Raw genomic sequence first — 57,671 nt, 5'->3', positions numbered from 1 at the left:
CGACGGGCTCGGCGTCTCCACCGCCGCCCTCGGCCTCCTCATGTGCGCCATGCCCGTCGGCACCATCGCCGGCGAACTCCTCGCCGGCGCCCTGCTGAGCCCCGCCACCCGCGTCCGGCTCGTCGCCCCCCTCCTCCTCGCCGGCTTCCTCCCCTTCCTCGTGTACGCGCTCCGCCCCGGCCCCGCGCTCGCCGCGCTCGCGCTCGTGGCGGCCGGCGCCGCCGGCGCGTACACCCTCGGCCTCGACGCCCGCTTCGTCGCGGCCGTCCCCGAGGAGCGGCGGGGGAGGGCGATGACCCTCATGACGGCGGGCATGATGACCGTCCAGGGCGTCGGCATGGCCGGCGCGGGCCTGGTCGCCGAGTTCGTCCCCGTCCATCTGGTGGTCGTCGGCGCGGGCCTGCTCGCCGTCCTGACCCTCGGTGTCCTGCTCGCGACCGAAGAGCGAGACGGGGCTGACCGTCATGTGACCAGTCGGTAAGGTCGACGCGTGCCGAAGCCGCTGAGTCTCCCGTTCGACCCCATCGCCCGCGCCGACGAGCTCTGGCAGAAGCGCTGGGGTCCGGTTCCCTCGATGGCCGCGATCACCTCGATCATGCGCGCCCACCAGATCCTCCTGGGCGAGGTGGACGCCGTGGTCAAGCCGTACGGGCTGACCTTCGCCCGGTACGAGGCACTGGTGCTGCTCACCTTCTCCAAGGAGGGCGAGCTGACCATGTCGAAGATCGGCGAGCGGCTCATGGTCCACCCCACGTCCGTGACGAACACCGTGGACCGCCTGGTGAAGTCGGGCCTCGTCGCCAAGCGTCCCAACCCCAACGACGGGCGCGGCACCCTCGCCTCCATCACGGAGAAGGGCCGCGAGGTGGTCGAGGCGGCCACCCGCGACCTGATGGAGATGGAGTTCGGCCTCGGCGCGTACGACGCCGAGGAGTGCGCCGAGATCTTCGCGATGCTCCGCCCGCTGCGCGTCGCGGCGCACGACTTCGACGAGGGCTGACCCCAGCGAAGATCGCCCCGGAACGGGCGGTTACGCTCGACGGCATGAAATCCAGCGTGCTGACCCGCTACCGCGTCATGGCGTACGTGACCGCCGTCATGCTCCTGATCCTCTGCGGCTGCATGGTCGCCAAGTACGGCTTCGACACCGGCGAGGACCTGACGTTCGCGGTCTCCCAGGCCCACGGCGTCCTGTACATCATCTACCTGGTCTTCGCCTTCGACCTGGGCTCCAAGGCCCGCTGGTCGTTCGGCAGGATCGTGTGGCTGCTGCTCTCCGGCACGATCCCCTTCGCCGCCTTCTTCGTCGAGCGCAAGGTCGTCGCCGAGGTGAAGCCGCTGGTCAGCGGCGCGCAGCCGGTTCCGGCCAACGCCTGAGACTCACCCCCGTACAACTGTGCGGGGGTTTCTCATCGACATTTACTAGGACGTCCTAGTAAATTCGAAGGCATGGACGCTGACGCCATCGAGGAAGGCCGCCGTCGCTGGCAGGCCCGTTACGACAAGGCCCGCAAGCGCGACGCGGACTTCACCACGCTCTCCGGGGACCCGGTCGAGCCGGTCTACGGGCCCCGGCCCGGGGACACCTACGAGGGGTTCGAGCGCATCGGCTGGCCCGGCGAGTACCCCTTCACCCGGGGACTCCACCCGACCGGCTACCGGGGCCGCACCTGGACCATCCGCCAGTTCGCCGGCTTCGGCAACGCCGAGCAGACCAACGAGCGGTACAAGATGATCCTCGCCGCCGGCGGCGGCGGGCTCTCGGTCGCCTTCGACATGCCCACCCTCATGGGCCGCGACTCCGACGACCCCCGCTCGCTGGGCGAGGTCGGCCACTGCGGCGTCGCCATCGACTCCGCCGCCGACATGGAGGTCCTCTTCAAGGACATCCCGCTCGGCGACGTGACCACGTCCATGACGATCTCCGGCCCCGCCGTGCCGGTCTTCTGCATGTACCTCGTCGCTGCCGAGCGCCAGGGCGTCGACCCGGCCGTGCTCAACGGCACGCTCCAGACCGACATCTTCAAGGAGTACATCGCGCAGAAGGAGTGGCTCTTCCCGCCCGAGCCGCACCTGCGCCTCATCGGCGACCTGATGGAGCACTGCGCGGCCGGCATCCCCGCGTACAAGCCGCTCTCCGTCTCCGGCTACCACATCCGCGAGGCCGGGGCGACGGCCGCGCAGGAGCTGGCGTACACCCTCGCCGACGGCTTCGGCTACGTCGAGCTCGGCCTCTCCCGCGGCCTCGACGTCGACGTCTTCGCCCCCGGCCTCTCCTTCTTCTTCGACGCGCACCTCGACTTCTTCGAGGAGATCGCGAAGTTCCGCGCCGCCCGCCGCATCTGGGCCCGCTGGATGAAGGAGGTGTACGGCGCCAAGACCGACAAGGCGCAGTGGCTCCGCTTCCACACCCAGACCGCCGGCGTCTCCCTCACCGCGCAGCAGCCGTACAACAACGTCGTCCGCACCGCGGTCGAGGCCCTCTCCGCCGTCCTCGGCGGCACCAACTCCCTCCACACCAACGCCCTCGACGAGACCCTCGCCCTCCCCAGCGCGCAGGCCGCCGAGATCGCGCTGCGCACCCAGCAGGTGCTGATGGAGGAGACCGGCGTCGCCAACGTCGCGGACCCGCTGGGCGGTTCCTGGTACGTCGAGCAGCTCACCGACCGCATCGAGGCCGACGCGGAGAAGATCTTCGACCAGATCAAGGAGCGCGGCCTGCGCGCCCACCCGGACGGGCAGCACCCGATCGGCCCGATCACCTCCGGCATCCTGCGCGGCATCGAGGACGGCTGGTTCACCGGCGAGATCGCCGAGTCCGCCTTCCGCTACCAGCAGTCCCTGGAGAAGGGCGAGAAGCGCGTCGTCGGCGTCAACGTCCACCACGGCTCGGTCACCGGCGACCTGGAGATCCTGCGGGTCAGCCACGAGGTCGAGTGGGAGCAGGTCCGGGTCCTCGGCGAGCGCAAGGGCCGGCGCGACGAGGCGAAGGTCCGCGCCTCCCTCGACGCCATGCTGGCGGCGGCCCGGGACGGCTCCAACATGATTCCGCCGATGCTCGACGCGGTCCGCGCCGAGGCCACCCTCGGCGAGATCTGCGACGTGCTCCGCGACGAGTGGGGCGTGTACGTGGAGCCCGCCGGCTTCTGACGCGCACGGAATGGGGAAGGGCCGGTACGGAACTCCGTACCGGCCCTTCCCCCCATGCCTCAGCGGACCGAGCCCAGCACCTTCGCCGGGGTGATCCGGAGCGTCACCCGGACCTTCTCCGGCGGCAGGTCCAGATACTCCTGCCCGGCGTCCTCGCCCTCGTACTTCTCCGCCAGCGCCACCGCCAGGACCCGGCCCTCGTCCTCGGCGACCGTCGCCGAGCCGCGGATCTCCGTGTAGCGGTCCGGGTCGCGGCGGTCGAGGAGGGTGAGGGAGACCCGGGCGTCGGCCCGGATGTTCTCCACCTTGCGCCGTCCGGCCTGACTGGAGATCAGGACGTCGTCGCCGTCCCGGCCCACCCACACCACGGAGGACTGCGGGGAGCCGTCGGGCTGGATCGTGCACAGCACGGCGTGGTTCACGTCGTCGAGCAGCGCGCGCACCGCCGCGGAGAGTTGTATGCCAGTACGAGTGATCATGAGGGCACGCTAGCCGAGCGTCGCCACCGCGCCCAGGCCGCCCATCAGCAGCGCGGAGAGCCGGTCCACCCAGGCCGCGTCCACCGGCTCGGCGCTCACCAGCGCGCGGTGCACCACGGCGCCGGCGACCACGTCGAAGATCAGGTCGTCGATGGCGTCCACGGTCACCGGGTCCGGGTCCGCGGGCAGTTCGCCGCGCTCCTGCGCCCGCCGCCGGCCGTCGAGTACCAGCCGCTTCTGGCGGTCCACGATCGAGGCGCGGATCCGCTCGCGCAGCGGGACGTCCCGCGTCGACTCGGCGACCACCGCCATCAGCGCCGTCTGGGTCTCGGGGCGCTCCAGGAGGGTCGCGAACTGGAGGACGACGTGGGCGATGTCGGCCTGGAGGGAACCCAGGTCGGGCAGTTCGAGTTCATCGAAGAGGACGGCGACGGCGTCGACGACGAGTTCGTTCTTGTTGGCCCAGCGGCGGTACAGGGTGGTCTTGGCGACCCCGGCGCGGGTGGCGACGTCGCCCATCGTGAGCTTGGACCAGCCCAGCTCCACCAGGGCCGCGCGGGTCGCCTCCAGGATGGCCTCGTCGGCCTCGGTGGAGCGGGGGCGGCCGGTACGGGTGCTGCGGGGGGTGGTGCGGCTACACATGAACGACGACCATACCCGCCGGTAGGTTCGGCGCCAGAGGCCCGCGATGTGAGGCAGTTCACGGCATACGGCTCCCCTTCGCCCAGGCCCCGGCCATTACGCTACGACCCGTAGCGAAAGGCTTTGAGCGGCCCGAGCGACAACCATGCAGGACGCCGGGTGGGGACCCGGCGAGAGGCGAGCGCCCTCGGCGGAGGGCGCTGTTCAGCCACGGCTTACCGGATCCGCGCGCGGAAGGGGGAGGATGTACTCATGCAGCCCCGAAACATGTCCATGAGCGGCGTCGTCGACCTCGCCGCGGTGAAGGCGGCCGGAGAGGCCAAGACGAAGGCGGAGCAGGCGCGCGCCGAGGCGGCGCGCCACGGCGGGCCCGCGGCGGTGCCGCCTTCCGCCCTCGTGATCGACGTCGACGAGGCGGGCTTCGAGCGCGATGTGCTCCAGCGGTCCGCCGAGGTCCCGGTCGTCCTCGACTTCTGGGCCGAGTGGTGCGAGCCCTGCAAGCAGCTGGGTCCGCTCCTGGAGCGGCTGGCCGTGGAGTACGACGGCCGTTTCCTCCTCGCGAAGATCGACGTCGACGCCAATCAGATGCTGATGCAGCAGTTCGGCATCCAGGGAATTCCGGCCGTTTTCGCGGTCGTCGCCGGCCAGGCGCTGCCCCTCTTCCAGGGCGCGGTGCCGGAGGCCCAGATCCGCGAGACCCTCGACCAGCTGATCCAGATCGGCGAGGAGCGGTTCGGCCTGACCGGCCTGACCGTGGACACCGGCGCCGAGGGCGACGAGCCCGCCGCCCGGCAGGCCGCCGGTCCGTACGACGCCCTCCTGGAGGCGGCCGCGACCGCCCTGGACGCGGGCGACATGGCCGGCGCGGTGCAGGCGTACAAGAACGTCCTCGCCGACGACCCGGAGCACCCCGAGGCCAAGCTGGGCCTCGCCCAGGCGGAACTGCTCGGCCGGGTGCAGGGCATGGACCCGCAGACGGTCCGGAAGAACGCGGCGGACAACCCGGCGGACGTCGCCGCGCAGATCGCCGCCGCCGATCTGGACCTGGTGGGCGGTCATGTCCAGGACGCCTTCGGGCGGCTCGTGGAGACCGTGCGCCGCACCTTCGGCGACGACCGGGACGCGGCGCGGCTGCGGCTCCTGGAGCTGTTCGAGGTGATCGGCCCGGAGGACCCGCGGGTGATCGCGGCCCGCCAGGCGCTGGCGCGGGTGCTGTTCTGACACCTCTGACCCCCGAATTCCCGTCCCGCTTCCCGCCGCACTTCCCGTCCCGCGACTAAGCGCCTGCTCAGAGCGGGAAAGGGCGCCGGATCTTCCGGCGATTTGGCGACACGGTGACAAGTGGCGGCCGCGCTTTACCAAATCTTGATAAACGCGGCCGCTGTTACTTGCAGTAAATCGAACCCGTGGGTCTGTCCGGGTTCGCCTTCACATAAGCGGATTTTCCGCACCACTCACCCCCACCCTGCGTACCCGGGTGGCGGCATCGCGCCATGGCGCGGTCACGCATCCGTTACTAGCGAGTAATGAACCCCTTGTGCGGGCGCCGGGAATGGACCACGATCGGCCACGCTCGGTCCGAACCGCACGCCCCGGCAACCGCCAGGACGCACGGCGAGGGTCCCCACCGGGCGGACCGGACGCCCCGCGCGGCCGGTCATCGGACAGGGGGGTTCCTGCTCCCACCGGGCAGGACCTGTCCACCGGGCCGTGCGCACGCGCGGCACATGGTTGTCGCTCGGGGGTGATCGCCGGTGATTCGGACGCGCGTCGCGCCTCCTGACGCTTCGGCGCTCTCCTTCCCGAGGACGTAGCTCTTCTCCCATCCCAGGCCGGGCCCCGGGCCCTCCTGGAGATGTACGTCCGAGAAGGAGGATTCTCATGAAGTCCCAGGTTCGTGGCGGGACCAGATGGAAGCGTTTCGCCGTCGTCATGGTCCCGAGCCTGGCGGCCACGGCCGCGATCGGTGTCGGCCTGGCCCAGGGCGCGCTCGCCGCGTCCTTCGCGATCTCCGGCCAGGAGTTCAAGGTCACGACGGACGAGCTCAAAGGCACCGAGTTCGTCCAGTACGGCAGCGTGAACAAGGGGCAGGACCTGGAGGGCAAGCCCTTCGCCGCCCCGGTCGCTGTCTCCGGCTTCAACACGGCCGAGATCAGCAACATGTGCCAGTCGGTCGTGACTCCGGTTCTGGGCCTGGGGAACATCACCCTGCGCCTGGAGGCCGGCACTGACGGGGACAAGGTCGAGGCCGAGGAGCTGTACCTCGACGTCTCGTACCTCGAGGCCGACGCCAAGTTCGACAACATCGACATCGGCATCGCGGCGGGCGCGCTCCACAACGGTCCCGACGGCAAGCCGTCCGGCCGCCAGGGCATCCAGCCCAACACCCAGGCCAACCCGCACGGCTTCGGCCAGCGCGCCGAGAGCGTGACCCTGACCGACGTGAAGCAGAAGGCGTGGGCCACCACTGCCGGTACCTTCAAGCTCCCCGACCTCAAGCTGTCCCTGCACCGGGGCACTGACAAGGAGTGCTTCCAGGGCTGACCTGGACTTCGGGGTGCGGGCCGCTCCAGCGGCCCGCACCTTCACCGGGGCCGCCCGGTCTTCTCAACTTTCTCAGCAACACCGCTTCCAGGGAGCTGTTTTCCATGAGCGCCGAGACCCCTGCCTCCCCCGAAGTCCGCAAGGAGAACCGGTTCAAGGTCTGGCGGCAGACCCGGCCCTTCTGGGCGGGCCTGTTCACCATCCTCGCCAGCGTGCCGATCGGGTATCTCCCCTACGGGGACGTGCGACTCGGCAACATCACTCTGGCCATGGCCACCACCGCCGGAGCCGGGGCCCTGATCATCGGCGTCCTGCTCTTCACGCTCGGCTTGACGATGTGGTTCCAGCCCATCGTCCGGGTCTTCGCGGGTGTCGCGGCGATCGTGCTGGGCCTGGTCTCCATCCCCGTGTCGAACTTCGGCGGTCTCGTCATCGGGTTCTTGTTCGCCCTCATAGGCGGCGGCATGTCCGCGGCATGGGCACCCGCCCCGCCGGTCGAGGAGACCGACGACGCGGAGCACGACGGTGAGCCGGTGACCTCCGAGGAGACCGCGTACGCCTCCGACACCGAGGCCGAGACCGAGGCCGTGATGGCGGCAGGAGTCCCGGAGCAGGCGCACGGACCGGCGACCGACACGACGATCGACGCCAAGGGCGGGAGGAACAGTGCGGGGTGACGAGACCCAGCAGGGCCTCGGGAGGAGCGGGCCGCGCCACGCGGCCCCTCGCAAGACGCTGCTGAACAGGATCCAGGGCCCGGCGGGCAAGGCGATGGCGCTCGCCGCCATGCCCACCGCGGTGCTCATGGGCATGGGCCTCGCGCCCAGTCCCGCGCTCGCCGACGAGAAGGACATCCCCTTCGCGCCCGGCCCCTGTGTGACCCGCTCCGACGAGCCGGTGGCGGAGGAGACGACGGCCACGCCCACGGCGAAGGCCACCGAGACCGCGAAGCCGGAACCGACCGCGACGGCCACGGCCACCAAGCCGGCCGAGCCGACCGGGGAGCCGACGGCGACCCCGTCCGCGACGGCCACGCCCACCGCGACGGCGAGCCCGTCCGCCACCACGGCGGTCCAGGGCGGCGCACAGGCGGCGGCCGCCGAGGCGGCGCCCACCGCCACGGCCACGCCCACGCCCACGAAGTCGGTCAACCCGCTCGACCCGCTGGGAGTCGGCGACGCCCTGAAGGACTTCTTCGGCGGCCTCGCCCCGGAGCAGGAGCCCACGGCGACTCCGACTCCGACCCCGACGCCTTCGGCGACGACGGCCACCCCGCAGCAGAAGGCGGCGGCCACGGCGGAGGAGACGCAGGCCCCGGCCACACAGGCTCCGGCAGCGAAGACGGACACCGCGAAGGCCGCCGACGCGAAGGCCGAGGAGACCAAGGCCGACGAAACCAAGGCCGCCATCAAGGAGGCCGCGGAGAAGGCCGGCGTGGAGGTCCAGGAGCTGCCGAAGAGCGCGCAGGGCCTGGAGGCGAAGCCGGACACGGACATACCCGACGGCGCCAAGCCCCGCTTCCCGTGCCCCGAGCGCGACGACGCGGCGCTCGCCGCCGCCGAGGTCGAGCCCGGCATCCCGCTGCTCCCGGACGAGCCGTGGCGCCTGGAGTCCTCGCTGCTCACGCTCAGCGGCCTGAAGTACCACGGCATCGTCGAGGTGAAGACGTACGGCGGCAAGGTCAAGAAGGTCCTGAAGTTCACGGCGACCTACGTCGGGATCAAGGACCTGCACCAGATCACCGAGCACTCCGAGGGCCGCGAGGCCCACGTCCGCTCCAAGAGCGGCTCGACGTCCACGATCACCGGCGGCACGGTGACGATGTACACGGAGGAGCTGAAGGGCAACCTCCTCGGCATCATCCCGATCACCTTCGGCCCGGAGTCCCCGCCGCCGCTGGACCTCCCGGCGGTCTTCTTCAGCAACGTCAAGCTCAAGCAGGCCGGCCAGTTCGGCGGAACCCTCAAGGTCGAGGACCTCCGCAACACCATCGAACCGAGCTGACCGACCCCCGAACCACTCCGGGAGCCGCACAACGGCCGGTGGGCCGCACCCCCTCTCGGGGTGCGGCCCACCGGCCGTTCTGTCTGTCCGCGCGGACGCGTCAGGCGCCCTCGCCGCCGCCCAGGTGGTGGACGCGGACCATGTTGGTGGTGCCGGGGACGCCGGGCGGGGAGCCGGCGGTGATGACCATGGTGTCGCCCGCGTTGTAGCGCTGGAGCTTGAGGAGCTCGGCGTCGACGAGGTCGACCATCGCGTCGGTGTTGTCGACGAAGGGGACGAGGAAGGACTCGACGCCCCAGCTCAGGGTGAGCTGGTTGCGGGTGCCCTCGTCGGTGGTGAAGGCGAGGATCGGCTGCTGGGTGCGGTAGCGGGAGAGGCGGCGGGCGGTGTCGCCGGACTGGGTGAAGGCGATGAGGGCCTTGCCGTCCAGGAAGTCGGCGATCTCGCAGGCCGCGCGGGCGACGGAGCCGCCCTGGGTGCGGGGCTTCTTGCCGGGGACCAGGGGCTGGAGGCCCTTGGAGAGGAGCTCCTCCTCGGCCGCGGCGACGATCTTCGACATCGTCTTGACGGTCTCGATCGGGTAGGCGCCCACGCTCGACTCGGCGGAGAGCATGACCGCGTCCGCGCCGTCCAGGATCGCGTTGGCGACGTCGCTCGCCTCGGCGCGGGTCGGACGGGAGTTGGTGATCATCGACTCCATCATCTGGGTGGCGACGATGACCGGCTTGGCGTTGCGGCGGCACATCTCGACGAGGCGCTTTTGCACCATCGGGACGCGCTCCAGCGGGTACTCGACGGCGAGGTCGCCGCGGGCGACCATGACGGCGTCGAAGGCGGCGACGACCTCGGCCATGTTCTCGACGGCCTGCGGCTTCTCGACCTTGGCGATGACGGGGACCCGGCGGCCCTCCTCGTCCATCACCTTGTGGACGTCCTTGACGTCCGCGGCGTCGCGGACGAAGGAGAGGGCGACCATGTCGCAGCCCATCCGGAGGGCGAAGCGGAGGTCCTCGACGTCCTTCTCGGAGAGGGCCGGGACGTTGACCGCCGCACCGGGCAGGTTGATGCCCTTGTGGTCGGAGATCACGCCGCCCTCGATGACGACGGTCTTGACCCGGGGGCCCTCGACCTCGACGACCCGCAGCTCGACGTTGCCGTCGTTGATGAGGACCTGGTCGCCCTTGGAGACGTCGCCCGGGAGGCCCTTGTAGGTGGTGCCGCAGATGGACTTGTCGCCGGGGACGTCCTCCGTGGTGATGGTGAACTCGTCCCCGCGGACCAGTTCGACCGGGCCCTCGGCGAAGGTTTCCAGACGGATCTTGGGGCCCTGGAGGTCGGCCAGCACACCGACGGCGCGGCCGGTGTCGGCGGCGGCCTTGCGGAGACGGTCGTACCGCTCCTGGTGCTCTGCCTGGGTCCCGTGGCTCATGTTGAAACGGGCCACGTTCATACCGGCCTCGATGAGAGCCTTCAGCTGCTCGTACGAGTCGACGGCGGGGCCCAGCGTGCAGACGATTTTGGAACGGCGCATGAGGCGGATCCTATCGGTTTGTTTCACTGCGGAATATTCCGGCTGGCGGAAAGTACAAATGGGCGCGGGCCCGCTCAGGCGTTTGTCGTTCGAGTAACTTTTTCGGCCACCGAAGCACCCTCCTGAACCGCGTCCGTCAGCGCGAAGGTCTGGCGGGCGATCTCCAGTTCCTCGTCGGTGGGAACCACGGCCACCGCGACCCGGGCGTACTCGGGCGAGATGATCCGCGGCTCGCCGGACCGTACGGCGTTGAGCTCGGCGTCCACCGCGAGGCCCAGCTCCTCCAGGCCGGCGATGGCCGCCTCCCGTACCGGCGCCGCGTTCTCGCCCACGCCGGCGGTGAAGACGACCGCGTCGACGCGCCCGAGGACCGCGTAGTACGCGCCGATGTACTTCTTCAGGCGGTGGACGTAGATGTCGAAGGCGAGCGCGGCCCGCTCGTCGCCCTCGTCGACCCGGCGCCGGATCTCGCGCATGTCGTTGTCGCCGCAGAGGCCGACGAGGCCCGACTTCTTGTTGAGGAGGACGTCGATCTCGTCGGCGTCCATGCCCGCCACCCGCTTGAGGTGGAAGGTGACCGCCGGGTCGATGTCGCCGGAGCGGGTGCCCATGACCAGGCCCTCCAGCGGGGTCAGGCCCATGGAGGTGTCCACGCAGCGGCCGCCGCGGACCGCCGAGGCGGAGGCGCCGTTGCCGAGGTGGAGCACGATCACGTTCACCTCCTCGGGCTCCTTGCCGAGCAGCTTCGCCGTCGCCCGGGAGACGTACGCGTGCGAGGTGCCGTGGAAGCCGTAGCGGCGGATCCGGTGCGCGTCGGCGGTCTCCACGTCGATCGCGTACCGTGCCGCCGACTCCGGCATCGTGGTGTGGAAGGCGGTGTCGAAGACGGCGACCTGCGGCAGGTCGGGGCGCAGCGCCATCGCGGTGCGGATGCCGAGCAGGTTCGCCGGGTTGTGCAGCGGCGCCACCGGCACGAGGCGTTCGATCTCGGCGATGACCTCCTCGTCGATGACGGTCGGCTCGGTGAAGCGCAGCCCGCCGTGCACCACCCGGTGGCCGATCGCGGCCAGTTCGGGGGAGTCCAGTCCGAGGCCGTCCGCAGCCAGCTCGGCGGCGACCGCCTTCAGCGCGGCCGCGTGGTCGGGGATCGGGCCGGTCCGCTCGCGCGGCGCGCTCCCGCCGCCCTGGAGCGGGGTGTGGGCGAGCCGGGAGGTCTCCTCGCCGATCCGCTCGACGAGCCCCTGGGCGAGCCGGCTGCCGTCGCTCATGTCGAGGAGCTGGTACTTCACCGACGAGGAGCCGGAGTTGAGGACGAGGACGCGGGTGGGGGTGCCGGTCATGCGGGGAGCTCCTGAGCCGGGGTGGGGACCTGGGACTGGATCGCGGTGATGGCGACCGTGTTGACGATGTCGCTGACGAGGGCGCCGCGCGAGAGGTCGTTGACGGGCTTGCGCAGGCCCTGGAGGACCGGTCCGACGGCGATGGCGCCGGCCGAGCGCTGGACCGCCTTGTAGGTGTTGTTGCCGGTGTTGAGGTCCGGGAAGATCAGCACGGTCGCCTGGCCGGCGACCTCCGAGTCCGGCAGCTTGGTGGCGGCGACGGAGGGCTCGACGGCGGCGTCGTACTGGATCGGGCCCTCGATCCGCAGCTCCGGGCGGGCCTCGCGGACGAGCTTGGTCGCCTCGCGCACCTTGTCGACGTCGGCGCCGGAGCCGGAGGTGCCGGTGGAGTACGAGAGCATCGCGATCCGCGGCTCGACGCCGAAGCGGGCGGCGGTGGCGGCCGACTGGACCGCGATGTCCGCGAGCTGCTCGGCGTTCGGGTCCGGGTTGACCGCGCAGTCGCCGTACACGAGCACCTTGTCGGCGAGGCACATGAAGAAGACCGAGGAGACGATCGACGCCTCGGGCTTGGTCTTGATGATCTCGAAGGCGGGGCGGATGGTCGCCGCGGTGGAGTGGACCGCGCCGGAGACCATGCCGTCGGCGAGGCCCTCCTGGACCATCAGGGTGCCGAAGTAGTTCACGTCCGAGACGACGTCGTACGCGAGCTCCACGGTGACGCCCTTGTGGGCGCGGAGCGCCGCGTACTGCTCGGCGAAGGCGTCGCGCAGCTCGGAGGTCTGCGGGTCGATCAGCTGGGTGTCGCGCAGGTCGACGCTGAGGTCGGCGGCCTTCTTGCGGATGGCCTCGACGTCGCCGAGGAGGGTGAGGTCGCAGACGTCGCGGCGCAGCAGCACGTCGGCGGCGCGCAGCACCCGCTCCTCGGTGCCCTCGGGGAGCACCACCCGGCGGCGGTCGGCGCGGGCCTGCTCCAGGAGCTCGTGCTCGAACATCATCGGGGTGACCCGGCCGCTGGGCGCCACGGAGATCCGCTTGAGCAGGTCGGCGGTGTCCACGTGCCGTTCGAAGAGGCCGAGCGCGGTCTCCGCCTTGCGGGGGGTGGCGGCGTTGAGCTTGCCCTCCAGGGCGAAGAGCTCCGCCGCGGTGGGGAAGCTGTTGCCGGCGACGGAGATGACCGGGGTGCCGGGCGCGAGCCGGGCGGCCAGGGTGAGGATCGCGTCGGTGGGCCGCTCGTCCAGGGTGAGCAGGACGCCCGCGATCGGGGGCGTGCCGGCCGAGTGGGCGGCGAGCGCGCCGACGACCAGGTCGGCGCGGTCGCCGGGGGTGACGACGAGGCAGCCGGGGGTCAGCGCGTTGAGGAAGTTCGGCAGCATCGCGCCGCCGAAGACGAAGTCCAGGGCGTCGCGGGCGAGGCCGGCGTCGTCGCCGAGGACGACGGTGGCGCCGAGCGCGTGGGTGATCTGGGCGACCGTCGGCGCGGCGAGGGCCGGCTCGTCGGGGAGGACGTAGCAGGGGACGGGGAGCCGGGCGGCCAGCCGGTCGGCGATGGCCTCGCGGTCCTCGCCGGCGACCCGGTTGACGACCATCGCGAGGACGTCGCAGCCGAGGCCGTCGTAGGCGCGGAAGGCGTTGCGGGCCTCGGCGCGGACGGACTCGGCGGTCTGTCCCTTGCCGCCGACGACCGGGATGACGGAGGCGCCGAACTCGTTCGCCAGGCGGGCGTTGAGGGCCAGCTCGTCGGGGACCTGGGTGCCGGCGAAGTCGGTGCCGAGGACGAGGACGACCTCGTAGTCGCGGGCGACCGCGTGGAAGCGGTCGACCAGCCGGGAGAGCAGCTCGTCGGTGCCCTGCTCGGCCTGGAGCGCGGAGGCCTCGTGGTAGTCCATGCCGTAGACCGTGGACGGGTCCTGGGTGAGGCGGTAGCGGGTGCGCAGCAGGTCGAAGAGGCGGTCGGGGCCGTCGTGCACCAGTGGACGGAACACCCCCACCCGGTCCACCTGTCGGGTGAGGAGCTCCATGACTCCCAGCTCGACGACCTGGCGGCCGTCCCCGCGGTCGATCCCGGTCACGTACACACTGCGCGTCACGCCGCGGTCTCCTGTCCCGTCCTGCGGAAGGGGCCCGTCCCGTCGGAGGGCCGTCCTGCGCGAGGGCCCGGCCCGTCCTCGGGGCCCGGCCCTCGACCTTCGTCAACCCCCGGCCCCGGAAAGGCGCCGATAGGGTGGCATTACCCCCTTGACAATACCCCTGCACCTGGGTACGCCGCCCGCCGTACGAAGGCCCCACTCCAGGGGACGAAAGACCCCCGGACGGACCCGTCCCCGCCGCGCGCCGAGCGGCGGCGGAGGGCCCGGGCGGATCCGTCGTGTGAGAATCGGAAACGGCTCAAGGAAGCGGGCCAACGGCTCAGGCAACGGGTCAACGGCTCACACGGAACCTCGATCGAGCAGGAGACACAGCACGATGCGCATCGGAGTCCTCACCGCAGGCGGCGACTGCCCCGGCCTGAACGCAGTGATCCGGTCGGTCGTGCACCGGGCCGTCACCCACTACGGGGACGAGGTCATCGGCTTCGAGGACGGCTACGCCGGACTCCTCGACGGCCGCTACCGCCCGCTCGACCTCAACGCCGTCAGCGGCATCCTCGCCCGCGGCGGCACCATCCTCGGCTCCTCCCGCCTGGAGCGCGACCGTTTCGCCGCCGCCTGCGACAACGCCAAGGCGCTCGTCGAGAAGAGCGGCTTCGACGCCCTCGTCCCGATCGGAGGCGAGGGCACCCTGACCGCCGCCCGGATGCTCTCCGACGCGGGCGTGCCGGTCGTCGGCGTCCCCAAGACCATCGACAACGACATCTCGTCCACCGACCGCACCTTCGGCTTCGACACCGCCGTCGGCGTCGCCACCGAGGCGATGGACCGGCTGAAGACCACCGCCGAGTCGCACCAGCGGGTGATGGTCGTCGAGGTGATGGGCCGTCACGCCGGCTGGATCGCGCTGGAGTCCGGCATGGCCGGCGGCGCCCACGGCATCTGCCTCCCGGAGCGGCCCTTCGACCCGGCCGACCTCGTCAAGATGGTCGAGGAGCGGTTCGCCCGCGGCAAGAAGTTCGCGGTCATCTGCGTCGCCGAGGGCGCGCACCCGGCCGAGGGCACGATGGACTACGGCAAGGGCGAGATCGACCAGTTCGGCCACGAGCGCTTCCAGGGCATCGGCACGGCCCTCGCGTACGAGCTGGAGCGGCGCCTCGGCAAGGAGGCCCGGCCGGTCATCCTCGGCCACGTCCAGCGCGGCGGCACGCCCACCGCCTACGACCGCGTCCTCGCCACCCGCTTCGGCTGGCACGCGGTGGAGGCCGTGCACCGCGGCGAGTTCGGCAACATGACGGCGCTGCGCGGCACCGACGTGAAGATGGTGCCGCTCGCCGAGGCCATCACCCGGCTCAAGACGGTCCCCGCGGACCGCATCCGCGAGGCCGAGTCGGTCTTCTGACCGCGCCCGCGCCCGCGCCACCGGTCCTCCGGCCGCGCCCGCGACGCGACGACGGAGGTCCCGCCCGGCGGGACCTCCGTCGCCTGTTTCCCGGGTACTAGTGCCCCACCGCCGCCCAGAAGTGCTCGTTGACCGACTCCAGGTACGCGCGGCCCTCGTCGCCCGTCGCGCCCGAGGCGCCCCAGCTGGAGGTGGCGGCCATGTGGGCGTGGTACTCCGCGTGGAGCCGCGCGAGGGCCGGTTCCACGATCCGCTTGGGCAGCGGCAGCATCCGTACGGCGGGCTTCACGTAGGCCTGCCAGCGGGTCGTCGCCGCGTCCCGCAGCAGCTCCGCGAGCCGCTCGTCGCCGCCGGTCGCGGTGATCAGGGCGCGCGGGCCGAGCCCCAGGACCTCGGCGAGCGCGGCCGTCTGCCGCTCGGTGCCCTTCCAGGTCCCCGCGTCCTCCATCCGGGCGTACGCGTGCGCGGCGACGCCGACCCGCCGGGCCAGCTCCTCCACGGAGAGTCCGCGCGCCACCCGGTGCTCGCGCAGCGTGGAGGCGACGGCGATCAGATCGGCGGGCGAGCACCACAGGACGCCCGCGAGGGCGGTCAGCTCCTGTTCGCTCGGCACGAGGGTGCCGCGCTCCCAGGCGGCGACGGCGTCGGGGGTGACGGGGAGGCCGTACTGCGCCCGCAGGCCGTACGCGACATGGGCGGGCGCCATGCCGAGCCCCTGCCGCAGGCGGCGGGCGGCCGGGGCGTCGAAGGGGGGAGAGGGATGGTGCACCCGGCCACGGTAGCCACGGATGGCCGAATTTGGCTACGGTGCGTTCATCTGAGGCCACGGCCTGTAGGAACGTCGGAACCGGCCGGTAATTCCCGGTGAGCGGTGCGTGACGTCCGATGAGCGACCGCATGCCCGTTCCGGGTGTTTTCAGGAGGGGTACGAGCTCCGCCCCGCGAGGCCCGCGAAGCCCGCGAGGCCCGGGGCCTCGCGGGTCAACGGGTGGTTTCGCGCCAGCGGTACTGGAGTTCCGGGCGCCCGATCTGGCCGTACTGGGGGGCGCGGGCGGCGCGGCCCTCGGTGACGAGGTGCTCCAGATAGCGGCGGGCGGTGATGCGGGAGATGCCGACCGCCGTGCCGGCCTCGGCGGCGGTGAGGCCGGCGGCGGCCTCGCGCAGGCTGCGGGTGACGGCCTCCAGGGTCGGACCGCTGAGGCCCTTCGGGAGGATGGCCGGCTGCGGGGCGCGCAGCGCGGCGAGGGCGCGGTCGACCTCGTCCTGCCCGGACGCCTCCCCGGCCGCGCCCCGGAACTCCGCGTACCGCGTCAGCCGGTCCCGCAGGGTCGCGAAGGCGAAGGGCTTGAGGACGTACTGGACGACCCCGAGCGACACCCCCTCGCGGACCACCGCGAGATCGCGCGCCGAGGTCACCGCGATGACGTCCGCCGCGTGCCCGGCGGCCCGCAGCGCCCGCAGCAGCGCGAGGCCGTGCCCGTCCGGGAGGTAGAGGTCGAGCAGGATCAGGTCGACGGGGACCCGGTCGAGCAGCCGTACCGCCGCCGCCCGCGAGTGCGCGACCCCGACCACCCGGAAGCCCTCCACCCGCCCCGCGTACAGCGCGTGCGCGTCCGCGGCGACGGGATCGTCCTCGACGACCAGGACCCGGATCTCCTGCGTCCCGCTCATGCCTCGCCTCCGGTGCGGGGGAGCGGCACCCGGACGGTGAAGCGGGCGCCGCCCCCCGGGGCCTCGGCCACGGTGAGCGTGCCGGCGGCCCGGGTGACGGCCTGGCGGACCAGCGCCAGGCCGAGGCCGCGCCCCGGGCCCCGGGTGGACCAGCCGCGGCCGAGGACCGCGTCGCGGTCGGCGGGCCGGACGCCGGGCCCGCTGTCGTCGACGCGGACCAGCAGCTCGCCGTCGCCCGCGCGGGCCGCGACCGTGACGGTCACGCGCGCGTGCGGGGTCCCGCCGGCCGCCTCCACCGCGTTGTCGACGAGGTTGCCGAGGACCGTCACGAGGGCCCTCGGCTCCAGGGCCGGCGGCAGCAGCCCGTCGTCGATCCGGCTGTCCTCGGTGAGGACCAGCTCCACGCCCCGCTCGTTGGCCTGCGCCGCCTTCCCGAGCAGCAGCGCCGCGAGGACCGGCTCGCCGACCGCCTCGACCACCCGGTCGGTGAGCGCCTGCGCCAGCTCCAGCTCGGCCGTCGCGAACTCCACCGCCTCCGCCACCCGCCCGAGCTCGATCAGCGAGACCACCGTGTGGAGCCGGTTCGCCGCCTCGTGGGCCTGCGAGCGCAGCGCCTCGGTGAACCCGCGCTGGGAGTCCAACTCCCCGGACAGCGCCTGGAGTTCGGTGCGGTCGCGGAGGGTCACGACGGTGCCCCGGCGCTCCCCGCCCACCACCGGGCGGGTGTTGACGACGAGGACCCGCGCGTCCGTCAGATGGGTCTCGTCGACCCGGGGCTCCGAGGAGAGCAGCGCCCCCGTCAGCGGGGCCGGAAGGCCGAGCTCCGCCGCGGGCCGGCCCACCACCCCCTCGTCGAGGCCGAGGAGTTCGCGCGCCCCGTCGTTGATGAGCGCGATCCTGCGCCGCCCGTCCAGCATCACGAGCCCCTCCCGCACCGCGTGCAGCGCGGCCTCGTGGTAGTCGTGCATCCGGCTGAGCTCGGTGGCGTTCATCCCGTGGGTGTGCCGCCGCAGCCGCGCGTTGATCACATACGTGCCGGCGCCGCCGAGCGCGAGCGCCGCGCCCGCCATCCCGAGCAGCGCGGTCACCTGCTCCCGTACCTGCGCGCTGATCCGCTCGATGGTGATGCCCGCGCTGACCAGGGCCACCACCCGCCCCTCGGAGAGGACCGGCGTGATCGTCCGCACCGACGGGCCGAGGGTCCCCGGATACGTCTCCGAGAAGGTCTCGCCGCGCAGCGCCGGCTCGATGTGGCCGAGGTAGTGCGCCCCGATCCGGTCGGGCTCCGGGTGCGTCCACCGGGTGCCGTCCGGCGCCATGATCACCACGAAGGCGAGGTCCGCCCGCCGCCGGAGCTCCTCCGCGTACGGCTGGAGCGCGGCGGACGGCGCGTCCGAGCGCGCGGCGGCCCGCACGGACGGCGAGCCCGCGACGGCCGTCGCGGCGGCGGTCGCCTGCCGGCGCGCGGTCTCCTCGGCCTGCGCCCGGTCCGTGAGGTACGCGAAGACCGCGCACCCCGCCACGACCGCGGCCATCAGCACGACCTGCATGGCGAAGAGCTGGCCGGCCAGGCTGCGGGGCCGCGGCCGGGGGAGGGGGCGGAGGAGCGGGAGACGCATGCGTGCAAGTGTGCACGCCGGGATTTGCTCCCGCGCATCGCGTTCCCGAATCGTTCTCCGCGGACGCGGCGGGCACACGTTTCGGCCATGAACGAAACGCACGCAACGGTGACCCCGGTCACAGGCTGATGGATAGTCGCGGAGTCCACCGGGACGTGGACGCCCCCCATCAGCGCGAGGAGGACCCCGTGGCCGCACGCCGGGACCGCACCCACTATCTGTATCTGGCCGTGATCGGCGCCGTCCTGCTCGGCATCGGCGTCGGCTTCCTCGCCCCCGGCGTGGCCGTCGAGCTGAAGCCGCTCGGCACCGGCTTCGTGAACCTCATCAAGATGATGATCTCGCCGATCATCTTCTGCACGATCGTGCTGGGCGTCGGCTCGGTCCGCAAGGCCGCCAAGGTCGGCGCCGTCGGCGGCCTCGCGCTCGGCTACTTCCTGGTGATGTCGACCGTCGCACTCGCGATCGGTCTCGTCGTCGGCAACCTCCTGGAGCCCGGTTCCAGCCTCCACCTCACCAAGGAGCTGGCCGAGGCCGGAGCCAAGCAGGCGGAGGGGGCGAGCGAGGGCACCGCCGACTTCCTGCTCGGGATCATCCCGAAGACCCTGGTCTCCGCCTTCACCGAGGGCGAGGTCCTCCAGACCCTGCTCGTCGCCCTCCTCGCGGGCTTCGCGCTCCAGGCGATGGGCTCGGCCGGCGAGCCGGTGCTCCGCGGCATCGGCCACATCCAGCGGCTCGTCTTCCGCATCCTCTCCATGATCATGTGGGCGGCCCCGGTCGGCGCCTTCGGCGCCATCGCCGCCGTGGTCGGCGCCACCGGCCTCGACGCCCTGAAGTCGCTCGCCGTCATCATGATCGGCTTCTACCTGACCTGCGCCCTCTTCGTCTTCGTCGTCCTCGGCGCGCTGCTCCGGCTGGTCGCCGGGGTCAATATCTGGTCGCTCCTGAAGTACCTGGGCCGCGAGTTCCTGCTGATCCTCTCGACCTCCTCCTCCGAGTCGGCGCTGCCCCGCCTGATCGCGAAGATGGAGCACCTGGGCGTCTCCAAGCCGGTCGTCGGCATCACCGTCCCCACCGGCTACTCCTTCAACCTCGACGGCACCGCCATCTACCTCACGATGGCCTCGCTCTTCGTCGCCGAGGCGATGGGCGACCCGCTCTCGGTCGGCGAGCAGATCTCCCTCCTCGTCTTCATGATCATCGCCTCGAAGGGCGCCGCCGGCGTCACCGGCGCCGGTCTCGCCACCCTCGCCGGCGGCCTCCAGTCGCACCGCCCCGACCTGGTCGACGGCGTCGGCCTGATCGTCGGCATCGACCGCTTCATGAGCGAGGCCCGCGCCCTCACCAACTTCGCCGGCAACGCCGTCGCCACCGTCCTGGTCGGGACCTGGACGAAGGAGATCGACCGGACACGGGTGACGGAGGTCCTGGCGGGGAAGTTCCCCTTCGACGAGAAGAGACTCGCCGACAGTCACGCCGACCACGCCGACCACCACGCCGGGCCCGCCGACCACGCCCCGGCCGCCGACCCCACCCCCGTACCCGACCAGCGCGACCAGGGCGAGGAGCGCGCCCGCACCGGAGTCTGACCCCCACCGAACCTCCTCCCGGGACCCGGGCCTTGAGCCGGATCCGGGCACCGGGAGGAACCCGCCCCGTGACGAAGGCCCTTGACACCGTCAAGGGCCTCCGCGTGAGAATGGGGCTCCTCGCGTCGCGTGTCGGTCCGCGCTCGAAAGCGGAGACATGGAGGCAAGAGAACAGTAGGGATGGCAGTTGCCTCTCGACTTCAACACCCCGGTCATCGACGAATTCCGCACCCACGCCGGACGCCTCGGCGGCCCCTTCGAGGGCTGGGTGCTCCTGCTCCTCACCACCACCGGCGCCAGGTCCGGGAAAGAACACACCACTCCGCTCGGATTCGCCGAGGACGGCGACCGGCTGCTCGTCGTCGGCTCGGCCGGCGGCTCCGACCGCCACCCGGACTGGTACCGCAACGTCCTCGTCAACCCCACGGTGACCGTGGAGCTGGGCGCGGACACCTGGCAGGCCACCGCCGTCGCCGCGACCGGCGCCGAGCGGGACGCGCTCTTCGCCAAGGTCGTCGCCGTCGCCCCCGGCTACGCCGACTACCAGAAGGCGACGAGCCGGGTCCTGCCCGTCGTCGTCCTCCACCGGATCCCGGACGACGACTACACCCCGCCGGACCGGCTCGACGCCCTCGCCGACGAGCTGGTGAAGGTCCACGACCGGCTGCGCGACGAACTCGCCGCCCTCGCCGAGGGCCTCGCCGCTCCGGGCACCGCCGAGCTGACGGTGGAGCTGCGCCGCCACTGCCTGGCCTTCTGCTCGGGACTCGCCCGGCACCACGGCGGCGAGGACGCCGGCCTCTTCCCGTACCTGGCCCGTGCATTCCCCGGGAAGGCCGAGGTCTTCGAGCGGCTCCACGCGGAACACGCCACCGTCTCCCGCGCGCTCGACGGCCTGCGGGAACTGCTCGCCCGGGTCGACGAGACGGGGCCGGAGCGGCTGCGGCCCGAATTCGAGCGGCTGCGGGCGGAACTGGAGACCCACTTCGCGTACGAGGAGGCCGAGGTCGTCCCCCTCCTGAGGGCGCCCGTGCCAGACTCGGCCGCATGAACCATGATCACGACGAGGCGGGGCTGACCGTCGGGGACCGCGACCCGGACCTGGCGGAACTCCTGGACCGGGGCCTCGACGCGTACAACTTCGCGGCCACCGGGACCACCGCCGAGGACCAGGGCGGGCTGTCCGTGCGGGCGCGGGACCCGGCGACGGGCGAGACCGTCGGCGGGCTGACCGCCTGGACGTGGGGCGGACTGCTCGGCATCGAGATGCTGTGGGTGCACGAGGAGCACCGCCGGGACGGCTGGGGGAGCAGGCTGCTGCGCGCGGCCGAGGCCGAGGCGCGCCGGCGCGGCTGCGACCGCGTGACCGTCTCCTCCTTCACCTTCCAGGCCCCGGACTTCTACCGGCGGCACGGCTACGCGGAGACCGGCCGCACGCTCGGCATCCCGGGCGGCGCGGAGGACGTCCACTTCTACAAGAGCCTGGGCTAGGGCCTGCCCGGCGGCCGAGGGCCGGACCCCGTGGGGTCCGGCCCTTCGTCATGCGCGGCCTCCGGCGCTTGACTTCTCCCGGGGACGTGACGATACGATACGTCTCGTCTCGTTGGGTTGGACGGAAGGGGAGCGGCATGACGCGCGAACGATGGGTGGACGTGGAGTCCGGCGTACGGCTCTGGGCCGAGGAGCAGGGCGACCCCGGCCTGCCTCCGCTGCTCCTGGTCATGGGGGCGCAGGCCTCCGGGCTCGCCTGGCCCGACGGGCTCGTGGAGCGGCTCGCCGCCCGGCACCGGGTGATCCGCTACGACCACCGGGACACCGGCCGCTCCACCTGGGCCTTCGACGAGAAGCCCTACCCGCTCTCCCGGCTCGCCGAGGACGCCGTCGCCGTCCTGGACGCGTGCGGCGTCGAGCGGGCCCATGTGGTCGGCATGTCACTGGGCGGACTGCTCACCCAGCTGCTGGTCGCCGACCATCCCGGCCGGCTGCTCAGCGCGACCGTCATCGGCACCACCGCGCTGAGCGCGACCCCCTACACCGCCCCGGACGGGACCCGGACCCCGGTCGAGGAGCTGCCCGGCCCCTCCGCCGCGCTGATGGAGCTGTGGTCCCGGCCGGCGCGGGAGCGGGACCTGGAGGAGGAGCTGGACGCCCGGGTCGCGCACTGGCGGGTCCTCGCCGGCGACGTCCTGCCCTTCGACGCGGAGTGGTTCCGCGCGCAGGAGCGCCGGATCGTCGCCCACACCGGGCACCACGTCCCCGGTACCGCCCACGCCCGCGCCGACTACTCGGACCTCGTCCGTACGGAACGGCTCGCCGCCACCGAGGTCCCCACCCTGGTGATCTCCGCTCCGGCCGAGCCGGTCGCCCCGGCGCCGCACGCCGAGCACCTCGTCCAGGTGATCCGGGGCGCCCGGCTCGCCGGGATCCCCGGCATGGGCCACGCCCTTCCGCCGGAGGTCCACGACCCGCTCGCGAAGGAGATCCTGCGCCACGCCGAAAGCGCCTGACGGCATGAAAAAACCCCGGCTGAATTGACAGTCGGGGTGGTGCGGCGCCTATATTGGTGAATTCCGTGTGCCCGTTCGCGACACCGTCAGGACGAATGTCGTAACGAATTCACGGAGCATTTCACTAAAGGCACTGTATCGCGCTGGGAGTCGAATTGTCAACCGAGCCAATTCGGGACGAGCAGAAATTCATCACCTCGCTCTACGCGCGGCTCGACGACCTGAGGGACCGGGCCGAGGCCGCCGTGGGCGAGGCGCTCAGGACGTCCGGGACCGGGAGCGCGCAGTCGCGCCTGGAGCGGGACATCCTGGTCGCCGAGCAGTCCGGGCTGCTCGCCGCCTTCAACGCCGGGGAGACCGGGCTCTGCTTCGGCCGGCTCGTCTTCAAGGACGGCCGTGACCACCACATCGGCCGCATCGGGCTGCGCGAGGACGACCCGCTCCGCACCCCGCTGGTGGTCGACTGGCGCGCCGAGATCGCCCGCCCCTTCTACCTCGCCACCGGCCACGAGCCCATGGGCCTCACCCGCCGCCGGCACATCGCCACGAAGGGCCGCGAGGTCGTCTCGCTCCACGACGAGGTCCTCGACCTCGCCGACCGCAGCCGCTCCGGGCACGAGGGCCGGGACGCCGACGAGGTCCTCCTCGCCGCGCTCGACGCCGCCCGCACCGGCCGGATGCACGACATCGTGCAGACCATCCAGGCCGAGCAGGACGCCATCATCCGCTCCCCGCACCACGGCGTCCTCGTCGTCGAGGGCGGCCCCGGCACCGGCAAGACCGCCGTCGCCCTGCACCGGGCCGCGTACCTCCTCTACGCCCACCGCGAGCAGCTCGCCAAGCGCGCCGTCCTCATCGTCGGCCCCAACCCGGCCTTCCTCGGCTACATCGGCAACGTGCTGCCCTCGCTCGGCGAGACCGGCGTCCTCCTCGCCACCCCCGGCGAGCTGTACCCCGGCGTCCGCGCCACCGGCACGGACACCCCGCGCGCCGCCGCCGTGAAGGGCGACGTCCGGATGGCCGACGCCCTCGCCGGGGCCGTACGCGACCGGCAGCAGGTCCCCGAGCGCGGGGCGCCGCTCGTCGTCCCGCACGAGGACGGCGACCTCGTCATCGACTGGGACATGGCCCTGGAGGCCCGCCACAAGGCCCGTGAGACCGCCCTGCCGCACAACCTCGCCCGCCCCTACTTCGCCTTCCGGATCCTCGACGCGCTCGCCGCGCAGCTCGCCGACCGGATCGGCGCCGACCCCTACGGCGGCCCGAACTTCCTCGGCCCCGACGACATCGCGCTGCTCGCCAAGGGCATCGCCGCCAACGCGGACGTGCACGCCGCCATCGACGGGCTCTGGCCGGAACTGACCCCCGAGGCCTTCCTCGCCGACTACCTCGCCGAGCCCACCCACCTCCCCGAGGAGGACGCGGCGGCGATCCGGCGCGACGGCGGCGCGTGGACCCCGGGCGACGTACCGCTCCTCGACGAGGCGGCCGAACTCCTCGGCCACGACGACTCCGCCGAGCGGGCCGCGCAGGAGGCCGAGCGGCAGCGGCAGGTGCAGTACGCGCAGGGCGTCCTCGACGTCTCCTTCGCCTCCCGCACCTACGAGTTCGAGGACAAGGAGGAGCTCGACGAGGACGCCTCCGAGGTGCTGTCCGCGCACGACATCATCGACGCGGAGCGGTTCGCCGAGCGCCACGAGGAGGCCGACCACCGCACCGCCGCCGAGCGGGCCGCCGCCGACCGCACCTGGGCCTTCGGCCACATCATCGTCGACGAGGCGCAGGAGCTGTCCGCCATGCTGTGGCGGCTCCTGATGCGCCGCAGCCCCACCCGCTCCATGACCCTCGTCGGAGACCCGGCGCAGACCGGCGACCCGGCCGGCGTCGGCGCGTGGGAGCGGATCCTCGCCCCGTACGTGGAGGACCGCTGGCAGCACGTGCGGCTGGGGGTCAACTACCGCACGCCCGCCGAGATCATGGCGGTCGCGGCCGCCGTGCGCCGCGAGGACGACCCGGCCTTCGAGCCGCCGGGATCGGTCCGCTCCACCGGCGTCGAGCCCTGGGACCGCGCGGTCGAGGACCCGGTGAAGGAGACCGCGGACGCGGTCGCCGCCGAGCTCCGCGCCGAGGGCCGGCTCGCGGTGATCGCCCCGCCGGAGCTGCTGCCCGCCCTGGTCGAGGCGCTCCCCGAGGCCTCGTACGGGCCGAAGCCCGACCTCACCAGCCCGGTGGTCCTCCTCGACCCCCGCCAGGCGAAGGGCCTCGAATTCGACACGGTCCTCGTCGTCGACCCGGACGGCATCCGGGCCGGCGCCCCGCACGGCACGAACGACCTGTACGTGGCGCTGACCCGGGCCACCCAGCGGCTCGGGATCGTCCGGCGGGCCTGAGGACCGTCAGGCCCGCCGGACGCCCGTCACGCGGGGCGGAGCCAGACCGTCGCGAGCGGCGGCAGCGTCGTCCGGACGCTCGCCGACCGCCCGTGCCACGGCACCGACTCGGTCTTCACCGGGTCGGTGCCGACCACGTCCGAACCTCCGTACCGGGCCGCGTCCGTGTTCAGCACCTCGCCCCAGGCGGCGAAGGCGTCCGGCACGCCGAGCCGGTAGTCGTGCCGGACGACGGGGGAGAAGTTGCAGACCGCGAGGAGCGGCGAGCCGAAGGCGTCGTAGCGGAGGAAGGCGAGGACGTTGTCGTCGGCGGCGTCCCCGACCACCCACTGGAAGCCCTCCGGCACGGTGTCCCGCTCCCACAGCGAGGGCGTCGCCGTGTACACCCGGTTCAGGTCCCGCACCAGGTCCTTCACGCCCCGGTGGTCGGCCTCCGCCCCGTACTCCGGGTCGAGCAGCCACCACTCGGGCCCGTGGTCCGCCGACCACTCCGAGCCCTGCGCGAACTCCTGCCCCATGAAGAGGAGCTGCTTGCCGGGGTGGGCCCACATGAAGCCCAGGTAGGCGCGGTGGTTGGCGCGCCGCTGCCACCAGTCGCCGGGCATCTTCGACACCAGCGCCCGCTTGCCGTGCACCACCTCGTCGTGCGAGATCGGCAGGATGTAGTTCTCGCTGTACGCGTACACCATCGAGAAGGTCATCTCGTGGTGGTGGTACTTGCGGTGCACCGGCTCCTTCTCCATGTACTGGAGCGAGTCGTGCATCCAGCCCATGTTCCACTTCATGCCGAAGCCGAGCCCGCCGTGACCGCCCGGCCCGACCAGGTCCGTCGCCCGCGTCACGCCGTCCCAGGCGGTCGACTCCTCGGCGAAGGTGACGATCCCGGGGCAGCGGCGGTAGACGGTGGCGTTCATCTCCTGGAGGAAGGCGACCGCGTCGAGGTTCTCCCGGCCGCCGTACTCGTTCGGCAGCCACTCGCCGTACTCGCGGGAGTAGTCCAGGTAGAGCATCGACGCGACCGCGTCCACGCGCAGGCCGTCGACGTGGAACTCCTGGCACCAGTACACCGCGTTGGCGACCAGGAAGTTGCGCACCTCCTTGCGGCCGTAGTCGAACTCCAGGGTCCCCCAGTCCGGGTGGTGCGAGCGGCGCGGGTCCTCGTGCTCGTACAGCGGCCGCCCGTCGAACTCGGCCAGCGCCCAGTCGTCCTTCGGGAAGTGCGCCGGCACCCAGTCCATGAGGACGCCGATCCCGGCCCGGTGCAGCGCGTCCACCAGGAACTTGAAGTCGTCCGGGGTGCCGAGGCGGGCCGTCGGCGCGTAGAAGCCGGTGACCTGGTAACCCCAGGAGCCGCCGAAGGGGTGCTCGGTGACGGGCATGAACTCGACGTGGGTGAAGCCGAGTTCACGCACGTAGGCGGGCAGCTCGTCGGCGAGCTGACGGTAGCTCAGGCCGGGCCGCCAGGACGGCAGATGGAGCTCGTACACCGAGATCGGCGCCTCGTGCGGCGGCCGGGCCCCGCGCCGCGCCATCCACTCCTCGTCGCTCCACGCGTAGTGCGACTCGGTGACGATCGAGGCGGTGTCCGGGGGGCACTCGGTGCGGCGGGCCATCGGGTCGGCGCGGACGGTGTGGGAGCCGTCGGGCCGCGTGATGTCGTACTTGTAGACGGCCCCCTCCCCGATGCCGGGGACGAACAGCTCCCACACTCCGGTGGACCCCAGCGAGCGCATCGGCAGGCCGGTGCCGTCCCAGTGCGTGAAGTCGCCGGTGACGCGGACGCCGCGGGCGTTCGGCGCCCAGACGGCGAAGCGGGTGCCGGTGACGCCGCCGTGCGTCATCACCCTCGACCCCAGCGCCGTCCACAGCTCCTCGTGCCGGCCCTCGCCGATCAGGTGCAGGTCGAGGTCGCCGAGCGACGGCAGATGCCGGTACGGATCCTGTACGGCGAGCTCGTCGTCCCCGTACCGCACGCGGAGCTCGTACGCCGGGACCTTCCGCAGCAGCGGCACGAACGCGGAGAACAACCCGTCGCCCTCGTCGTCCAGTTCGACCCTCCGCCCCTTCGGCAGCACGGCCGTCACCCCGCCCGCCCACGGGCGCAGCGCCCGGATGACGACCCCGCCCTTCACCGGGTGCGCGCCGAGGAGGGCGTGCGGGTCGTGATGCTCGCCGGCGAGCAGCCGCGCGCGCTCGCCGGGGTCGAGAGGGGGCGCTGTGCGGGGCGTCTTGGCGGTCACCGGTGGCCTCCAGAAAGCTCGGAATGTGTACGAACATGTCAACACCCCCACAACCCCCCCGGAAACTCCGCCGAACGGGCCATGTCCCGCCCCGCACCCCCGTGTGGGCGCCGCGCCGGCGGAGTCGGGCACCGTGGTGGTGCCGGGTCATGGGGGTGTGGCGAGGCGGTGGATGGCGGAGAGGGGGACGGGGAGCCAGTCGGGGCGGTGGCGGGCCTCGTAGACGACCTCGTACACCGCCTTGTCCGTCTCGTAGGCGCGGAGCAGCGCCGGGTCCGTCCGCGGATCCGCGCCCGCGACCTCCGCGTATCCCGTGCAGTACGCCGCCCGGCACCGCGCCGCCCACTCCGCGTTCCAGGGCCGGTGGGTGCGCGCCGCGTAGTCGAAGGAGCGCAGCATGCCCGCGACGTCGCGGACCGTCGGCTGCGGGCGGCGCCGTTCTTCGAGGGGCTTGGCCGGCTCGCCCTCGAAGTCGATGACGGCCCATCCGCCGTCCGAGCCGCGCAGCGTCTGCCCGAGGTGCAGGTCGCCGTGGATCCGCTGTACCGTGCCCGCCCCCTCCGCGTCGCCCGCCGCCGCGAAGACCGCCCGCAGCCCGGGGACGTACGGCAGCAGCGCGGGGACGGCCTGCGCGGCGGCGTGCAGCCGCCGGTCCATCGCGGCGGCGAGGCCCTCCGTCTCGGCGCGTTCGAGCCGCTGCGTGGGCAGGGCCGCGGCGAGCGCGAGGTGCACCTCGGCGGTGGCCCGCCCGAGGGCCCGCGCCTCCGTGGTGAACTCCCGTCCGGCCGCGAGCGCGTCGAGCGCGAGCCGCCACCCGTCGCGGGAGTCGCGGAGGTACGGCTGGAGCACGCCGAGCGTCGCCGCCCCCGACTCGAACCAGGCGACGGGCGCCGGGACGCGGGCGCAGCCGGCCTGCCCGAGCGCCAGGGGCAGTTCGAGGTCGGGATTGGCGCCGGGGCTGACCCGGCGGAAGATCTTCAGGATGTACGCGTCGCCGAACACCAGCGAGGAGTTGGACTGTTCGGCGTCGAGGACCCGCGGCGCGAGCGCCCCGGGCAGCGCGCGGGTCGCGTGGAAGCGGAGCGGGCCGGTGCGGCCGGGCGTGCGCAGCCGCTCGTACAGGAGCCCGGCGAGGCGCGGGTCCCGCAGCCCTTCGTAGACGGCGCGGCCGGCGAGCGGGCCCTGCCGGACGCGTCCGATGAGGGCGGGCGCGAGGCGCGGCGGCAGCTGGGTCCGTACGCCGAGGAGGAGTTGGTAGCAGTCGGCGGGTTCTCCGGCGGGGCGGCCGGGCTGTTCGACCCGGAGCAGGAGGTGGAGGAGTCCGGGGCCGGCGCCGTCCAGGGGCAGCAGCTCGGTGGCCGCGTCCAGCGTGAATCCGGTGACCCGGCGCCCCTTGCCCGCGAACCAGCGCTGCCGGGGCAGCCATTCGTGGAGCAGGGGTGTCAGGGACGGAAGGAGGGCGTCCGGGGCCCGGGTGGTGGATGCGGCGGTCTCCGGCATGGCATCGCGTCCTTTCCCCGGGGTGCGCACAGGGCTGTCGTAAGTGTTCAAATGCGCAGATTGTCCCGGATGGCGGCTTGGGCTGTCCGGATGAGCGGGACGTGTCGGAAAGGGAAGATCCATATGGATGGGGCGGGATGGACCCGGATGGGGGTGGTTCGTGTGTGGGACACAGTTCCCAGAGTGGGACGGAGGAAACCGTCCCACCCCGGCGGAGGCCGAAACGGCTCCCGTCAACTCCGCTTCATGCGGAACCAGTAGAAGCCGTGGCCCGCCAGCGTCAGCAGGTACGGCAGCTCGCCGACCGCGGGGAACTCCACCCCGCCGATCAGCTCCACCGGCCGCATCCCGGCGAAACGCCGCAGGTCCAGCTCGGTCGGCTGGGCGTGCCGCGAGAAGTTGTTCACGCACAGGACCAGGTCGTCGTCATCCTCGCGGAGGAAGGCGAGCACCGCCGCGTTGGAGGACGGCAGTTCGGTGTAGGTCCCCGTCCCGAAGGCACGGTTCTGCTTACGGATCTCGATCATCCGCTTCGTCCAGTGCAGCAGTGAGGACGGCGAGGCCATCCCCGCCTCCACATTGGTCACCTGGTAGCCGTGGACCGGGTCCATGATGGCCGGCAGGTAGAGGCGGCCCGGGTCGCAGGAGGAGAAGCCGGCGTTCCGGGCCGGGGTCCACTGCATCGGGGTGCGCACCCCGTCCCGGTCGCCGAGCCAGATGTTGTCGCCCATGCCGATCTCGTCGCCGTAGTACAGCACCGGGGAGCCCGGCAGCGAGAAGAGCAGCGCGGTGAACAGCTCCATCTGCTTGCGGTCGTTGTCGAGGAGCGGGGCGAGCCGCCGCCGGATGCCGATGTTGGCCCGCATCCGCGGGTCCTTGGCGTACTCGGCGTACATGTAGTCCCGCTCCTCGTCCGTGACCATTTCGAGGGTGAGCTCGTCGTGGTTGCGGAGGAAGATGCCCCACTGGCAGCCGGAGGGGATCTCCGGCGTCTTCGCCAGGATCTCGGAGATCGGGTGGCGCGACTCGCGCCGCACGGCCATGAAGATCCGCGGCATGACCGGGAAGTGGAAGGCCATGTGGCACTCGTCGCCGCCGGAGCGGAAGTCGCCGAAGTAGTCGACGACGTCCTCGGGCCACTGGTTGGCCTCGGCGAGCAGCACCGTGTCCGGGTAGTGGTCGTCGATCTCCTTGCGGACCCGCTTGAGGAAGGTGTGGGTCTCCGGCAGGTTCTCGCAGTTGGTGCCCTCCCGCTGGTACAGGTAGGGCACCGCGTCGAGCCGGAAGCCGTCGATCCCCAGGTCGAGCCAGAACTTCAGCGCCGACAGGATCTCCTCCTGCACGGCCGGGTTCTCGTAGTTGAGGTCCGGCTGGTGCGAGAAGAAGCGGTGCCAGTAGTACTGCTTGCGGACCGGGTCGAAGGTCCAGTTGGAGGTCTCCGTGTCGACGAAGATGATCCGGGCGTCCTGGTACTGCTTGTCGTCGTCGGCCCAGACGTAGTAGTCGCCGTACGGTCCCTCCGGGTCGCGCCGCGACTCCTGGAACCACGGGTGCTGGTCGCTGGTGTGGTTCATGACGAAGTCGATGATCACGCGCATCCCGCGCTGGTGCGCCGCGTCCACGAACTCCACGAAGTCGGCGATGTCGCCGAACTCGGGGAGGACCGAGGTGTAGTCGGCGACGTCGTATCCGCCGTCGCGCAGCGGGGACTTGAAGAACGGCGGCAGCCACAGGCAGTCCACGCCGAGCCACTGGAGGTAGTCCAGGCGGGACGTGATGCCCTTCAGGTCGCCGACGCCGTCGCCGTTGCTGTCCTGGAAGGACCGGACGAGGACCTCGTAGAAGACGGCCCGCTTGAACCAGTCGGGGTCGAGGTCCTTGGCGGGCGTGGACTCGAAGGTGTCGGGGACGGGATCGTTGACGGTCATGAGGTGGGTGACCCTCCGGTCTGCGGGGACGGTCGCAGGACGAGCACGTGCGCGGGCGTGACGCCCGGTTCCAGACGCACGTAGGCGTTCCTGCCCCAGTGATAGGTGTGGCCGGTGAGCTCGTCGCGCACCGGCACGGTCTCGTGCCAGCCGAGGCCGAGTTCCGGCATGTTCAACGAGACCGTCGCCTCCTGGGTGTGGTGCGGGTCGAGGTTGACGACCACCAGAACGGTGTTCGAACCCTCCTTCTTGGAGTACGCGATCACCTGCGGGTTGTCGGTGTCGTGGAAGGTGAGGTTCCGCAGCCGGCGGAGCGCCGGGTGACGGCGCCGGATCCGGTTCAGGGCGGTGATCAGCGGGGTGATCGTCGCGCCCGCCCGCTCCGCCGACTCCCAGTCGCGGGGCTTGAGTTGGTACTTCTCCGAGTCCAGGTACTCCTCGCTGCCCGCGCGCAGCGGCGTGTTCTCGCACAGCTCGTACCCGGCATAGATCCCCCAGGTCGGCGAGAGCGTCGCCGCGAGCACCGCGCGCGCCTCGAAGGCCGGCCGGCCGCCCTCCTGGAGGTAGGCGTGCAGGATGTCCGGGGTGTTCACGAAGAGGTTGGGCCGCATCTGTGCCGCCAGGTCCCCGGACAGCTCCGTGAGGTACTCGGTCAGCTCGTCCTTGGAGTTCCGCCACGTGAAGTACGTGTAGGACTGCTGGAAGCCGATCGCGCCGAGGGTCCGCATCATCGCCGGACGGGTGAAGGCCTCCGCCAGGAAGATCACGTCCGGGTCCTGTGCGTTGACCTCCCCGATCACCCGCTCCCAGAACACCACGGGCTTGGTGTGCGGGTTGTCCACCCGGAAGATCCGCACCCCGTGGTCCATCCAGTGCCGCAGCACCCGCACGGTCTCGGCGACGATCCCGTCCATGTCCTTGTCGAACGCGATCGGATAGATGTCCTGGTACTTCTTCGGCGGGTTCTCCGCGTAGGCGATCGAGCCGTCCGGCCGGTGGCGGAACCACTCCGGGTGCTTCTCCACCCACGGGTGGTCCGGCGAGCACTGGAGCGCGAAGTCCAGCGCGACCTCCAGGCGCAGCTCGCGGGCCCGGGCCACGAAGGCGTCGAAGTCCTCGATCGTGCCCAGGTCCGGGTGGACCGCGTCGTGCCCGCCCTCCGGCGAGCCGATCGCCCACGGCACGCCGACGTCGCTCGGGGACGCCGACAGGGAGTTGTTGGGGCCCTTGCGGTGGGTCTCGCCGATCGGGTGGACCGGCGGCAGGTAGACCACGTCGAAGCCCATCGCCGCGATGGCCGGGAGCCGTTCGGCCGCGGTGCGGAAACTCCCCGGAACCGTACGGCCCTTGACCTTCCGCACGCCCTCCGAGCGCGGGAAGAACTCGTACCAGGCGCCGTACAGGGCCCGCTCCCGCTCCACCCGGAGCGGGAACGCCGGCGAGGCGGAGACCAGTTCGCGCAGCGGATGCCGCTCCAGGGTCTCCGTCACCCGCGGCGCGAGCGCGGCGGCGAGACGCGCGGCCGCCGGCCGGGACTCGTCGCGCAGCGCGTCGGCCGCCGCGAGCACCGCCTCACGGCCGCCGCCCTTCTTCGGGACGCCCTTCGCGGCCCGCTCGTGCAGCTCCGCGCCCTCGGCCAGGACGAGTTCGGAGTCGATCCCGGCCGGGATCTTGATTTTTGCCGCGTGGCGCCAGGTCGCCAGCGGGTCGCTCCACGCCTCGACGGTGTACGTCCACGGCCCCTCGGCGTCCGGGGTGACCTCGGCACCCCAGCGGTCGGAGCCCTCGGCCAGCTCGCGCATCGGGGTCCACGGCCCCGGACGGCCCGTCGGGCCGGTGAGTACGACATTGGCGGCGACCGCGTCGTGGCCCTCGCGGAAGACGGTCGCCGACACCACGAAGGTCTCGCCGGCCACCGCCTTCGCGGGGCGCCGGCCGCAGTCGACCAGCGGGCGGACGTCCAGTACGGGAATGCGTCCCATGAGCGGATTCACAGCATCACCTGACGGTTTACGGGGGTGCGGGTGGTGGTGCGCTCTTTCTAGCCGCGCCGGAGGCCGGGGGGAGGACGGCATCGCCGCGCCCCTCCGCGTTCACTCGGATGGCGGGCCCACAGGGATGAAGCAGGGGTACGAAGACGGGTGCGAGGACGGGGACGGGACGGGTACGGGGACGGGACGGCGGGGAGGGATTCGGGGGAGTACCCGGGGAGCTTCCCCGGGTTCACGCGTGGGCAATCCGGCCCTTTGTTAACTACTAGGGCGTAGGGGGTGAGGCAAGGCGCGAGTCGGCCGAAACCCGCCGGTGCCGCGGGACGGACGGATCCCCCGTCGCCCTCGCTACGCTGACGCTCCGTCGTCACCGACCGCGGAAGGTGCGTGACCCATGGACGCCGTCGCCGCCCGGGCCGTGCTGCACTACGTGCTGGAGGGCCGGTGCCGGATCGCCGCCACCGGCGCTGCCCCCCTCGAACCCGCGCGCGGCGAGCTGGTCCTGCTGCCCGCCGCCGCCCGCCACCGCGTCCTCCCCGCCCCCGCGGACCAGGGCGTCCCGGCCCGGCCGCCCGACGTCCCCGACAGCCCCGGCAGCCCCGACGGCCCCGCCGCACGGGTCGCCGTTCTCGACGGTCCCGGGCCGCCCGCCCGGCTGCTGAGCCTCCGGACCGGATACGACCGGCGGGCCGTCACCCCGCTCGTCGCCGCCCTGCCCCGGGCCGTCCTGCTCGCACGGGACCAGGTCGAGGGGGCGCCGCTGCTCCGCGACAACCTCCGGCTGCTCGCCGCTCCCGGACGGCGGGCCGGACCCGGCGACCGGCTGCTCGCCCTGCGGGCGTTCGAGGCGGCCCTCGCCCTCGCCGCCACCGCGCCCCGCCCGCCGGACGGCCCGTACCCCCACCCCGGCATCGGCCGCGCGGTCGCCGCCGTCGAGACCCGCTACGCCGAGCCGTGGACCGTGGTCACCCTCGCCCGGGAGGCCGGGATGTCCCGCTCCGCCTTCACCGCCGCCTTCCGCGAGGCCGTCGGCACTTCCCCGGCCCGCCATCTGACGGCCCGCCGGATACGGGAGGCGGCCCGGCTGCTCGCCGGGACCGGGCTTCCCCAGTCGGCCGTGCCCGCCCGCGTCGGCTATCGCAGCCGCGTCGGCTTCCACCTCGCCTTCCGCACCGCCTACGGCATGACCCCGGGCGAGTACCGGGCCGCGGCGCCCCGCAGGGCGTGACCTCGGCCCCGCCGCGACCGGCGGCCGATCTGATGTAATCGTGCCCGGCGTCCACGGGGCGGCGCCGGGGACGGGGGCGGACTCTTGCAAGCGCTGGACGGTTCGGATCCGCGGCAGGTGGGGCGGTACCGGATTCTCGCGCGCCTCGGGGCGGGCGGAATGGGGCGCGTCTACCTGGGGCGGTCCACCAGCGGCCGGATGGTCGCCGTCAAGGTGGTGCGCGCCGAACTCGCCGAAGACCCCGAGTTCCAGCGCCGGTTCGTCCGCGAGGTGGAGGCCGCCCGGCGGGTCACCGGCTTCTTCACCGCGGCCGTGGTCGACGCCGACCCCCTGGGCTCGCCCCCCTGGCTCGCCACCGCCTACGTCCCCGGCCTGCCGCTGGAGGCGGCGGTGCGCACCCACGGGGCGTGGCCCCGGCGCTCGCTGCTCTACCTGGGGGCGGGACTGGTCGAGGCCCTGGAGGCCATCCACGGCACGGGGCTGATCCACCGTGACCTGAAGCCGTCGAACGTGCTGATCGCCGCCGACGGCCCCCGGGTCATCGACTTCGGCATCTCGATCATCGGCGAGTCGAGCGTCCTGACGCAGGCGGGGATGGTGATCGGCACCCCCGGCTTCATGTCGCCCGAGCAGGTCGCGGGCACCACCGTCGGCCCGGCCGCCGACGTGTTCTCGCTGGGCGCGGTGCTGGCCTTCGCGGCCACGGGAGCCGGGCCGTTCGGGACCGGCTCCGCGCACTCGGTGAACTTCCGCGCCGTCTACGGCGAGCCCGACCTGCGCCTGCTGCCGCCCGGGACGGACCTGATCGGCCGCTGCCTGGAGAAGGACCCCGCCCGACGGCCCACCGTGCCGGAGCTGCTCGCGGAGTTCGCGGGACTGCTCGGCGAGGGCAGCGGCCACACCTACGGCGGAGGGCCGGCGAAGGAGACCCACTGGCTGCCGGACGCGGTGGCGACGGCCCTCGGCGAAGCGGGCGGCGCCGTCGGGCCGGCCGCCGATCCCGGGCCCGCGCCGGCCACGCCGTCGCCCACGCGGCCCTCGGCGGACCCCTCGGCGGGCACCGCCGCCAGGCCCGACCCCCGCGTCCCGCTCGTGAAGAGCCCGGCCGGGCCGCCCGTGACACCGGGGCCGCCCCCGCCCGCCGTCCCGCGCACGCCGCCGCCCGCCGTCCCGCGCACGCCCCCGCCCGCCCTGCCGGGCACGCCGCCGCCGGGTGCGCCGCCGCTCCCCGCCGGCCCTCCGGTCGCCGGCAACCCGTACGCCGTCACGGCCCCCGCCCCGTACCCGCCCGGTCCCGCCGGGCCCGGCCCGGCCCGCGCGCCCGGCCGCCTCCGGGGCCGCAGGCTCGTCGCGATCGCCCTCGGCGCCGTCCTGGTGGCGGGCGGCGGCGCCACCGCCGTGATCCTCACGCAGAAGGACGACCCGTCCAAGAAGCAGGAGCAGACGCAGGACCAGGCGAAGGACCGGGGAAAGGACACGGGGAAGAAGGACGAGGGGTCCACAGGATCAGACGGCGGCTTCAACGCCGCGGTCGGCCAGGTGGTCAACGCCTCCGACAAGAAGGGCGGCACCCTCCGCCTGGTGAGCGGGGCGGACGCGGACTCCTGGGATCCGGCCCGCTCCTACTCGGGATGGGTCTGGAACATCCAGCGGCTCTACGCCCGCACGCTGATGACGTACGCCGCCGAACCGGGCGAGAAGGGCCTCTCGGTGGTCCCGGACCTGGCCGCCGCGCAGCCCGAGGTGTCCGCCGACGGCCGGACCTACACGTTCAGGCTGCGCCGCGGACTGAAGTACGAGGACGGTTCGCCGATCACCGCCGCCGACGTCAAGTACGGCATCGAGCGCGCCTTCGCCCCGGAGATCGCCGGCGGACCCACGTACCTCGTCGACGTCCTGGACCGGAAGCAGAACTACCAGGGCCCGTACAAGGACACGGGGACGTCGGGCCTGCGGTCCGTCGAGACCCCCGACGACGAGACGATCGTCTTCCGCCTCGCCGAGCCCGACTCCCGGTTCCCGTACCTGCTCACCATGGGCGCGACGGCCCCCGTGCCGCGCACGCGCGACACCGCGGACCGGTACGGGACCAGGCCGCTGGCCTCCGGCCCGTACCGCTTCGACTCGTACCAGCCGGACCGGTCGCTGGTCCTCGTCCGCAACGAGAAGTGGGACCCCGCCACCGACCCGCTCCGCAAGGCCCTCCCGGACCGCGTCGAGCTGAGCATCGTCTCCGGCCAGGACAAGGTCGACGAGCAGATGCTGGCGGGCACCGCCGACCTGGACGCCTCCCACATCGGCCTGTCGCAGCAGACCGCCACCCGGATGCTGCAGGACCCGAAGCTGAAGTCCGGCGTGGACAACCCGTACAACGGGTACCTCCGGATGGCCGCGATGATCTCCGACACCGCACCGATGAACAACCTCGACTGCCGCAAGGCGGTGACGTACGCGGCCGGCACCGAGGCGCTGCGGAACGCGCGCGGCGGGGAGGCGTTCGCCTCGCTGCAGGGCAACATGCTGCCCCCGACGGCCCGGGGCGCCGACACCTACGACCCCTTCGGCCTGACCGGGGGGAAGCCCCAGCGGGAGAAGGCGAAGGCGGCGCTGCGGGCGTGCGGCAAGCCCGGCGGATTCACCACGAAGGCCGCCGTGAACAACGGCAACCCCAAGGACGTCCAGGCGGCCACCGCCCTGCAGAGCGACCTGAAGGCCGTCGGCATCACCCTGGAGATCGAGCGGTTCGACAACTTCTCCGCCTACTACGCCGCCCTGGGCTCCCCCGAGATCCTGAAGAAGAAGGGGATCAGCATGCTCCTGCTGGGCTGGGGCGCCGACTTCCCCACCGGCGCGGGCTTCCTCCAGCCGCTGGCCGACAGCGACCTGAGCAGGACCGAGGGCAACAGCAACTACGCCCGGGTGAACGACGCCCGGATCGACGAACTCTTCGACCAGGCGACGGCCGAGACCGACGAGGCCGAGGCGACCAAGCTCTACCAGGAGATCAACCACCGGCTCACCGACGGGGCCTACTACCTGCCCATCACCGCCGAGAAGAACGTCAACTACCGCAACCCGCGGCTCACCAACGTCTACGTCCACGAGGCGTTCAACCTGACCGACATCCAGGCCCTGGGCATCGGCGAGACCCCCTGACGCCCCCGGGGCCGTGACGCACGCGCCCCCGGCGCCCCGCCCGTGCCCCCGGGGGCCGGCGGCGCGCCGTGGCCCGAGCGGCACCGGTGGACCTACGCTCGGGGCGGCACGCCGGGCGCACAGCGTGGTGCGTCCGCTCCGTAGCGTCACCGGCCTGCGAAGGTGGGACACGTGAAGGCAATCCGTCGATTCACCGTGCGTCCTGTCCTCCCCGACACCCTTCGACCCCTCGCCGCCCTGGCGCGCAACCTGCGCTGGTCGTGGCACGAGCCGACCCGCGCCCTCTTCGACTCCCTGGCCCCCGAAGGGCTCGCGGGCGCCGATCCCGTCCGCGTCCTCGGCGCCCTGGAGGCGCCCCGGCTCGCCGCGCTCGCCGCCGACCGGGACTTCCTCGCCCGGCTCGCCACCGCCGCCGAGGACCTCGACGGCTACCTGCACCGGCCCCGCTGGTACCAGGAGCGCGGCGCGGGCGACGGGCCCGCGGCCCTCGCCTACTTCTCGCCCGAGTTCGGCGTCGCCGCCGCCCTGCCCCAGTACTCCGGCGGGCTCGGCATCCTCGCCGGCGACCACCTCAAGTCCGCCAGCGACCTCGGCGTGCCGCTCGTCGGCGTCGGACTCCTCTACCGCCACGGCTACTTCCGGCAGTCCCTCGGACGGGACGGCTGGCAGCAGGAGCAGTACCCCGTCCTCGACCCCGGCGAGCTGCCGGTCTCGCTGCTCCGGGAGGCCGACGGCGGCCCCGCCGGGATCGCGCTCGCCCTGCCCGGCGGGCGGAGCCTGCACGCCCACATCTGGGTCGCGCAGGTCGGCCGCGTCCCGCTGCTCATGCTCGACTCGGACGTCGAGGAGAACGCCCCCGGCGAGCGGTCCGTCACCGACCGCCTGTACGGCGGCGGCAGCGAGCACCGGCTCCTCCAGGAGATGCTGCTCGGCATCGGCGGCGTCCGCGCCGTCCGTACGTACACCCGGCTCACCGGCCACCCCGCGCCCGAGGTCTTCCACACCAACGAGGGCCACGCCGGCTTCCTCGGGCTCGAACGGATCCGCGAACTCCAGGGCGAGGGACTCGACTTCGACGCCGCCCTGGAGACCGTCCGGGCCGGGACCGTCTTCACCACCCACACCCCCGTCCCCGCCGGCATCGACCGCTTCGACCGGGAGCTCGTCGCCCGCCACCTCGGCGACGACGGCGCCCTGCCCGGCCTCGACACCGGCCGGATCCTCGCCCTCGGCGACGAGACCCCGCTCGGCGGCGAGCCCGGCGTCTTCAACATGGCCGCGATGGGCCTGCGCCTCGCCCAGCGCGCCAACGGCGTCTCCACCCTCCACGGCGCCGTCAGCCGGGAGATGTTCGCCGGGCTCTGGCCCGGCTTCGACGCCGACGAGGTGCCGATCACCTCCATCACCAACGGCGTCCACGCCCCCACCTGGACCGCCCCCGAGGCCGCCCGCCTCGGCCCCGACGCGAGCGACCGCGAGCTGTGGGAGCTGCGCGGCGCCCTGCGCGCCCGGCTCGTCGCCGACGTCCGCGACCGGCTCCGCGCCTCCTGGCGGCAGCGCGGCGCGGCCGCCGCCGAACTCGGCTGGACCGACACCGTCCTCGACCCCGAGGTCCTCACCATCGGCTTCGCCCGCCGGGTCCCCTCGTACAAGCGGCTCACCCTCATGCTCCGCGACAAGGACCGGCTGCGCGCCCTGCTGCTCCACCCCGAGCGGCCGGTGCAGCTCGTCGTCGCCGGCAAGGCCCACCCGGCCGACGACGGCGGCAAGAAGCTCGTCCAGGAACTCGTCCGCTTCGCCGACGACCCCCGGGTCCGGCACCGGATCGTCTTCCTGCCCGACTACGGCATGGAGATGGCCCGCGGCCTCTACCCCGGTTGCGACGTCTGGCTCAACAACCCGCTCCGCCCGCTGGAGGCCTGCGGCACCAGCGGCATGAAGGCCGCCCTCAACGGCTGTCTCAACCTCTCCGTCCTCGACGGCTGGTGGGACGAGTGGTTCGAGCCCGAGTTCGGCTGGGCGATCCCCACCGCCGACGGGGCCGCCGCCGCCGACGAGGAGCGCCGTGACGACCTGGAGGCCGCCGCCCTCTACGAACTGATCGAGCGCCGGGTCGCCCCCCGCTTCTACGACCGCGGCCCCGACGGCGTCCCCGCCGCCTGGACCGCCATGGTCCGCCGCACCCTCACCGAACTCGGCCCCAAGGTCCTCGCCGACCGGATGGTCAGGGAGTACGTGGAGCGGCTCTACGTCCCCGCCGCCGCGGCCCGCCGGGCGCTCACCCCGGACCGGGCGCGGGAGCTCGCCGCCTGGAAGGCCCGGGTCCGGGCCGCCTGGCCGGGCGTCTCGGTCGACCACGTGGAGGTCGGCGACGACCTCGCCGAGGCGGGTGCGGAGCTGGGCGCCACGCCGTGCGTCCGGGTCCGGGTCGCGCTCGGCGGACTGACGCCCGACGACGTCGAGGTGCAGGCGGTGACCGGCCGCGTCGACGCCGACGACACCCTCACCGGCACCCGCACGGTCGCCCTCAAGCCCGCCGGCGGTCCGGACCTGGAGGGCCGGCAGCCCTACGCGGGCACCCTGGAGCTGGACCGCACCGGCCCCTTCGGCTGCACCGTCCGCGTGCTGCCCGCCCACCCGCTCCTCGCCCACCCCGCCGAACCCGGCCTGATCGCGCTGCCCGAGGACCCGGGCGGCGAGGGCGCGGGAGTGCTCCTGAGGTAGCGGGACCGGGCACCCGGGCCGGGCACCCGGCCCGGGTGCCTAGGCTGGACGGCATGATCAGGGTGCTGCTGGCCGACGACGAGACGATGATCCGCGCCGGGGTGCGGGCCATCCTCACCACCGACCCGGGGATCGAGGTGGTCGCCGAGGCGGGCGACGGACACGAGGCGGTGGAGCTGGCCCGGCTCCACCGGCCCGACGTCGCCCTCCTCGACATCCGGATGCCCCGGCTCGACGGCCTCGCCGCCGCCGACGCGCTCCGCCGCACCCTGCCGGAGACGGCGGTCGTCATGCTCACCACCTTCTCCGAGGACGACTACATCGCCCGGGCCCTCGGCACCGGCGTCGGCGGCTTCCTCCTGAAGTCCGGCGACCCGCGCGAGCTGATCGCCGGGGTCCGCGCGGTCGCCGCCGGCGGCGCCGCCCTCTCGCCGACCGTCGCCCGCCGGGTCATCGACACCCTCGGCGGCGAGCGGCTCACCCGCGCGGCCGCCGCCCGGGCCCGGCTCGCCCCGCTCACCGGCCGGGAACGCGAGGTCGTCTCGCTGCTCGCCGCGGGCTGCTCCAACCAGGAGATCGCCGCCCGCATGTACGTCGTCGAGGGCACCGTCAAGGCCCACGTCAGCGCCGTCCTCGCCCGCCTCGGCCTGCGCAACCGCGTCCAGCTCGCGGTCCTCGCCCACGAGGCGGGGCTCACCGCCGGCCCGGGGCCCTCGGGTGCCTGAGGTCTCGCCGGCGCGCCGGCGGCTCTTCGACCTGGCGCTGTGGCTGCTGCTCTCGCTCCCGGTGCTGCTGCGCTCCGACCCGAACGACGGCGGGTCCTGGCTCCAGGTCGCCGCCGGGGTCACCGTCCTCGGCGGCTGTGTCGCCGTCAGCCGCCGGTGGCCGCTGCTGCCGCTCGCGGTCACGGTCGCCGCGAGCCTGCCCGCCTCCCTGGAGCTGTTCACGCCCTCGTACAGCCTCGCCCTGGTCGCCTTCGGCTATCTCGCCGGGCGGCGGCAGGACCACACCCGCGGCTCGCTCTGGCTGTTCGGGGCGGTGGCCGCCGTGGGCCTCGTGGCCACCCGGCTCACCGGCACCTCCCTCGGCCCCTGGTTCACCCTGCTGCTCGCCCTCGCCCTGGCGATCGTGGCGCCCTGGCTGGTCGGCCGGTACGTCCGCCAGTACGACCGGCTGGTGCGCAGCGGCTGGGAGCTGGCCGACCGGATGGAGCGGGAGCAGGCGGCGGTCGCCGACCGGGAGCGGCTGCGGGAGCGGTCGCGGATCGCCGGTGACATGCACGACTCCCTCGGCCACGACCTGGCGCTGATCGCGGTGCGGGCGGGTGCCCTGGAGGTGGATCCGGGGCTCGGGCCGGAGCAGCAGCGGGCGGCGGGCGAGCTGCGGCGGGCGGCGGCGGAGGCGACCGAGCGGTTGCGGGACGTCATCGGGGTGCTGCGGGAGGCCGGCGAGGGGGCGCCGACGACACCGGCGGACGAGACGGCCGGCGAGCTGGTGGACCGGGCCAGGGCCTCGGGGCTCGACGTGACGCTCCGGGGTGACGGTCCGGTGCCGGAGCTGCCGGGCATGGCGGGCCGGGCGCTGCACCGGGTGGTGCAGGAAGGGCTGACGAACGCGGCGAAGCACGCCCCGGGCGCGGCCGTCACGGTCGAGGTCCGGGAGACCGGCGGGCGGGTGACGGTACGGGTGGGGAACGGGCCGGGCGAGGGGGCCGGGGAGCCCGCCTCCGGGGGCTCCGGGCTCGTCGGCCTGGACGAGCGGGTGCGGCTCGCGGGCGGCACCCTGACCCACGGCCCGGTGCGCGGCGGCGGCTTCGCGCTGACGGCGGTGCTGCCCCGCCGGGCGCCGGCCCCGGTGCCGGCCGCGCCGACCTCGGCCCGGGAGCTGGACCGGGCGCGCCGCCGGGTGCGGAAGGACCTGGTGCGGGCGATCTGGATCCCGCTGGCGCTGCTGGCCGCCCTCGCGGTGCTGACGGCGGGCGTGGCCCTGTGGTCGCAGTCCCGCTCGTACCTGGAGCCCGACAACTACGCGCGGCTGCTGGTCGGCCAGGCGTACGCGGAGCTGGTGGAGGACCTGCCCGACCACGCCCTGGAGGCGCCGCCGGCGGGGCTGCCGCCGGAGCCGGCGGACGCGGACGAGTGCCGGTACTACCGGTCGACGGTCTTCGCGGAGCTGCCGGTGTACCGGCTGTGCTTCACCGGCAGGCGGCTGAGCTCGCGGGACGAGCTGGGGTGAACGGGCGGACGCCCGGAGGGATGGGATCCCTCCGGGCGTCCGTCGTACCGGCTTCCCTTACGGGAAGGTCAGCTTGAAGCTGTTGATGTAGCCGGTGTCGGCCCCGGCCTTGTCCTGGACGCGGAGCTTCCAGGCACCGTTGGCGACCTCGGAGGAGGCGTTCACGGTGTAGGTCTGGGCGATGTTGTCCGCACTGCCGCCGGAGCGGTTGTGCAGGTTGTAGACCGAGCCGTCGGGGGCGACGAGGTCGACGACGAGGTCACCGATGTAGGTGTGGACGATGTCCACGCCGACGGCGAGGTTGCTGGGCGCGTTGCCCGTGCGGCCGGTGACGTTGACCGTCGAGGTGACCGCGGCGCCGGGGGAGTCCGGGATGGAGACGTCGGCGGTGTTCTCGAAGACCGTGCCGGTGGGCGGCGTGGTGCCCGGGCGGGTGCCGACGTTGACGGCGGCCCAGGCGTGCTGGACGGCGAGGGCCTCGGGGCTGCCGGCGCCGTAGAGTTCCTCGGCGGCCGCGACCGTGCCGGTGCGGGCGCCCGCGTAGTTGGTGGACGAGGTCCACTTGGTGGTGAGGGCCTTGAACCAGATCATCCGGGCCTTGTCGATCCCGATGCCGGTGACCGGCAGGCCGTCGGAGGTCGGCGAGTCGTAGGTCACGCCGTTGACGGTCTTGACGCCGCTGCCCTCGGAGAGCAGGTAGAAGAAGTGGTTCGCCGGGCCCGAGGAGTAGTGGACGTCGATCGAGCCGATGCCCGAGTACCACGCGTCCTTGGACGAGCCGTCCTTGCTGGGCTTGTCCATGTAGCGGAGCGGGGTGCCGTTGCCGCGGATGTCGATCTTCTCGCCGACGAGGTAGTCGCCCTTGTCGTTGGCGTTGTTGGCGTAGAACTCGACGGCCGCCGCGAAGATGTCGGAGGTCGCCTCGTTGAGGCCGCCGGACTCGCCGCTGTAGACCAGCTTGGCGGTGACCGAGGTCAGGCCATGGGTCATCTCGTGGGCGGCCACGTCGATGGAGGTCAGCGGCTTGGCGTTGCTCGCGCCGTCGCCGTACGTCATGCAGAAGCAGGAGTCCTGCCAGAAGGCGTTGACGTAGGCGTTGCCGTAGTGGACCCGGGAGTACGCGCCGACGCCGTCACCGCGGATGCCGGAGCGGCCGTGCACGTTCTTGTAGTAGTCCCAGGTGAGCGCGGCGCCGTAGTGGGCGTCGGCGCCGGCCGTCTCCAGGTTGGACGGCGTGCCGTCGCCCCAGACGTCGTCCGAGCCGGAGAAGAGCGTCCCGGTGCCGGAGGTGCCGCGGTTGAGGTTGTACGTCTTGTGGTTGCCGCGGCCGGTGTCGGTCAGCGTGTACGACGGCGCGGTGCCGAGCGTGACCTGGCCGCTGTACTGGGTGTTGCCGGTGCCGGTGTGCACGGCCTGCCACTCGTACAGCTTGGCGCCGGACTTGGCGTCGGTGACGACGTGCAGCTCGTTCGGCGTGCCGTCGTGCTGGAGGCCGCCGACGACGGTCTCGTACGCGAGGACCGGGGCGCCGCTCTGGCCCATCCAGACGACCTTGCGCGGGGCGCGCTCGCTCTTGGTGGCCTTCGAGCCCTCGGCGGCGGCCAGGCCGACGGCCTGCTTCTCCGCGGCGGCGGGGGCGACGGTGGCCGCGAGGTCGACGTTCTTCAGCTCCGCGCGGGAGGACTTGGAGACGCCGGTGGTGGCGCCGGCCTTGGACTCGGCCACGATCAGGTCGCCGCCGAGGACCGGGAGGCCCGCGTAGGTGCGCTCGTAGCGCGTGTGGGTGGTGCCGTCGCGGTCCTGGACCACGTCGCGGACGACGAGCGCCTCCTGGCCGCCGAGGCCCAGCTCCTTGGCCGTCTCGGCCTTGTCGGCGTCGGCGGCCTTGATCAGCGCGGTGCGCTGGGCGGGGGAGAGGTCGGCGGGGAGCTTGCCCGGGTTGACCTTCCCGAGTGCCGACGCGGGGGCGGCGGCCGTGCCGAGGTTGTCGGCGGAGGCGCTGCCGGCCTGGACGCCGACGGCGATCATGGCGGCGGCTGCGACGAGCGCGCCGGTCGCGGTGGCACGACGGCTGGGCGTGGATCTCACGCGGACTCCTTTTGCGAGGGGGGTACCGGTCCGCTGGGTGGGCGGGCCGGGTGGTGCAAGCAGAGCGGTGACACACGAACGGGTGATGCGACGAACGCGGTTGCGAGGAACCTGGGAGAGAGTGACAGCTACCGCCGGTACCTGTCAGGACCGCGTCAACAACTTGGCCGGAAGTCGTCCGCTGCGCGCACGGTCGTGTTCGTTAACCGGACGTTTCATCGATCATGAACGCCCGGCCGTCCCCCGTTCTCCGTGCGGGAATCCCTTTACGGCTCCCCATCCGGACCCGCCGGATCCGGCGTCCGTCCCGCCCCTCGGACGCCGGCCCCCTTTGCCGAAGCGATGGCCGAAACCCGGCGGCCCGAATCCCGTCTTCCGCTCCTCGGCCGGGCGTCAGCCCGCCAGCGAGTCGCGCCAGGCGCGGTGGAGGCCCGCGTAGCGGCCCTCGCCGCCGACCAGGTCCGCCGGGGCGCCGTCCTCGACCACGCGGCCCGCCTCCATCACCAGGACCCGGTCCGCGACCTCGACCGTGGAGAGACGGTGGGCGATGACCACTGCCGTGCGGCCCGCCAGGACCGTGTCCATCGCGTGCTGCACCGCCCGCTCGCCCGGCACGTCCAGCGAGCTCGTCGCCTCGTCCAGGATGAGCACCGCCGGATCCGCCAGGAGCGCCCGCGCGAAGGCCACCAACTGGCGCTGACCGGCCGAGATCCGGCCGCCCCGCTTCCGTACGTCGGTGTCGTAGCCGTCCGGCAGCCCGGCGATGAACTCGTGCGCGCCGATCGCCTTCGCCGCCCGCTCGATCTCCTCCCGGGTCGCGTCCGGGCGTCCGATCGCGATGTTCTCCGCGACCGTACCCGAGAAGAGGAACGCCTCCTGTGTCACCATCACCACCCCGCGCCGCAGTTCGGGCGTCGACAGCTCCCGCAGGTCCACGCCGTCGAGCAGCACCCGGCCCTCCGTCGGGTCGTAGAAGCGGGCGAGCAGCTTCGCCAGCGTCGACTTGCCCGCGCCGGTCGCGCCGACCACCGCCACCGTCTGCCCCGCCGGGATCCGCAACGAGAAGCGGGGCAGCACCTCACCGCCCGTCCGGTAGGCGAACCGCACCCCGTCGAAGACGACCTCCCGGCCCGGCGCCGCCCCCGCCCGCTCCGGCAGCTCCCGCGGCGCCGCCGCCTCCGGCACGCCCGGCTCCTGCGCGAGCAGCCCCGCGATCTTCGTCAGCGAAGCGGCCGCCGACTCGTACGAGTTGAGGAACATCCCGAGCCGGTCGATCGGGTCGTAGAGCCGCCGCACGTACAGCACCGCCGCCGCCAGCACACCGAGCTCCAGCGAACCCTCCGCCACCCGGTAGGCGCCCCACAGGCACATTCCGGCCACCGCCGTGTTCGCCACCACGCGCGAGCCCACCACATAGCGGGCCATCTCCAGGAGCGCGTCCCCGTTGCTCCGCTCGTGCCGGTGGTTCAGCCCCGCGAACTCCGCGTCGTTCACCCCCTCCCGGCGGAAGGCCCGCACCGGCCGGATGCCGTTCATCGTCTCCGCGAACTTCACGATCACCCCGGCGATCGCCGTCGACCGCTCCGCGTACACCGCGCCCGCCCGCCGCCGGTACATCCGCACCAGCAGGTACAGCGGCCCGAACGAGGCCACCGCCACCGCCCCGATCCCCAGGTCCAGCCAGAGCAGCACCAGCGAGATCGACACGAACGACAGCACCACCCCCACCAGCTCCTGCAGCCCCTCCGACAGCAGCTCCCGCAGCGACTCCACGTCCGTCGTCGACCGCGAGATCAGCCGCCCCGAGGTGTACCGCTCGTGGAAGTCCACGCTCAGCACCTGCGCGTGCCGGAAGATCCGCCCCCGCAGATCGAGCAGCACGTCCTGGTTGATCCGCGCCGCGCCCCGCACGAAGACGTACTGGAGCGCCCCCGCGCCCACCGCGCACAGCAGATAGCCCACCGCCACCGCGATCAGCGGCCCGTGGTCCCCGGCCCGGAAGGCCGGCACGCCCCGGTCGATCGCGTACGCCACGAGCAGCGGACCCGCCTGGACCGCCGCCTCCTTCACCAGCAGCGTCAGCGCCGCCACCGCCACCCGGAACCGGTGCCCGGCGAGCAGAGAGCGCAGCAGCGCCCCGGTCGCCCCGCGCGGCGCCGGCAGATCGTCCCGGTCGAACGGATCACCCGGGCCGGCGCCGGACCCGCCGTCCCGCTCCTTCTCGTCCTCCGCCCGCGGGAGCGTCGTCTCCGTCATCGTTCCCCGTCCCCTTCGCCCGCCATCAGCCAGGCGTACTCGCCGCTGCCGCGCAGCAGTTCCTGATGGGTGCCGACCGCCGCGATCCGCCCGCCCGAGAGCAGCGCCACCCGGTCGGCCAGCATCACCGTCGACGGCCGGTGCGCCACGACCAGCGCCGTCGTCTCCTTCAGCACCTCGCGCAGGGCCGCCTCCACCCGCGCCTCCGTGTGCACGTCGAGCGCCGACAGCGGATCGTCCAGGACCAGGAAGCGCGGCCGGCCGACCACCGCCCGGGCGAGCGCGAGCCGCTGCCGCTGCCCGCCCGAGAGGCTCAGCCCCTGCTCGCCGACCTGCGTCCCGGTGCCCTCCGGCAGCCGGTCCACGAAGCCCTCGGCCTGCGCGACGCCCAGGGCGCGCCGCAGCTCCGGCCCGCCGGCCTCCTGCCCGGCGCCCATCAGCACGTTCTCCCCGACGCTCGCCGAGAACAGCGTCGGCTCCTCGAAGGCCACCGACACCAGCGACCGCAGCCGCTCCCGGTCCATCAGGGCGATGTCCTCGCCGTCGAGCAGGATCCGCCCGCCGGTCGCCTCGTGCAGCCGGGGGACGAGCGCGGTGAGCGTGGTCTTGCCGGAACCCGTGGCGCCGACCAGGGCGAGCGTCTCCCCGGGCCGGATGTGCAGGTCGATGCCGTCCAGGACCGGCGGCGCCCCCTCCGGGGCGTCCGGGTACCGGAACGACACCCCCTCGAAGCGCACACCGTCCGGGCCCTTCCCGCCGGGCCCGCCGCCCGCCGCCGCCGTGTCCGGCTCGACCTCCGCGTCCATCACCTCGAAGTACCGCTCGGTGGCCGTCGCCGCCTCCTGGCTCATCGCGAGGAGGAAGCCGATCGACTCCACCGGCCAGCGCAGCGCGAGCGCCGTCGACAGGAAGGCGACGAGCGTGCCCGCCGACAGGTCCCCGTCCGCGACCTGGACCGTGCCGAGGACCAGCGTCGCCCCGATCGCCAGCTCCGGAAGGATCGTGATGAGCGCCCAGATCAGCGCGAGCAGCCGCGCCTTGGCCAGCTCGGTGGAGCGCAGCAGCCGGGCGAGCCGGCGGAAGGACTCCGCCTGGCTGCGGTGCCGGCCGAAGCCCTTGACGATCCGGATGCCGAGGACGCTCTCCTCGACGACCGTCGTCAGATCGCCGACCTGGTCCTGGGCGCGGCGCGCGACGACCGCGTACCGGCTCTCGAAGAACGAGCAGAGGGCCACCACCGGCACCACGGGCGTCAGGAGCACCAGGCCGAGCGACCAGTCCTGAGCGAGCAGCAGGGCACAGCCGGCCAGCAGGGTCACCCCGTTGACCACCAGGAAGGTCAGCGGGAAGGCCAGGAACATCCGGACCAGCATCAGGTCCGTCGTCCCGCGCGAGAGCAGCTGCCCGGACGCCCACCGGTCGTGGAAGGCGATCGGCAGCCGCTGGAGCCTGCCGTACAGGTCCTCCCGCATCCGCGCCTCCACCGAGGACAGCGGCCGGGCCACCAGCCACCGCCGCAGCCCGAAGAGCCCGGCCTCGGCGAAGCCGAGCAGCAGCAGGTACAGCGCCCCCAGCCACACCCCGCCCGGGTCCCGGTCCGCGACCGGCCCGTCCACCAGCCACTTCAGGACCAGCGGGATGACGAGCGACAGACAGGAGGCGACGATCGCGACGGCGGCGGCGCCGAAGAACCGCCCGCGCACGGGCCGGACGTACGGCCAGAGCCGCAACAGCACCCGCACCGCCGATCGGTCGGCGGGGCGGTCCTCGGGGCGGTCTTCGGGGCGGTCTTCGGGGGTGGCAGGTTTCTCGGACATCAGCCCCGACCCTACGAGTCCCCACTGACACGACTCACCCGATTTTCGGCCAGGAGCCGCCGACCGCGACCGACTCCCCGGGACCGGCTCCCCGCACCCCCTCCGTAGGATCCCTGCCCTGTGCACGTACCAGGGGTGGGGAGAACACCATGAGAACCCGGCAGAGATTCCGCGCGGCCGTCGTCGCGCTGCCGTTGCTGCTCGCCGTCGCCGGCTGCGAGAGCGGCGCGGAGCGGCCGGCGGCCCGGTCGGGCGAGACCGCGAGCCCGGCCGCTTCCCCGTCCCGGCTGCCCGTCTACGACATGCCGCGGCACAAGCAGCCCTCCGCGGCGGGGGACGCGCTGGCGGACAGTGGGACGGCCCGGTTCACCACGACCGTCACCTACACCGCGGCCGGGGGAAGCGCCGTCGAAAGGACCACCGGAGTTCTTGACTGGCGGAAGGACGCCGCCCGCGCGGAGCGGGTGAGCCGGGTGCCGGCCGGCTTCCCGGAGGACATCGCGGACGACCTCGGTCTCACGCCCGGCCTGACCGAACGGCAGGAGTACGCCGTCGAGGGGAACGAGATCGCGTACCGCCCGAAGGGGGGCACCTGGCTGCGGTACGCCGCCTCCGACCCCAAGGAGTTCGCCGACGGCGTCGGCGGTCTCCTCGGCTACGCGGGCGACGCGGCCCCGTGGGGGAACACCCTCGCCGAGGTGCTGAAGGTCTCCTTCGCCCTCGACGACGAGCCGCTGCCGGGCGGCGGGCGCCGCTACCGCACGCAGGTCGACGGGCTGCAGGCGCAGAGCGCCCTGCCGCCCGCCGTCGACGGACGCGTGCAGGGGCTGGCCCCCACCCAGACCGTCGTCGTCGACCTCGACCGCCGGGGCCGGCTCGTCCGCGCCGAGGCGGACTACGGGAAGCTGCTCGCGGAGCAGCACGCCAAGGGGGTGCTGCCCGGCCTGACCGGCCTCCGCGTCGAGTTCGCCCTCACCGGCCACGGCGCCCCGGTCACCGCTCTCGTCCCCGCCACCGAGCGGTCCGAGACCGCGAGGACCGTGCTCACGGCGATCGCGAAGGTGAAGCCGGGCGCCTGCGCCTCCACCGACACCGGCCTCGGCCACCCCGGTCTCGTCCGTGTCGTCCCCTGCGGCGGCGGCGCCGACCTCCGGGTCTTCGGACAGCAGCGGATCGACGAGACGGTCCGGAACGCCGACCCCGAGGGTCTTGCCGACCGGCTCGCCGGCGAGCGGTGCCGCGGCGACTTCCGTGCGGCCCCGGCCGCCTGGACGGCCGGGGCCCGGCCCGCCGACACGTTCTGGTCGACCGGCGACGAGAAGCTCACCTTCGCGTTCACCGGGCCCGACGCCCACGCCCGCGGCGACTTCACCTGCTACGTGAAGCTCCGCTGACGCCCTCACCCCGCCACCCGCAGCAGCACCACCGACCGCGCCCCCACCGTGAGCGCCGCCCCGCCGGGGTGGAGCGTGCCCGGGGGCGCGGTCTGGTCGTCCAGGGACGTGTCGAGGACGCGTTCGTAGGTCTGGGCCCAGGGCGGGCCGGGGAGGCGGAAGTCCAGGGGGCGGGGGCCCGCGTGGAGGACGGCGAGGAAGCTGTCGTCGAGGACCTGCTCGCCCCGCTCGTCGCGGCCCGGTATGTCGCGGCCCGACAGGTAGAGGGCGAGCGTCGCCGAGGGCGCGTACCAGTCCCGTTCGGTCATCTCCGTGCCGTCGGGGCCGAACCACGCGAGGTCCCGCAGCCCGTCGGCGCCCTGCGGCCGGCCGGAGAAGAAGGCGCGGCGGCGCAGCACCGGGTGGCGGTGGCGGAGGGCGAGGAGCCGGCGGGTGAGGGCGAGGAGCTGGGCGCGGCCGGGGTCCTCGGGCAGGGACCAGTCGAGCCAGCCGGTCTCGTTGTCCTGGCAGTACGCGTTGTTGTTGCCGCCCTGGGTGCGGCCCATCTCGTCGCCCGCGACGAGCATCGGCACCCCGGTGGAGAGCAGCAGGGTGGTGAGCAGGTTGCGGAGCTGGCGGAGCCGGAGGGCGTTCACCGCCGGGTCGTCGGTCTCGCCCTCCGTGCCGCAGTTCCAGGAGCGGTTGTCGTGGGTGCCGTCGCGGTTCCCCTCGCCGTTGGCCTCGTTGTGCTTGCGCTCGTACGTGACGAGGTCGCGGAGCGTGAAGCCGTCGTGGGCGGTGACGAAGTTGACGGAGGCGTAGGGGCGGCGGCCGCCCCAGGCGTACAGGTCGCTGGAGCCGGAGAGCCGGTAGCCGAGGTCACGGACGTCGGGCAGCGCGCCGCGCCAGAAGTCCCGTACGGCGTCCCGGTAGCGGTCGTTCCACTCGGTCCACAGCGGTGGGAAGGCGCCGACCTGGTAGCCGCCGTTGCCGACGTCCCACGGTTCGGCGATGAGCTTGACCCGGCGGAGCACCGGGTCCTGGGCGATGACGGCGAGGAAGGGGGAGAGCATGTCGACGTCGTGCATCGAGCGGGCGAGCGCCGCCGCCAGGTCGAAGCGGAAGCCGTCGACGCCCATCTCGGTGACCCAGTACCGCAGGGAGTCGGTGATGAGCCGCAGCACCTGCGGCTGGACGACGTGGAGCGTGTTGCCGCAGCCGGTGTAGTCGGCGTACCGGCGCGCGTCCGACTGGAGCCGGTAGTAGCCGCGGTTGTCGATGCCCTTCAGCGACAGCGTGGGGCCGAGCTCGCCCGCCTCCGCCGTGTGGTTGTAGACGACGTCGAGGATCACCTCGATGCCCGCCGCGTGCAGCGCCCGCACCATCCGCTTGAACTCGCCGACCTGCTGCCCGGTGGTGCCGGACGAGGAGTAGCCGGCGTGCGGGGCGAAGTAGCCGATCGAGTTGTAGCCCCAGTAGTTGGTGAGGCCGCGCCGCAGCAGGTGGTCCTCGTGGGCGAACTGGTGCACCGGCAGCAGTTCGACGGCCGTGACCCCGAGGCGGACGAGGTGGTCGATCGCGGCCGGGTGGGCGAGCCCCGCGTAGGTGCCGCGCAGGCGCTCCGGGATGCCGGGGTGCCGGGCGGTGAAGCCCTTGACGTGCAGCTCGTAGATGACGGAGTCCTGCCAGGGCGTCTTGGGCCTGCGGTCGTCGGACCAGTCGTCGTCGTCCCGTACGACGACCCCCTTGGGCACGTGCGGGGCGGAGTCCCGCTCGTCGCGGACGGTGTCGGCGACGTGCTGCTGCGGCCAGTCCCGGACGTGTCCGTACGCCTCCGGGGGCAGCGCCGCGAAGTCGCCGTCGACGGCCCGGGCGTACGGGTCGAGGAGCAGCTTCGCCGGGTTCCAGCGGGCGCCGGTCCACGGGTCCCAGCGGCCGTGCACCCGGTATCCGTACCGCTGTCCGGGGCCGACGCCCGGCACGAAGCCGTGCCAGATCTCGTGGGTCAGCTCGGTCAGCGGCAGCCGGGTCTCGGTGCCGTCGGGTGCGAAGAGGCAGAGTTCCACGGCCTCCGCTCCGCCCGCCCAGAGCGCGAAGTTGGTGCCCCGGGTCCCGTCCGGACCTGTCCGGCAGCGGGCCCCGAGCGGGGTGGGCGTCCCCGGCCACACCGGGGGCGAGGCCCGTCCCGGGGCATGCTCCGGTACCGCCTGCTGTTCGGCTGCGCTCGACACCGCCCTGGCCTCCCGCGGCTCCGGCGGGGCCCGCGTGCCGGGGCGGGGGCGTCCCGGCCCCGGCCCCGCGCGTCCTCCCGCACCCTCGTGTACTCCCGGTCGTACTCCCTGTTCTGCCCGCAGCGCCGTCCCCCCAACATGGCCCGTCCGGACGTTTCCCCTGGAGGGGGGTCGTCGTTGGGCCACGCGTGACACGTGTATGGGAACGGGCCGGGCAACTCCTCGCGGTGGCGGGGCTCCTCGTGGGCCTCGCCGGCTGCACCGGATCGGACGGGGGAGGGGGCCTCGGCCTGGACCTCCCGGGGAAGGCGCGGGCCCCCGGCGACGTGATCCGGGTCAGCCCGGAGGACGGCAGCCGGGCGGTCCCCGCGGACGGTCCCCTGGAGGTGCGGGTGGACAGCGGGCGGCTCGAACGGGTGAGCGTGACCCAGGTGGCGGACGGCCGGCGGGCCGCCGTGCCCGGGGCGATCGCGGCCGACGGGCTGCGCTGGCGCCCCGCCGACGGCACCCGGCTCGCGCTCGCCGCGAAGTACAGCGTGGACGCGGTGGCGCTCGACGCCCACGGGCGCCGCTCGGCCCGGCACACCACCTTCACCACGGTGGTGCCGGAGAGCCGCTTCATCGGCTACTTCACTCCGGAGAACCGTTCCACGGTCGGCGCCGGCATGATCGTTTCCTTCGGCTTCAACCGGCCGATCGAGAACCGGGCCGAGGTGGAGCGGGCCATCCGGGTCACCGCGGACCCGCCGGTGGAGGTCGTGGGCCACTGGTTCGGCAAGGAGCGGCTCGACTTCCGCCCGGCCGCGTACTGGGCGGCCGGCACGAAGGTCACGGTCGAGCTCGGCCTGCGGGACGTCGAGGGCGCCCCCGGCGTCTACGGCATCCAGCGCAAGACGGTCGGTTTCACGGTCGGCCGCTCCCAGGTGTCCCTGGTCGACGCCGCCGCCCACACCATGGAGGTCCGGCGGGACGGGCGGCTGCTCGCCACGCTGCCGATCACCGCGGGCGCGCCGAAGACCACCACGTACAACGGGAAGATGGTGGTGACCGAGCTGTACGACGTGACCCGGATGAACGGCGCCACGGTCGGCTTCGGCGGCGAGTACGACATCAAGGACGTGCCGCACGCCATGCGGCTCACCGAGTCGGGCACCTTCATCCACGGCAACTACTGGGCGGACGAGTCCACCTTCGGCTCGGCCAACGTCAGCCACGGCTGCGTGGGGCTGCGGGACGTGAAGGGCGGCGGCGCGGAGACCCCGGCCGGCTGGTTCTTCGACCGGAGCCTGGTCGGGGACGTCGTCGAGGTGGTCAACTCCCGGGACCGGAAGGTCGCTCCGGACAACGGCCTGGGCGGCTGGAACATGGACTGGGAGGGCTGGAAGAAGGGCTCCGCGCTCCGCTGACCCGGCCCCGGTCCGTACCCCGGTCCCCGCCCCGTCCCCGCCCCGGTCCGGGGGCCGGACGCGAGCCGCTCCCCGCTCGCCTCCGGCCTCGTCCCAACTGGGACTGAACGGTGACATGTACGTGGAACTTTCGTGTCTTCCGGTGTGATTATCTAGCGCCGTGCGCGGGACGTGCGTACAGGGGGTGGGGCCCGGCCGGCGGCCGGGTCGTGCGAGGGGAGAAGACCATAGTGAACGGGCAGCCGATATCGGGGACGCCGGCACGGCGGCGGGGCGTCCGTCTCGGAGCGCTGGCCGCGGGGGCGCTGATGGTGGTCCTCACCGCCTGCGGCGGCGGGGAGCCGGCCGAGTCCGGCGCGGGCGCGGGCGGCAAGGGCACCGGCCAGGGGAGCGCCGCCCCCGACAACGCCGCCTCGCAGGCGGTCGTCACCGTCCTGCCGAAGGACGGCGCCGAAGCGGTCGCCACCAGCGGGGCCCTCAAGGTCACCGCCGAGCAGGGCAAGCTGACCACCGTGACCGTCGCCGACTCCAAGGGCGACGCGGTCGAGGGCAAGATCTCCGCGGACGGCGCCAGCTGGGAGCCGCTGGCCCATCTGGCGGCCGGGACCCAGTACAAGGTCCACGCGATCGCGAAGGACGCCGACGGCCGGGAGTCCGCCAAGGACACCACCTTCACCACGCTGACCCCGAAGAACACCTTCATCGGCAACTACACGCCGGAGGCCGGTACGACCGTCGGCGTCGGCATGCCGGTCTCCCTCCGCTTCACCCGGGGCATCACCGACCCGGAGGCCGTGGAGAAGGCGATCAAGGTGACGGCCGAGCCGGCCGTCGAGATCGAGGGCCACTGGTTCGGCAACGACCGCCTCGACTTCCGCCCCGAGCAGTACTGGAAGGCGGGGACGAAGGTCACCGTCGAGCTGAACCTGGACGGCGTCGAGGGCCGCCCGGGCGTCTACGGCAAGCAGAAGAAGACGTACTCCTTCACCATCGGCCGCCGCCAGGTCTCCACGGTCGACGCGAGCGCCAAGACGATGAAGGTCGAGCGCGACGGGAAGATCATCAAGACCCTCCCGATCACCGCGGGCGCCCCGTCCACGACCACGTACAACGGCCAGATGGTCATCAGCGAGAAGTTCAAGGTGACCCGCATGAACGGGGCCACGGTGGGCTTCGGCGGCGAGTACGACATCAAGGACGTGCCGCACGCCATGCGCCTGTCCACCTCCGGCACCTTCGTGCACGGCAACTACTGGGCCCCGAAGTCCACCTTCGGCTCCCAGAACGTCAGCCACGGCTGCGTCGGCCTCTCGGACACCCGGGGCGCGGGCGACAGCTCCACCCCGGCCGCGTGGTTCTTCGACCGCTCGATCATCGGCGACGTCGTCGTCGTGAAGAACTCCAAGGACAAGCAGATCAAGCCGGACAACGGCCTGAACGGCTGGAACATGTCCTGGGCGGAGTGGACCGAGTAGGTCCCTCCCGATCCGGGTACGGGCCCGGTGCCGTCCGCTCTGTGAGCAACGGCACCGGGCCCGTCTCCGTTAACGGCCACTAACCTTCACCCCATGACTGTGAACCTCGAAGTCGCCGACGGCGTCGGCACGATCCGCCTCGACCGCCCGCCGATGAACGCGCTGGACATCGCCACCCAGGACCGGCTGCGCGAGCTGGCCCAGGAGGCCACCGACCGCGACGACGTGCGGGCCGTGGTCCTCTACGGCGGCGAGAAGGTCTTCGCGGCCGGCGCGGACATCAAGGAGATGCAGGTCATGGACCACGTGGCCATGGTCGAGCGGTCGCGCGCCCTCCAGGACTCCTTCACCGCCGTCGCCCGCATCCCCAAACCGGTCGTCGCCGCGATCACCGGCTACGCCCTCGGCGGCGGCTGCGAGCTCGCGCTCTGCGCCGACTACCGGATCGCCGGCGACAACGCCAAGCTCGGCCAGCCCGAGATCCTGCTCGGCCTGATCCCCGGCGCCGGCGGCACCCAGCGGCTGTCCCGGCTCGTCGGCCCCTCCAAGGCCAAGGACCTCATCTTCACCGGCCGGATGGTGAAGGCCGACGAGGCGCTCGCGCTCGGCCTGGTCGACCGGGTCGTGCCGGCCGCCGAGGTGTACGAGCAGGCGCACGCCTGGGCCGCGAAGCTGGCCCAGGGCCCGGCGGTGGCGCTGCGCGCCGCCAAGGAGGCGATCGACCAGGGTCTGGAGGCCGACATCGACACCGGCCTGGCCCTCGAACGGACCTGGTTCTCCGCGCTGTTCGCCACCGCCGACCGCGAGACCGGCATGCGCAGCTTCGTCGAAGAGGGCCCGGGCAAGGCGAAGTTCGCCTGACCTCCCGCCCGCCGCACGCCGGACGGGCCGTCAGCCGACGGACCGTCACGGCGACACGCCGTCCCGCGGGGGCCATTCCACCGGAACGGCCCCCGCGGGCCGTCTCCTGCGGCCATGATGGAGGGCATGGCGGGCCTGGAGAGCAGGGAACAACCACGGCAGGGCGGCGTGCCCGCCGCCCGGTGGACACCGACCCTGGAGGACGAAGAGGCCCTCGCGGCGATGGACCGGTACGGCAATCCGGCGGAGATCGACGTGCGGCTGCCGTCGCTCCCGGAGTCGGCGAGGATCGCCCGCCGGATGACCCAGTACGTGGTGCTCCGGCAGTGGGGGCTCGGTCCGAACCTCGCCGAGCACGCCGTCCTGCTCGTCTCCGAACTCGTCGGCAACGCGGTCCGGCACACCGGCGCCCGGGTCTTCGTGCTGCGCGCCCAGCGCCGCCCCGGCCGGATCCGGATCGAGGTGCGCGACCCCTCGCGCGGGCTGCCCTGTCTGATGCCGGTGGCCGAGCTCGACGTCAGCGGCCGGGGCCTCTTCCTCGTCGACAAGCTCTCCGACCGCTGGGGCGCGGACCTCGGGCCGCGCGGCAAGACCACCTGGTTCGAGATGCGGGTCACCGACCGCTGACCGGCCCCGGACGCACGGAAGCCCCCGTGCGCCGTGGTGGGGCTGCTTGGGGGCTTCCGTGTGATGCGCCGTGGACGGGGGGGTGTATCCACGGCCGCAGAGGCGACCTGGCCCGGGTCAATGGGGGTCGTGTCACCGACTATGACAGACGGCAGGCCACACCGCCAAACGCCCACATCGTTATCAATCCGGACATAGCGATACGTTTTAACTGTGAATCGTTGGTGACATGCGGCACTCGCCTTGCAAACCATGAATGACTATGCGGTTCATCGATTGTTTCCCTCGATCATCCACATAGTGGACGGCCGGGCCCGTCCTAGGAGGCGGTGAGAAGCGCCTCCGAGGCCACCGGCCGGTACCCCGCCGCCTGGAAGGTCCGCACGCTCCGCGCGTTGCCCGGCGACTGCTGCGCCCACACCACGGCGTCCGGCGTCAGATGCCGCGCCGCCGTCGCCAGCGCCCGGCCCAGGCCCAGGTGGCGCACCGTCTCGTCCACCTCGATCGCCGCCTCCATGCGCCCGGCGACCCCGCGCCCCAGGACCAGCACGCCGCCGTCCGCCGCCCACACCCGTACGTCGTCCCGGTACTTCAGCGCCCGCGCCACCCGTGGATGGTCCGGGTCGTCGATCTCCCGCAGCGTCACCGGCGGCGGGCCCGTCAGGGCGTCCGCGACCGTCAGCAGGTCGATGGTGTTCATCCGCCGGCCGGTCCTGGCCATCAGTCGCACCAGGAAGCCGGGGTTCATGCTCGCCGCCAGCGGATCGCTCCCGGTCGCGGCCAGCTCCGCCCGCACCCACTCCGGATCGACGTCCGCGAAGACCACCGAATGGGCCGTGAAGGCCAGCACCCCGGCGTCCCTCCCGTCCGGCGGCGGGACCACCGTCGTGCTCCCGTCCATCGCGGGGAACTCCCCGCGCGCCGCCGCCTCCAGGATCCGTGTCACGTCAGTGCTCATACCGCCATCATCGGACACCGCACGGCCAGCTAATCTGACCCCCGTCAGAACAGCACCGAGAAGGGGCGGAAGCAGTGGCGGACATCGAGTCGGCACGGACGGCATTCAACCGGTACGACGTGGACGGGGACGGCTTCATCACCGCCGCGGAGTACAAGAGCGTCATGGCCCAGCTGGGCGACTTCAACGTCACCGAGACGGTGGCCGCGGCCCTCATCAAGCAGCGCGACGACAACGGCGACGGCCGGCTGTCGTGGGACGAGTTCTGGGCCCACCTCAGCAAGGCCTGACCCCGGTCTGACCGGCCCGGGGACCGGGACCGGGCGGCGTTCACCCTGAGTTGCCGCCCGTCCCGGGCTCGGTGACGATCGTCCGGTGACGCTTCCCGGACCCTTCGGCACCCCCCGCCGTCGTGGCGCGGTGGCCCTCGTCGCCGCCGTCCTCGGCGCCCTCGCCGTCGCCGTCCTCGGCGCCGGTCTCGCCCGGACGGGCACCGGTGAACTGCGGATACCCGCGGCCCACACCACCACCCTGCTCCGGCTCCTGCTCCTGACCGGCCTCGCCGTCACCGTGGGCGAACTCGCCGGCCGCCGGATCGCGGGCGAGGGCCCCCTGCCGC

General features: G+C 73.0%; 43 protein-coding genes (2 of these 43 cut by a window edge). 26 read left to right on the top strand and 17 right to left on the bottom strand.

The features are described 5' to 3' along the window. From ABZ621_RS08535 to ABZ621_RS08520, 4 genes are all read left to right on the top strand, one after another. On the top strand, positions 1-481 hold the 3' portion of the coding sequence (locus tag ABZ621_RS08535; protein WP_360602047.1) for an MFS transporter. Its footprint begins 821 nt before the window's first position; the window shows 481 of its 1,302 coding nt (coding positions 822-1,302); its start codon lies beyond the left edge, outside the window; its stop codon occupies positions 479-481. Positions 482-490: 9 nt separating this feature from the next. Next, positions 491-1,000: a MarR family transcriptional regulator gene (locus ABZ621_RS08530; RefSeq protein ID WP_360602045.1), complete on the top strand. Its 510-nt coding sequence runs from the start codon at positions 491-493 to the stop codon at positions 998-1,000. 44 nt (positions 1,001-1,044) lie between these two features. Next, complete coding sequence (locus ABZ621_RS08525; RefSeq protein WP_360602043.1) at positions 1,045-1,377, top strand: DUF3817 domain-containing protein; 333 nt, start codon at positions 1,045-1,047, stop codon at positions 1,375-1,377. Between the two features lie 72 nt (positions 1,378-1,449). Next, positions 1,450-3,150 carry a methylmalonyl-CoA mutase family protein gene (locus ABZ621_RS08520; protein ID WP_360602041.1) on the top strand — a complete coding sequence of 567 codons (1,701 nt, stop codon included), beginning with the start codon at positions 1,450-1,452 and terminating at the stop codon, positions 3,148-3,150. 59 nt (positions 3,151-3,209) lie between these two features. Here the strand turns inward: ABZ621_RS08520 and ABZ621_RS08515 are convergent, their stop codons facing one another. Both ABZ621_RS08515 and ABZ621_RS08510 read right to left on the bottom strand, forming a co-directional pair. Further along, positions 3,210-3,629 carry a PPOX class F420-dependent oxidoreductase gene (locus ABZ621_RS08515; protein ID WP_360602039.1) on the bottom strand — a complete coding sequence of 140 codons (420 nt, stop codon included), beginning with the start codon at positions 3,627-3,629 and terminating at the stop codon, positions 3,210-3,212. A 9-nt stretch (positions 3,630-3,638) separates the two neighbouring features. After that, positions 3,639-4,271 carry a TetR/AcrR family transcriptional regulator gene (locus ABZ621_RS08510; RefSeq protein WP_360602037.1) on the bottom strand — a complete coding sequence of 211 codons (633 nt, stop codon included), beginning with the start codon at positions 4,269-4,271 and terminating at the stop codon, positions 3,639-3,641. 252 nt (positions 4,272-4,523) lie between these two features. Here ABZ621_RS08510 and ABZ621_RS08505 point away from each other — a divergent pair, with 252 nt between their 5' ends. From ABZ621_RS08505 to ABZ621_RS08490, 4 genes are all read left to right on the top strand, one after another. After that, complete coding sequence (locus tag ABZ621_RS08505; protein ID WP_360602035.1) at positions 4,524-5,492, top strand: tetratricopeptide repeat protein; 969 nt, start codon at positions 4,524-4,526, stop codon at positions 5,490-5,492. A 660-nt stretch (positions 5,493-6,152) separates the two neighbouring features. Continuing rightward, positions 6,153-6,815 (top strand): DUF6230 family protein, encoded by a 663-nt coding sequence (locus tag ABZ621_RS08500; protein WP_360602033.1) that lies wholly within the window; start codon positions 6,153-6,155, stop codon positions 6,813-6,815. Positions 6,816-6,919: 104 nt separating this feature from the next. After that, a complete protein-coding gene (locus ABZ621_RS08495; protein WP_360602031.1) occupies positions 6,920-7,492 on the top strand; it encodes a DUF6114 domain-containing protein in 573 nt (190 codons plus the stop codon). Next, entirely contained in the window at positions 7,482-8,819 is a 1,338-nt protein-coding gene (locus ABZ621_RS08490) for a hypothetical protein (protein WP_360602029.1), read from the top strand. The genes ABZ621_RS08495 and ABZ621_RS08490 overlap by 11 nt, the downstream gene beginning before the upstream one ends. Before the next feature lie 100 nt (positions 8,820-8,919). Here ABZ621_RS08490 and pyk read toward each other — a convergent pair whose 3' ends face one another. From pyk to pta, 3 genes are all read right to left on the bottom strand, one after another. Further along, positions 8,920-10,350 carry a pyruvate kinase gene (pyk, locus tag ABZ621_RS08485; RefSeq protein ID WP_360602027.1) on the bottom strand — a complete coding sequence of 477 codons (1,431 nt, stop codon included), beginning with the start codon at positions 10,348-10,350 and terminating at the stop codon, positions 8,920-8,922. 74 nt (positions 10,351-10,424) lie between these two features. Beyond that, the gene (locus ABZ621_RS08480) at positions 10,425-11,690 is read right to left on the bottom strand and encodes an acetate kinase (RefSeq protein WP_360602025.1); all 1,266 of its coding nucleotides are present in this window, start codon (positions 11,688-11,690) and stop codon (positions 10,425-10,427) included. Continuing rightward, entirely contained in the window at positions 11,687-13,780 is a 2,094-nt protein-coding gene (gene pta, locus ABZ621_RS08475) for a phosphate acetyltransferase (protein WP_360602023.1), read from the bottom strand. The genes ABZ621_RS08480 and pta overlap by 4 nt, the downstream gene beginning before the upstream one ends. Positions 13,781-14,156: 376 nt before the next feature. On the opposite strand from pta, the gene ABZ621_RS08470 reads away from it, so the two are divergent. Then, positions 14,157-15,182, top strand: a complete 1,026-nt coding sequence (locus tag ABZ621_RS08470; protein WP_360602021.1) for a 6-phosphofructokinase — start codon at positions 14,157-14,159, stop codon at positions 15,180-15,182. A gap of 97 nt (positions 15,183-15,279) precedes the next feature. On the opposite strand, the gene ABZ621_RS08465 is transcribed toward ABZ621_RS08470, so the two are convergent. The 3 genes from ABZ621_RS08465 to ABZ621_RS08455 form a co-directional block, all read right to left on the bottom strand. After that, positions 15,280-15,888: a helix-turn-helix transcriptional regulator gene (locus ABZ621_RS08465; RefSeq protein ID WP_360602275.1), complete on the bottom strand. Its 609-nt coding sequence runs from the start codon at positions 15,886-15,888 to the stop codon at positions 15,280-15,282. A 275-nt stretch (positions 15,889-16,163) separates the two neighbouring features. Continuing rightward, positions 16,164-16,853 (bottom strand): response regulator, encoded by a 690-nt coding sequence (locus ABZ621_RS08460; protein ID WP_360602019.1) that lies wholly within the window; start codon positions 16,851-16,853, stop codon positions 16,164-16,166. Next, the gene (locus ABZ621_RS08455; protein WP_360602017.1) at positions 16,850-18,472 is read right to left on the bottom strand and encodes an ATP-binding protein; all 1,623 of its coding nucleotides are present in this window, start codon (positions 18,470-18,472) and stop codon (positions 16,850-16,852) included. Before ABZ621_RS08455 ends, ABZ621_RS08460 begins: the two co-directional genes overlap by 4 nt. A 188-nt stretch (positions 18,473-18,660) precedes the next feature. Here ABZ621_RS08455 and ABZ621_RS08450 point away from each other — a divergent pair, with 188 nt between their 5' ends. The 5 genes from ABZ621_RS08450 (at position 18,661) to ABZ621_RS08430 (ending at position 24,958) form a co-directional block, all read left to right on the top strand. After that, the gene (locus ABZ621_RS08450) at positions 18,661-20,061 is read left to right on the top strand and encodes a cation:dicarboxylase symporter family transporter (RefSeq protein ID WP_360602015.1); all 1,401 of its coding nucleotides are present in this window, start codon (positions 18,661-18,663) and stop codon (positions 20,059-20,061) included. Between the two features lie 187 nt (positions 20,062-20,248). Next, a complete protein-coding gene (locus ABZ621_RS08445) occupies positions 20,249-21,112 on the top strand; it encodes a nitroreductase/quinone reductase family protein (protein ID WP_360602013.1) in 864 nt (287 codons plus the stop codon). Continuing rightward, a complete protein-coding gene (locus ABZ621_RS08440; protein ID WP_360602011.1) occupies positions 21,109-21,552 on the top strand; it encodes a GNAT family N-acetyltransferase in 444 nt (147 codons plus the stop codon). The genes ABZ621_RS08445 and ABZ621_RS08440 overlap by 4 nt, the downstream gene beginning before the upstream one ends. Before the next feature lie 137 nt (positions 21,553-21,689). Further along, on the top strand, positions 21,690-22,568 hold the full coding sequence (locus tag ABZ621_RS08435; protein WP_360602009.1) for an alpha/beta hydrolase: 879 nt from the start codon (positions 21,690-21,692) through the stop codon (positions 22,566-22,568). Between the two features lie 155 nt (positions 22,569-22,723). Beyond that, positions 22,724-24,958: a UvrD-helicase domain-containing protein gene (locus ABZ621_RS08430; RefSeq protein WP_360602007.1), complete on the top strand. Its 2,235-nt coding sequence runs from the start codon at positions 22,724-22,726 to the stop codon at positions 24,956-24,958. Between the two features lie 26 nt (positions 24,959-24,984). On the opposite strand, the gene glgB is transcribed toward ABZ621_RS08430, so the two are convergent. From glgB to ABZ621_RS08410, 4 genes are all read right to left on the bottom strand, one after another. Next, positions 24,985-27,198, bottom strand: coding sequence for a 1,4-alpha-glucan branching enzyme (gene glgB / locus ABZ621_RS08425; protein ID WP_360602005.1), 2,214 nt, complete (start codon positions 27,196-27,198; stop codon positions 24,985-24,987). Positions 27,199-27,345: 147 nt separating this feature from the next. Continuing rightward, positions 27,346-28,698 (bottom strand): maltokinase, encoded by a 1,353-nt coding sequence (locus ABZ621_RS08420; protein ID WP_360602003.1) that lies wholly within the window; start codon positions 28,696-28,698, stop codon positions 27,346-27,348. A gap of 233 nt (positions 28,699-28,931) precedes the next feature. After that, complete coding sequence (gene treS, locus ABZ621_RS08415) at positions 28,932-30,626, bottom strand: maltose alpha-D-glucosyltransferase (protein WP_360602001.1); 1,695 nt, start codon at positions 30,624-30,626, stop codon at positions 28,932-28,934. After that, positions 30,623-32,608, bottom strand: a complete 1,986-nt coding sequence (locus tag ABZ621_RS08410; RefSeq protein ID WP_360601999.1) for an alpha-1,4-glucan--maltose-1-phosphate maltosyltransferase — start codon at positions 32,606-32,608, stop codon at positions 30,623-30,625. The genes treS and ABZ621_RS08410 overlap by 4 nt, the downstream gene beginning before the upstream one ends. 403 nt (positions 32,609-33,011) lie before the next feature. Here ABZ621_RS08410 and ABZ621_RS08405 point away from each other — a divergent pair, with 403 nt between their 5' ends. The 5 genes from ABZ621_RS08405 (at position 33,012) to ABZ621_RS08385 (ending at position 41,960) form a co-directional block, all read left to right on the top strand. Further along, on the top strand, positions 33,012-33,845 hold the full coding sequence (locus tag ABZ621_RS08405; protein WP_360601997.1) for an AraC family transcriptional regulator: 834 nt from the start codon (positions 33,012-33,014) through the stop codon (positions 33,843-33,845). A 117-nt stretch (positions 33,846-33,962) separates the two neighbouring features. After that, on the top strand, positions 33,963-37,001 hold the full coding sequence (locus ABZ621_RS08400; protein ID WP_360601995.1) for an ABC transporter substrate-binding protein: 3,039 nt from the start codon (positions 33,963-33,965) through the stop codon (positions 36,999-37,001). Positions 37,002-37,172: 171 nt separating this feature from the next. Beyond that, positions 37,173-39,725, top strand: coding sequence for an alpha-glucan family phosphorylase (gene glgP, locus ABZ621_RS08395; protein WP_360601993.1), 2,553 nt, complete (start codon positions 37,173-37,175; stop codon positions 39,723-39,725). Between the two features lie 53 nt (positions 39,726-39,778). Continuing rightward, positions 39,779-40,450: a response regulator transcription factor gene (locus ABZ621_RS08390; RefSeq protein ID WP_360601991.1), complete on the top strand. Its 672-nt coding sequence runs from the start codon at positions 39,779-39,781 to the stop codon at positions 40,448-40,450. Next, positions 40,443-41,960 carry a histidine kinase gene (locus tag ABZ621_RS08385; RefSeq protein WP_360601989.1) on the top strand — a complete coding sequence of 506 codons (1,518 nt, stop codon included), beginning with the start codon at positions 40,443-40,445 and terminating at the stop codon, positions 41,958-41,960. The genes ABZ621_RS08390 and ABZ621_RS08385 overlap by 8 nt, the downstream gene beginning before the upstream one ends. 57 nt (positions 41,961-42,017) lie before the next feature. Here the strand turns inward: ABZ621_RS08385 and ABZ621_RS08380 are convergent, their stop codons facing one another. The 3 genes from ABZ621_RS08380 to ABZ621_RS08370 form a co-directional block, all read right to left on the bottom strand. Further along, entirely contained in the window at positions 42,018-44,048 is a 2,031-nt protein-coding gene (locus tag ABZ621_RS08380) for a M4 family metallopeptidase (RefSeq protein ID WP_360601987.1), read from the bottom strand. Between the two features lie 393 nt (positions 44,049-44,441). Continuing rightward, complete coding sequence (locus tag ABZ621_RS08375; RefSeq protein WP_360601985.1) at positions 44,442-46,304, bottom strand: ABC transporter ATP-binding protein; 1,863 nt, start codon at positions 46,302-46,304, stop codon at positions 44,442-44,444. Beyond that, the gene (locus ABZ621_RS08370; protein ID WP_360601983.1) at positions 46,301-48,121 is read right to left on the bottom strand and encodes an ABC transporter ATP-binding protein; all 1,821 of its coding nucleotides are present in this window, start codon (positions 48,119-48,121) and stop codon (positions 46,301-46,303) included. The genes ABZ621_RS08375 and ABZ621_RS08370 overlap by 4 nt, the downstream gene beginning before the upstream one ends. Before the next feature lie 149 nt (positions 48,122-48,270). Between ABZ621_RS08370 and ABZ621_RS08365 the strand changes: the two genes are divergently transcribed. Beyond that, the gene (locus ABZ621_RS08365; RefSeq protein ID WP_360601981.1) at positions 48,271-49,515 is read left to right on the top strand and encodes a hypothetical protein; all 1,245 of its coding nucleotides are present in this window, start codon (positions 48,271-48,273) and stop codon (positions 49,513-49,515) included. A gap of 5 nt (positions 49,516-49,520) precedes the next feature. Here ABZ621_RS08365 and glgX read toward each other — a convergent pair whose 3' ends face one another. Then, a complete protein-coding gene (gene glgX, locus ABZ621_RS08360; RefSeq protein WP_360601979.1) occupies positions 49,521-51,725 on the bottom strand; it encodes a glycogen debranching protein GlgX in 2,205 nt (734 codons plus the stop codon). Between the two features lie 188 nt (positions 51,726-51,913). On the opposite strand from glgX, the gene ABZ621_RS08355 reads away from it, so the two are divergent. The 4 genes from ABZ621_RS08355 (at position 51,914) to ABZ621_RS08340 (ending at position 56,094) form a co-directional block, all read left to right on the top strand. Next, positions 51,914-53,131 carry an Ig-like domain-containing protein gene (locus ABZ621_RS08355; protein WP_360601977.1) on the top strand — a complete coding sequence of 406 codons (1,218 nt, stop codon included), beginning with the start codon at positions 51,914-51,916 and terminating at the stop codon, positions 53,129-53,131. A gap of 230 nt (positions 53,132-53,361) precedes the next feature. Next, positions 53,362-54,606, top strand: coding sequence for an Ig-like domain-containing protein (locus ABZ621_RS08350; RefSeq protein WP_360601975.1), 1,245 nt, complete (start codon positions 53,362-53,364; stop codon positions 54,604-54,606). Positions 54,607-54,699: 93 nt separating this feature from the next. Then, positions 54,700-55,467: an enoyl-CoA hydratase-related protein gene (locus ABZ621_RS08345; RefSeq protein ID WP_360601973.1), complete on the top strand. Its 768-nt coding sequence runs from the start codon at positions 54,700-54,702 to the stop codon at positions 55,465-55,467. Between the two features lie 114 nt (positions 55,468-55,581). Beyond that, on the top strand, positions 55,582-56,094 hold the full coding sequence (locus ABZ621_RS08340) for an ATP-binding protein (protein WP_360601971.1): 513 nt from the start codon (positions 55,582-55,584) through the stop codon (positions 56,092-56,094). Positions 56,095-56,413: 319 nt separating this feature from the next. Here ABZ621_RS08340 and ABZ621_RS08335 read toward each other — a convergent pair whose 3' ends face one another. Beyond that, positions 56,414-57,052 carry a GNAT family N-acetyltransferase gene (locus tag ABZ621_RS08335; RefSeq protein ID WP_360601969.1) on the bottom strand — a complete coding sequence of 213 codons (639 nt, stop codon included), beginning with the start codon at positions 57,050-57,052 and terminating at the stop codon, positions 56,414-56,416. Between the two features lie 74 nt (positions 57,053-57,126). On the opposite strand from ABZ621_RS08335, the gene ABZ621_RS08330 reads away from it, so the two are divergent. Together ABZ621_RS08330 and ABZ621_RS08325 are read left to right on the top strand one after the other, a co-directional pair. After that, positions 57,127-57,342 (top strand): EF-hand domain-containing protein, encoded by a 216-nt coding sequence (locus ABZ621_RS08330; RefSeq protein ID WP_360601967.1) that lies wholly within the window; start codon positions 57,127-57,129, stop codon positions 57,340-57,342. 85 nt (positions 57,343-57,427) lie between these two features. Next, positions 57,428-57,671 carry the beginning of a CopD family protein gene (locus ABZ621_RS08325; protein ID WP_360601965.1) on the top strand. It continues 674 nt past the right edge of the window, so the window shows 244 of its 918 coding nt (coding positions 1-244); the start codon lies at positions 57,428-57,430; its stop codon lies off the right edge, out of view.

Origin of the sequence: Streptomyces sp. NPDC007863 (genome assembly GCF_040633895.1) — a bacterium.
Lineage (GTDB): Bacteria > Actinomycetota > Actinomycetes > Streptomycetales > Streptomycetaceae > Streptomyces.
The sequence above is the reverse complement of the archived record's forward strand: the minus strand, read 5'-3'. Positions and strand labels throughout refer to the sequence as shown.

What these genes read in the sequence shown, in the direction of transcription:
- ABZ621_RS08525 (WP_360602043.1), top strand. Translation starts at nt 1,045, where the DNA reads ATGAAATCCAGCGTGCTGACCCGCTACCGCGTCATGGCGTACGTGACC.
- ABZ621_RS08520 (WP_360602041.1), top strand. Translation starts at nt 1,450, where the DNA reads ATGGACGCTGACGCCATCGAGGAAGGCCGCCGTCGCTGGCAGGCCCGT.
- ABZ621_RS08515 (WP_360602039.1), bottom strand. Translation starts at nt 3,629, where the DNA reads ATGATCACTCGTACTGGCATACAACTCTCCGCGGCGGTGCGCGCGCTG.
- ABZ621_RS08510 (WP_360602037.1), bottom strand. Translation starts at nt 4,271, where the DNA reads ATGTGTAGCCGCACCACCCCCCGCAGCACCCGTACCGGCCGCCCCCGC.
- ABZ621_RS08505 (WP_360602035.1), top strand. Translation starts at nt 4,524, where the DNA reads ATGCAGCCCCGAAACATGTCCATGAGCGGCGTCGTCGACCTCGCCGCG.
- ABZ621_RS08500 (WP_360602033.1), top strand. Translation starts at nt 6,153, where the DNA reads ATGAAGTCCCAGGTTCGTGGCGGGACCAGATGGAAGCGTTTCGCCGTC.
- ABZ621_RS08495 (WP_360602031.1), top strand. Translation starts at nt 6,920, where the DNA reads ATGAGCGCCGAGACCCCTGCCTCCCCCGAAGTCCGCAAGGAGAACCGG.
- pyk (WP_360602027.1), bottom strand. Translation starts at nt 10,350, where the DNA reads ATGCGCCGTTCCAAAATCGTCTGCACGCTGGGCCCCGCCGTCGACTCG.
- ABZ621_RS08480 (WP_360602025.1), bottom strand. Translation starts at nt 11,690, where the DNA reads ATGACCGGCACCCCCACCCGCGTCCTCGTCCTCAACTCCGGCTCCTCG.
- ABZ621_RS08470 (WP_360602021.1), top strand. Translation starts at nt 14,157, where the DNA reads ATGCGCATCGGAGTCCTCACCGCAGGCGGCGACTGCCCCGGCCTGAAC.
- ABZ621_RS08465 (WP_360602275.1), bottom strand. Translation starts at nt 15,888, where the DNA reads ATGGCGCCCGCCCATGTCGCGTACGGCCTGCGGGCGCAGTACGGCCTC.
- ABZ621_RS08460 (WP_360602019.1), bottom strand. Translation starts at nt 16,853, where the DNA reads ATGAGCGGGACGCAGGAGATCCGGGTCCTGGTCGTCGAGGACGATCCC.
- ABZ621_RS08455 (WP_360602017.1), bottom strand. Translation starts at nt 18,472, where the DNA reads ATGCGTCTCCCGCTCCTCCGCCCCCTCCCCCGGCCGCGGCCCCGCAGC.
- ABZ621_RS08440 (WP_360602011.1), top strand. Translation starts at nt 21,109, where the DNA reads ATGAACCATGATCACGACGAGGCGGGGCTGACCGTCGGGGACCGCGAC.
- ABZ621_RS08435 (WP_360602009.1), top strand. Translation starts at nt 21,690, where the DNA reads ATGACGCGCGAACGATGGGTGGACGTGGAGTCCGGCGTACGGCTCTGG.
- ABZ621_RS08420 (WP_360602003.1), bottom strand. Translation starts at nt 28,698, where the DNA reads ATGCCGGAGACCGCCGCATCCACCACCCGGGCCCCGGACGCCCTCCTT.
- treS (WP_360602001.1), bottom strand. Translation starts at nt 30,626, where the DNA reads ATGACCGTCAACGATCCCGTCCCCGACACCTTCGAGTCCACGCCCGCC.
- ABZ621_RS08410 (WP_360601999.1), bottom strand. Translation starts at nt 32,608, where the DNA reads ATGGGACGCATTCCCGTACTGGACGTCCGCCCGCTGGTCGACTGCGGC.
- ABZ621_RS08405 (WP_360601997.1), top strand. Translation starts at nt 33,012, where the DNA reads ATGGACGCCGTCGCCGCCCGGGCCGTGCTGCACTACGTGCTGGAGGGC.
- ABZ621_RS08390 (WP_360601991.1), top strand. Translation starts at nt 39,779, where the DNA reads ATGATCAGGGTGCTGCTGGCCGACGACGAGACGATGATCCGCGCCGGG.
- ABZ621_RS08375 (WP_360601985.1), bottom strand. Translation starts at nt 46,304, where the DNA reads ATGACGGAGACGACGCTCCCGCGGGCGGAGGACGAGAAGGAGCGGGAC.
- ABZ621_RS08370 (WP_360601983.1), bottom strand. Translation starts at nt 48,121, where the DNA reads ATGTCCGAGAAACCTGCCACCCCCGAAGACCGCCCCGAAGACCGCCCC.
- ABZ621_RS08365 (WP_360601981.1), top strand. Translation starts at nt 48,271, where the DNA reads ATGAGAACCCGGCAGAGATTCCGCGCGGCCGTCGTCGCGCTGCCGTTG.
- ABZ621_RS08345 (WP_360601973.1), top strand. Translation starts at nt 54,700, where the DNA reads ATGACTGTGAACCTCGAAGTCGCCGACGGCGTCGGCACGATCCGCCTC.
- ABZ621_RS08340 (WP_360601971.1), top strand. Translation starts at nt 55,582, where the DNA reads ATGATGGAGGGCATGGCGGGCCTGGAGAGCAGGGAACAACCACGGCAG.
- ABZ621_RS08335 (WP_360601969.1), bottom strand. Translation starts at nt 57,052, where the DNA reads ATGAGCACTGACGTGACACGGATCCTGGAGGCGGCGGCGCGCGGGGAG.